The 54,499-nt window shown below is 71.9% G+C and carries 60 protein-coding genes (2 of these 60 running past the window's edge); 40 read left to right on the top strand and 20 right to left on the bottom strand.

What is annotated here, in order from left to right:
* From GGE06_RS35705 to GGE06_RS35645, 13 genes are all read left to right on the top strand, one after another.
* On the top strand, positions 1–784 hold the 3' portion of the coding sequence (locus GGE06_RS35705; protein WP_184932727.1) for a class I SAM-dependent methyltransferase. 68 nt of this gene lie to the left of the window's left edge; only the last 784 of its 852 coding nucleotides appear in the window; its start codon lies off the left edge, out of view; it ends in the stop codon at positions 782–784.
* 82 nt (positions 785–866) lie between these two features.
* Positions 867–1,910: a class I SAM-dependent methyltransferase gene (locus tag GGE06_RS35700; RefSeq protein ID WP_184932726.1), complete on the top strand. Its 1,044-nt coding sequence runs from the start codon at positions 867–869 to the stop codon at positions 1,908–1,910.
* Between the two features lie 27 nt (positions 1,911–1,937).
* On the top strand, positions 1,938–2,831 hold the full coding sequence (locus GGE06_RS35695; RefSeq protein WP_184932725.1) for a diiron oxygenase: 894 nt from the start codon (positions 1,938–1,940) through the stop codon (positions 2,829–2,831).
* Positions 2,832–2,871: 40 nt separating this feature from the next.
* Entirely contained in the window at positions 2,872–3,762 is an 891-nt protein-coding gene (locus tag GGE06_RS35690; protein ID WP_116159641.1) for a class-II aminoacyl-tRNA synthetase family protein, read from the top strand.
* A 1-nt stretch (position 3,763) separates the two neighbouring features.
* The gene (gene acpS, locus GGE06_RS35685; protein ID WP_116159640.1) at positions 3,764–4,216 is read left to right on the top strand and encodes a holo-ACP synthase; all 453 of its coding nucleotides are present in this window, start codon (positions 3,764–3,766) and stop codon (positions 4,214–4,216) included.
* A gap of 13 nt (positions 4,217–4,229) precedes the next feature.
* Entirely contained in the window at positions 4,230–4,481 is a 252-nt protein-coding gene (locus tag GGE06_RS35680) for a phosphopantetheine-binding protein (protein ID WP_116159639.1), read from the top strand.
* Positions 4,478–5,686: a methionine adenosyltransferase gene (metK, locus tag GGE06_RS35675; protein WP_116159638.1), complete on the top strand. Its 1,209-nt coding sequence runs from the start codon at positions 4,478–4,480 to the stop codon at positions 5,684–5,686. Before GGE06_RS35680 ends, metK begins: the two co-directional genes overlap by 4 nt.
* A gap of 3 nt (positions 5,687–5,689) precedes the next feature.
* Positions 5,690–6,673 (top strand): carbohydrate kinase family protein, encoded by a 984-nt coding sequence (locus tag GGE06_RS35670; protein WP_116159637.1) that lies wholly within the window; start codon positions 5,690–5,692, stop codon positions 6,671–6,673.
* Positions 6,670–10,131 carry a methionine synthase gene (gene metH / locus GGE06_RS35665; protein ID WP_184932724.1) on the top strand — a complete coding sequence of 1,154 codons (3,462 nt, stop codon included), beginning with the start codon at positions 6,670–6,672 and terminating at the stop codon, positions 10,129–10,131. The genes GGE06_RS35670 and metH overlap by 4 nt, the downstream gene beginning before the upstream one ends.
* The gene (gene metF, locus GGE06_RS35660) at positions 10,128–11,000 is read left to right on the top strand and encodes a methylenetetrahydrofolate reductase [NAD(P)H] (RefSeq protein WP_116159635.1); all 873 of its coding nucleotides are present in this window, start codon (positions 10,128–10,130) and stop codon (positions 10,998–11,000) included. The genes metH and metF overlap by 4 nt, the downstream gene beginning before the upstream one ends.
* Positions 10,993–12,402 carry an adenosylhomocysteinase gene (gene ahcY / locus GGE06_RS35655; protein ID WP_116159634.1) on the top strand — a complete coding sequence of 470 codons (1,410 nt, stop codon included), beginning with the start codon at positions 10,993–10,995 and terminating at the stop codon, positions 12,400–12,402. Before metF ends, ahcY begins: the two co-directional genes overlap by 8 nt.
* Before the next feature lie 2 nt (positions 12,403–12,404).
* Positions 12,405–13,067, top strand: coding sequence for a maleylpyruvate isomerase family mycothiol-dependent enzyme (locus GGE06_RS35650; protein ID WP_116165390.1), 663 nt, complete (start codon positions 12,405–12,407; stop codon positions 13,065–13,067).
* A 293-nt stretch (positions 13,068–13,360) separates the two neighbouring features.
* Complete coding sequence (locus GGE06_RS35645) at positions 13,361–17,038, top strand: non-ribosomal peptide synthetase family protein (RefSeq protein WP_184932723.1); 3,678 nt, start codon at positions 13,361–13,363, stop codon at positions 17,036–17,038.
* Here the strand turns inward: GGE06_RS35645 and GGE06_RS35640 are convergent.
* Positions 17,007–17,765: a GbsR/MarR family transcriptional regulator gene (locus GGE06_RS35640; protein ID WP_116159632.1), complete on the bottom strand. Its 759-nt coding sequence runs from the start codon at positions 17,763–17,765 to the stop codon at positions 17,007–17,009. The genes GGE06_RS35645 and GGE06_RS35640 overlap by 32 nt on opposite strands.
* A 260-nt stretch (positions 17,766–18,025) precedes the next feature.
* Between GGE06_RS35640 and GGE06_RS35635 the strand changes: the two genes are divergently transcribed.
* Genes GGE06_RS35635 through GGE06_RS35625 form a run of 3 tightly spaced genes read left to right on the top strand, consistent with a single transcriptional unit; the run spans position 18,026 to position 20,460 of the window.
* The gene (locus tag GGE06_RS35635; RefSeq protein ID WP_116159631.1) at positions 18,026–18,691 is read left to right on the top strand and encodes a DUF4097 family beta strand repeat-containing protein; all 666 of its coding nucleotides are present in this window, start codon (positions 18,026–18,028) and stop codon (positions 18,689–18,691) included.
* A 30-nt stretch (positions 18,692–18,721) separates the two neighbouring features.
* Complete coding sequence (locus GGE06_RS35630) at positions 18,722–19,678, top strand: ATP-binding cassette domain-containing protein (protein ID WP_184932722.1); 957 nt, start codon at positions 18,722–18,724, stop codon at positions 19,676–19,678.
* Entirely contained in the window at positions 19,675–20,460 is a 786-nt protein-coding gene (locus tag GGE06_RS35625; RefSeq protein WP_116159629.1) for an ABC transporter permease, read from the top strand. The genes GGE06_RS35630 and GGE06_RS35625 overlap by 4 nt, the downstream gene beginning before the upstream one ends.
* A gap of 234 nt (positions 20,461–20,694) precedes the next feature.
* Here the strand turns inward: GGE06_RS35625 and GGE06_RS35620 are convergent, their stop codons facing one another.
* Positions 20,695–21,447, bottom strand: a complete 753-nt coding sequence (locus GGE06_RS35620) for a phosphotransferase family protein (protein WP_116159628.1) — start codon at positions 21,445–21,447, stop codon at positions 20,695–20,697.
* A gap of 157 nt (positions 21,448–21,604) precedes the next feature.
* Between GGE06_RS35620 and GGE06_RS35615 the strand changes: the two genes are divergently transcribed.
* Both GGE06_RS35615 and GGE06_RS35610 read left to right on the top strand, forming a co-directional pair.
* Entirely contained in the window at positions 21,605–21,928 is a 324-nt protein-coding gene (locus GGE06_RS35615) for a hypothetical protein (RefSeq protein ID WP_116159627.1), read from the top strand.
* Positions 21,929–21,930: 2 nt separating this feature from the next.
* Complete coding sequence (locus GGE06_RS35610; RefSeq protein ID WP_184932721.1) at positions 21,931–22,419, top strand: GNAT family N-acetyltransferase; 489 nt, start codon at positions 21,931–21,933, stop codon at positions 22,417–22,419.
* A gap of 40 nt (positions 22,420–22,459) precedes the next feature.
* Here the strand turns inward: GGE06_RS35610 and GGE06_RS35605 are convergent, their stop codons facing one another.
* Positions 22,460–23,050: a TetR/AcrR family transcriptional regulator gene (locus GGE06_RS35605; protein WP_184932720.1), complete on the bottom strand. Its 591-nt coding sequence runs from the start codon at positions 23,048–23,050 to the stop codon at positions 22,460–22,462.
* A gap of 100 nt (positions 23,051–23,150) precedes the next feature.
* Here GGE06_RS35605 and GGE06_RS35600 point away from each other — a divergent pair, with 100 nt between their 5' ends.
* From GGE06_RS35600 to GGE06_RS35580, 5 genes are all read left to right on the top strand, one after another.
* Positions 23,151–23,597 (top strand): anthrone oxygenase family protein, encoded by a 447-nt coding sequence (locus GGE06_RS35600; protein WP_116159624.1) that lies wholly within the window; start codon positions 23,151–23,153, stop codon positions 23,595–23,597.
* A gap of 218 nt (positions 23,598–23,815) precedes the next feature.
* Complete coding sequence (locus tag GGE06_RS43005) at positions 23,816–24,295, top strand: hypothetical protein (RefSeq protein WP_246532927.1); 480 nt, start codon at positions 23,816–23,818, stop codon at positions 24,293–24,295.
* A gap of 94 nt (positions 24,296–24,389) precedes the next feature.
* Positions 24,390–24,686 carry a hypothetical protein gene (locus GGE06_RS35590; protein ID WP_116159623.1) on the top strand — a complete coding sequence of 99 codons (297 nt, stop codon included), beginning with the start codon at positions 24,390–24,392 and terminating at the stop codon, positions 24,684–24,686.
* Positions 24,687–24,747: 61 nt separating this feature from the next.
* Positions 24,748–25,056: a DUF2087 domain-containing protein gene (locus GGE06_RS35585; RefSeq protein ID WP_116159622.1), complete on the top strand. Its 309-nt coding sequence runs from the start codon at positions 24,748–24,750 to the stop codon at positions 25,054–25,056.
* A complete protein-coding gene (locus tag GGE06_RS35580) occupies positions 25,053–25,682 on the top strand; it encodes a LysE/ArgO family amino acid transporter (protein ID WP_116159621.1) in 630 nt (209 codons plus the stop codon). The genes GGE06_RS35585 and GGE06_RS35580 overlap by 4 nt, the downstream gene beginning before the upstream one ends.
* 102 nt (positions 25,683–25,784) lie before the next feature.
* On the opposite strand, the gene GGE06_RS35575 is transcribed toward GGE06_RS35580, so the two are convergent.
* The 3 genes from GGE06_RS35575 to GGE06_RS35565 are packed head-to-tail and all read right to left on the bottom strand — an operon-like array spanning position 25,785 to position 28,494.
* Entirely contained in the window at positions 25,785–26,447 is a 663-nt protein-coding gene (locus GGE06_RS35575; protein ID WP_116159620.1) for a TetR/AcrR family transcriptional regulator, read from the bottom strand.
* A 38-nt stretch (positions 26,448–26,485) separates the two neighbouring features.
* Positions 26,486–27,613 (bottom strand): MFS transporter, encoded by a 1,128-nt coding sequence (locus GGE06_RS35570; RefSeq protein WP_184932719.1) that lies wholly within the window; start codon positions 27,611–27,613, stop codon positions 26,486–26,488.
* Positions 27,610–28,494 (bottom strand): pirin family protein, encoded by an 885-nt coding sequence (locus GGE06_RS35565; RefSeq protein WP_116159618.1) that lies wholly within the window; start codon positions 28,492–28,494, stop codon positions 27,610–27,612. Before GGE06_RS35565 ends, GGE06_RS35570 begins: the two co-directional genes overlap by 4 nt.
* Positions 28,495–28,628: 134 nt before the next feature.
* Here GGE06_RS35565 and GGE06_RS35560 point away from each other — a divergent pair, with 134 nt between their 5' ends.
* The 5 genes from GGE06_RS35560 to GGE06_RS35540 all read left to right on the top strand — a co-directional run bounded on the left by GGE06_RS35560 (position 28,629) and on the right by GGE06_RS35540 (position 31,867).
* Positions 28,629–29,207 carry an NADPH-dependent FMN reductase gene (locus tag GGE06_RS35560; RefSeq protein ID WP_116159617.1) on the top strand — a complete coding sequence of 193 codons (579 nt, stop codon included), beginning with the start codon at positions 28,629–28,631 and terminating at the stop codon, positions 29,205–29,207.
* Entirely contained in the window at positions 29,204–29,977 is a 774-nt protein-coding gene (locus GGE06_RS35555) for an MBL fold metallo-hydrolase (protein ID WP_116159616.1), read from the top strand. The genes GGE06_RS35560 and GGE06_RS35555 overlap by 4 nt, the downstream gene beginning before the upstream one ends.
* 77 nt (positions 29,978–30,054) lie before the next feature.
* A complete protein-coding gene (locus GGE06_RS44125) occupies positions 30,055–30,306 on the top strand; it encodes a hypothetical protein (RefSeq protein WP_181924559.1) in 252 nt (83 codons plus the stop codon).
* 157 nt (positions 30,307–30,463) lie between these two features.
* Positions 30,464–30,937: a carboxymuconolactone decarboxylase family protein gene (locus GGE06_RS35545; RefSeq protein WP_116159614.1), complete on the top strand. Its 474-nt coding sequence runs from the start codon at positions 30,464–30,466 to the stop codon at positions 30,935–30,937.
* A gap of 12 nt (positions 30,938–30,949) precedes the next feature.
* Complete coding sequence (locus GGE06_RS35540) at positions 30,950–31,867, top strand: RNA polymerase sigma-70 factor (protein WP_184932718.1); 918 nt, start codon at positions 30,950–30,952, stop codon at positions 31,865–31,867.
* A 4-nt stretch (positions 31,868–31,871) separates the two neighbouring features.
* Here the strand turns inward: GGE06_RS35540 and GGE06_RS35535 are convergent, their stop codons facing one another.
* Positions 31,872–32,075, bottom strand: a complete 204-nt coding sequence (locus GGE06_RS35535) for a DUF397 domain-containing protein (protein WP_184932717.1) — start codon at positions 32,073–32,075, stop codon at positions 31,872–31,874.
* Complete coding sequence (locus GGE06_RS35530) at positions 32,056–32,907, bottom strand: helix-turn-helix domain-containing protein (protein ID WP_184932716.1); 852 nt, start codon at positions 32,905–32,907, stop codon at positions 32,056–32,058. Before GGE06_RS35530 ends, GGE06_RS35535 begins: the two co-directional genes overlap by 20 nt.
* A gap of 115 nt (positions 32,908–33,022) precedes the next feature.
* Here GGE06_RS35530 and GGE06_RS35525 point away from each other — a divergent pair, with 115 nt between their 5' ends.
* Both GGE06_RS35525 and GGE06_RS35520 read left to right on the top strand, forming a co-directional pair.
* A complete protein-coding gene (locus GGE06_RS35525) occupies positions 33,023–33,223 on the top strand; it encodes a hypothetical protein (protein ID WP_116159610.1) in 201 nt (66 codons plus the stop codon).
* On the top strand, positions 33,220–33,585 hold the full coding sequence (locus GGE06_RS35520) for an ATP-binding protein (protein ID WP_312883415.1): 366 nt from the start codon (positions 33,220–33,222) through the stop codon (positions 33,583–33,585). The genes GGE06_RS35525 and GGE06_RS35520 overlap by 4 nt, the downstream gene beginning before the upstream one ends.
* A 1-nt stretch (position 33,586) precedes the next feature.
* Here GGE06_RS35520 and GGE06_RS35515 read toward each other — a convergent pair whose 3' ends face one another.
* Positions 33,587–34,303 carry a hypothetical protein gene (locus tag GGE06_RS35515; RefSeq protein ID WP_184932715.1) on the bottom strand — a complete coding sequence of 239 codons (717 nt, stop codon included), beginning with the start codon at positions 34,301–34,303 and terminating at the stop codon, positions 33,587–33,589.
* 86 nt (positions 34,304–34,389) lie between these two features.
* On the opposite strand from GGE06_RS35515, the gene GGE06_RS35510 reads away from it, so the two are divergent.
* A complete protein-coding gene (locus GGE06_RS35510; protein ID WP_184932714.1) occupies positions 34,390–35,700 on the top strand; it encodes a TerD family protein in 1,311 nt (436 codons plus the stop codon).
* 125 nt (positions 35,701–35,825) lie between these two features.
* On the top strand, positions 35,826–36,443 hold the full coding sequence (locus GGE06_RS35505; RefSeq protein WP_116159607.1) for a hypothetical protein: 618 nt from the start codon (positions 35,826–35,828) through the stop codon (positions 36,441–36,443).
* Positions 36,444–36,498: 55 nt separating this feature from the next.
* Here the strand turns inward: GGE06_RS35505 and GGE06_RS35500 are convergent, their stop codons facing one another.
* Positions 36,499–36,663: a hypothetical protein gene (locus GGE06_RS35500; RefSeq protein WP_181924558.1), complete on the bottom strand. Its 165-nt coding sequence runs from the start codon at positions 36,661–36,663 to the stop codon at positions 36,499–36,501.
* Positions 36,664–36,949: 286 nt separating this feature from the next.
* On the opposite strand from GGE06_RS35500, the gene GGE06_RS35495 reads away from it, so the two are divergent.
* Complete coding sequence (locus GGE06_RS35495) at positions 36,950–38,485, top strand: glycosyl hydrolase family 18 protein (protein ID WP_116159606.1); 1,536 nt, start codon at positions 36,950–36,952, stop codon at positions 38,483–38,485.
* 100 nt (positions 38,486–38,585) lie between these two features.
* On the opposite strand, the gene GGE06_RS35490 is transcribed toward GGE06_RS35495, so the two are convergent.
* The 3 genes from GGE06_RS35490 to GGE06_RS35480 all read right to left on the bottom strand — a co-directional run bounded on the left by GGE06_RS35490 (position 38,586) and on the right by GGE06_RS35480 (position 40,888).
* A complete protein-coding gene (locus GGE06_RS35490) occupies positions 38,586–38,954 on the bottom strand; it encodes a hypothetical protein (protein ID WP_116159605.1) in 369 nt (122 codons plus the stop codon).
* Between the two features lie 142 nt (positions 38,955–39,096).
* A complete protein-coding gene (locus GGE06_RS35485) occupies positions 39,097–40,068 on the bottom strand; it encodes a hypothetical protein (protein WP_116159604.1) in 972 nt (323 codons plus the stop codon).
* 94 nt (positions 40,069–40,162) lie between these two features.
* A complete protein-coding gene (locus GGE06_RS35480) occupies positions 40,163–40,888 on the bottom strand; it encodes a PIG-L deacetylase family protein (protein WP_116159603.1) in 726 nt (241 codons plus the stop codon).
* A gap of 141 nt (positions 40,889–41,029) precedes the next feature.
* Between GGE06_RS35480 and asnB the strand changes: the two genes are divergently transcribed.
* The 6 genes from asnB to GGE06_RS35450 all read left to right on the top strand — a co-directional run bounded on the left by asnB (position 41,030) and on the right by GGE06_RS35450 (position 48,359).
* Positions 41,030–42,829 (top strand): asparagine synthase (glutamine-hydrolyzing), encoded by a 1,800-nt coding sequence (gene asnB, locus GGE06_RS35475; RefSeq protein WP_116159602.1) that lies wholly within the window; start codon positions 41,030–41,032, stop codon positions 42,827–42,829.
* Positions 42,830–43,280: 451 nt separating this feature from the next.
* A complete protein-coding gene (locus tag GGE06_RS35470; RefSeq protein WP_221518886.1) occupies positions 43,281–44,060 on the top strand; it encodes a 2-methylaconitate cis-trans isomerase PrpF family protein in 780 nt (259 codons plus the stop codon).
* A gap of 99 nt (positions 44,061–44,159) precedes the next feature.
* On the top strand, positions 44,160–44,906 hold the full coding sequence (locus GGE06_RS35465) for an SDR family oxidoreductase (RefSeq protein ID WP_116159600.1): 747 nt from the start codon (positions 44,160–44,162) through the stop codon (positions 44,904–44,906).
* A 31-nt stretch (positions 44,907–44,937) separates the two neighbouring features.
* The gene (locus tag GGE06_RS35460; RefSeq protein WP_116159599.1) at positions 44,938–46,503 is read left to right on the top strand and encodes a class I tRNA ligase family protein; all 1,566 of its coding nucleotides are present in this window, start codon (positions 44,938–44,940) and stop codon (positions 46,501–46,503) included.
* Positions 46,504–46,654: 151 nt separating this feature from the next.
* Complete coding sequence (gene mshA, locus GGE06_RS35455) at positions 46,655–47,935, top strand: D-inositol-3-phosphate glycosyltransferase (RefSeq protein WP_246532942.1); 1,281 nt, start codon at positions 46,655–46,657, stop codon at positions 47,933–47,935.
* 217 nt (positions 47,936–48,152) lie between these two features.
* The gene (locus GGE06_RS35450) at positions 48,153–48,359 is read left to right on the top strand and encodes a hypothetical protein (RefSeq protein WP_116159598.1); all 207 of its coding nucleotides are present in this window, start codon (positions 48,153–48,155) and stop codon (positions 48,357–48,359) included.
* Between the two features lie 119 nt (positions 48,360–48,478).
* Here GGE06_RS35450 and GGE06_RS35445 read toward each other — a convergent pair whose 3' ends face one another.
* The 7 genes from GGE06_RS35445 to GGE06_RS35415 all read right to left on the bottom strand — a co-directional run bounded on the left by GGE06_RS35445 (position 48,479) and on the right by GGE06_RS35415 (position 54,395).
* A complete protein-coding gene (locus tag GGE06_RS35445; protein WP_116159597.1) occupies positions 48,479–49,531 on the bottom strand; it encodes a helix-turn-helix transcriptional regulator in 1,053 nt (350 codons plus the stop codon).
* A 140-nt stretch (positions 49,532–49,671) separates the two neighbouring features.
* Positions 49,672–50,700 (bottom strand): helix-turn-helix domain-containing protein, encoded by a 1,029-nt coding sequence (locus tag GGE06_RS43890; RefSeq protein WP_116159596.1) that lies wholly within the window; start codon positions 50,698–50,700, stop codon positions 49,672–49,674.
* 131 nt (positions 50,701–50,831) lie between these two features.
* Complete coding sequence (locus GGE06_RS35435) at positions 50,832–51,272, bottom strand: Fur family transcriptional regulator (RefSeq protein ID WP_221518885.1); 441 nt, start codon at positions 51,270–51,272, stop codon at positions 50,832–50,834.
* An 82-nt stretch (positions 51,273–51,354) separates the two neighbouring features.
* Positions 51,355–52,248 (bottom strand): SAM-dependent methyltransferase, encoded by an 894-nt coding sequence (locus tag GGE06_RS35430; protein ID WP_181924557.1) that lies wholly within the window; start codon positions 52,246–52,248, stop codon positions 51,355–51,357.
* 192 nt (positions 52,249–52,440) lie between these two features.
* Positions 52,441–52,923 carry a GNAT family N-acetyltransferase gene (locus tag GGE06_RS35425; protein ID WP_116159593.1) on the bottom strand — a complete coding sequence of 161 codons (483 nt, stop codon included), beginning with the start codon at positions 52,921–52,923 and terminating at the stop codon, positions 52,441–52,443.
* A 123-nt stretch (positions 52,924–53,046) separates the two neighbouring features.
* A complete protein-coding gene (locus GGE06_RS43885; protein WP_116159592.1) occupies positions 53,047–53,958 on the bottom strand; it encodes a M56 family metallopeptidase in 912 nt (303 codons plus the stop codon).
* Positions 53,955–54,395: a BlaI/MecI/CopY family transcriptional regulator gene (locus tag GGE06_RS35415; RefSeq protein WP_312883414.1), complete on the bottom strand. Its 441-nt coding sequence runs from the start codon at positions 54,393–54,395 to the stop codon at positions 53,955–53,957. The genes GGE06_RS43885 and GGE06_RS35415 overlap by 4 nt, the downstream gene beginning before the upstream one ends.
* Positions 54,396–54,484: 89 nt before the next feature.
* Here GGE06_RS35415 and GGE06_RS35410 point away from each other — a divergent pair, with 89 nt between their 5' ends.
* A protein-coding gene (locus GGE06_RS35410) for a hypothetical protein (protein WP_158718993.1) crosses the window boundary here: on the top strand, positions 54,485–54,499 show its 5' end (the start). The gene runs 141 nt beyond the window's last position; 15 of the gene's 156 nt are visible here — the first part of the coding sequence; it begins with the start codon at positions 54,485–54,487; its stop codon lies beyond the right edge, outside the window.

The raw sequence follows: 54,499 nt of genomic DNA, 5'->3' as shown, positions 1-54,499 counted from the left end.
CCGGCTGTTCGCCGATCCCTACGCGCGCACCGTCGCCGACGAGATCGGCTTCGAACTGCTCGCGCGCTACGACGGCGGCGGCATCGTGCCGTTCCTCGCCATCCGCACCACCTACCTCGACCGGGCCATCGTGAAGGCGGTGGAGGAGCGCGGCATCCGGCAGGTCGTCTTCCTCGCCGCCGGCATGGACACTCGCTTCTTCCGGCTGCCCTGGCCCGACGGCGTGACCGTCTACGAGCTCGACCGCCCGGCGCTCCTGGAGGCCAAGGCCGAGATGCTCAAGGACGAGCCGCTGCCGGCGGGGCGCACCCGGGTCCCGATCCCGGTCGACCTCACGCAGGACTGGACCGGCCCCCTGAAGGAGGCCGGCTGGAAGAGCGAGGAGCCCGTCCTGTGGGTGGTCGAGGGCCTGCTGTTCTTCCTGCCCGAGCAGGCCGTGCGGACCCTCATCTCGCTGCTCGCCTCGCACGCCGCGCCCGGCTCCGTGCTGCTCGGCGACGTCATCTCGAAGTCCGCCCTGGAGAACCCGCTGGCCCGCACCTTCATGAGCGCGCTCAAGGAGGACGGCAACCCGTGGCTCTTCGGCACCGAGGAGCCCGAGGAGCTGCTCGCCGACTGCGGCTGGGCCGTGCGGGAGGTCAAGCAGCCCGGTGAGGACGGTGCCTCCTTCGACCGCTGGCCCTACCCGGTCCCGGCCCGCTCCGTGCCGCGCGTGCCGAGGTCGTTCCTCTTCACCTGTGACGTGCCGGGTGCGACCGGTGTCGACTCGGAGGTGGCCGCATGACCGCCCGCCGGGGGTCCGGGGGTCGTCCCCCGGGTCAGCACAGTACCTGTGACACGCCGACCTTCGAGGAGGAGAAGGCCGCATGAGCGCCCACGACTTCCACCAGCGGGTCATCACCGACGCCGGCGCGGCCGTCCGCGGTCTGACCGTCGCCCTCGGCGAGCGCCTCGGCCTGTACAAGGCCCTCGCCGCGCACGGCCCGATCACCGCCGGCGACCTCGCCGCGAAGACCGGCACGAACGAGCGGTACATCGAGGAGTGGCTGCACGCCCAGCTCTCCGCCGGGTACGTCGAGCGGCATCCCAGCTCCCTCACGTACACGCTCCCCGCCGACCACGTCGAGGTCCTCGCCGACCCGAAGGCCGTCACCTACGCGGCCGGCTTCTTCACCGCCCTCAAGGCGCTGTACGCCACCGAGGACCTGCTCGTCGAGGCGTACAGGACCGGTGACGGCGTCGGCTGGGCCGAGCACGACGCGGCCCTGGACACCGGCATGGGCTCCTTCTTCCAGCCCACGTACGAGCACAAGCTCGTCCCGGACTGGCTGCCCGCCCTGCACCAGGTCACCGACAAGCTGAACGGCGGCGGCACGGTCGCCGACGTCGGCTGCGGCGTCGGCCACACCACCCTCCTCATCGCGAAGGCCTTCCCGAACGCCACGGTCCACGGCTTCGACTACTCGGAGGAGGCCATCTCGATCGCGCGGGAGCTCGCCGAGGAGGCCGGCCTGTCCGACCGGGTCGTCTTCGAGGTCGCCTCCGCCGACGACTACCCGGGCTCCGGCTACGACCTGGTGTGCTTCTTCAACGCCCTGCACGACATGGGCGACCCGGTCGCCGCCGCGCAGCACGTCCGCAAGTCCCTCGACGCGGACGGCACCTGGATGCTCGTCGAGTCCAACGTCTCCCCGCAGGACATCGACACCCAGACCCCCGCCGCCCGCATGTTCATGGCCCTGTCCGCCGTGATGTGCCTGCCGGTCGCCGTCGCCCAGCGCGGCCCGCACGCCCTCGGCAACCACTCCGGCGAGAAGGCCTTCCGGGCCATCGCCGAGGAGGCCGGCTTCACCCGCTGGCGGCGCGCCACCGAGACCCCTGTCAACGCGGTCTATGAGGTCCGTCCTTAACCCCCCTACGTCACAAGGAGCAACCACATGACCGCCATCGCTCCGCTGCCGGTCACCGACCGGTTCATGGAGGTCCTGGAGCGTCTCAGCGAGCGCTCGGTCGAGGACTACTACAACCCGTACCAGACCTTCCAGTGGCCCGAGACACTGGAGGAGAACCGTTTCTGGATGACGCCGGAGCTGCTCACCGTCTACGGCACCGAGCACTACGACGCCCTCGGCGAGGAAACGCTTCAGCGCCTGTCGAAGTGGGAGTCCATCAACTTCTACAGCCTCAACGTGCACGGCATCCGCGAGCTCCTCATCGAGGTCGTCGGCCGCATCCACATGCCGGGCTTCGAGGTCCCCTCGGACTTCTTCCACCACTTCATCGGCGAGGAGAACGAACACATGTGGTTCTTCTCCGAGTTCTGCCGGCGCTACGGCCACAAGATCTACGGCTCCACCGGCATGCGCGCCGACGCCGCCTGGGAGCCCGAGGTCGAGAACTTCCTCGTCTTCACCCGCATCCTCTTCTTCGAGGAGCTCGTCGACCACTACAACTCCCGGATGGCGAAGGACGACTCCCTCTGCCACACCATCCGCGAGGTCAACCGGATCCACCACCAGGACGAGTCCCGGCACATCGCCTTCGGACGCGAGCTGGTCTCCCTCCTGTACCAGCGGATGTGCCAGGCCGTGAGCGCCGAGCGGGTCCGCGAGGTCGAGGCGTACCTCAAGCGGTACGTCGTCTACAGCATCAACTCCCTCTACAACCCGCACGTCTACCGCGACGCCGGCATCGCCGACCCGCTGGCCCTGCGCAACGCGCTGGTCGCCGACGAGTGCCGCCGCCCCCACGAGCGCAAGGCCATCCGCAAGCCGCTCAGCTTCTTCCTGAAGACCGGGATCTTCTCGGACGACACCCTGCCCGTCGTCTGAGCTCCGCCGAGGGACCTCCCAGCCGAGAGGTGCACCGATCATGACCATGACCACCCCCGAGCAGAACGTCGGGGCCACCAGGGGTCTGCCGACCCTCGGTCCGGAGGGGACCCGCCTGCTGCGGCTCCTCGACGAGACCTTCGAGGGCTGGGGAGTGGCCGCGGGCGCCCGCACGATGACCATGCCCCCGCTGCTCCCGGCCGCCGACCTGGCCCGGCTCGACTACTACGACAACTTCCCCCACCAGGCCGTCGTCGCCGCCCCGCTCGACCTGGAGCGCCGCGCGACCACGCCCTTCGACACCGACACCGGCCGCTTTCCGACCGACGCGCTCGAACCCGCCGCGCTCGGACTGCCCTCGGCGTCCTGCTACGCCGTCTACCTCACCCACCAGGGCACCCAGGTCGCCGACGACACCCTCGTCACGATCTGCTCCTGGTGCTTCCGCAAGGAGACCCACTACGAGGGCATGCGGCGCCAGCTCGGCTTCCGCATGCGGGAGATCGTGGCCATCGGCGGGCAGCAGCACGCCGAGACCCACCTCGCGGACTTCACGGCCCGCATCCAGGCCTTCGCCGCCGCCCTCGACCTGCCCCTGCGCAGGGAGGCCGCCTGCGACCCCTTCTTCGACAAGGGGAGCTCCAAGGCGGTGCTCCAGCGGCTCACGCCGGTGAAGTACGAGTTCCTGTACGAGGACCTGGCGATCGCCTCGGTCAACACGCACCGGAACTTCTTCGGCGAGCGCTGCGACATCACGCTCGAGTCCACCGGCGGCCCCGCCTTCACCAGTTGCGTCGCCTTCGGTCTGGAGCGCTGGCTGTCCGCGCTGACCCGCCGGTACGGCAGCTGGGAGGGCGCCACCCAGGCGGTCCTCGACGCGAACGCCCGCATGCGGGCCGATGCGAGCCTCGCGGCCGGGCCGGTGATCTGACGTGCCGGCCCGTCCCGCCGCCCCGCCGGCGGGCGGCCTGGGGTGGGCGAACCTCGGCATGGACATCGTGTCCGTCAACCGTGTCCGCAGACTCCTCTCGCAGTACGGGGAGAAGTTCTTCGAGCGGATGCTCACCCCCGGCGAACTCGCCGACTGCCGCACCTCCTCCGGGCTCGACGTGCTGAGCCTGTGCGGACGCATCGCGGCGAAGGAAGCGGCCTTCAAGACGTTACGCGTCCGGGGCAGGTTCCTGCCCTGGCCGGACATCGTCGTACGCCGTTCCGAGGGCGGCTGGCCGCTGGTGGAGCTGCACGGTCCGGCCGCCGAGATGGCAGCCGAGTCCGGCATCTCCGAGATCACCGTGTCCATCAGCCACGACGTGGACTACGCGGTCGCGGTCGCCGCGCCGATCATCGCCCCCACCCCTTCCGTTTCCGTAACCAGCAGTAGCTAAAAGGAGAAGCATCATGGCCGACGGCCTGCAGACGGTGAAGAACTGGATCCTCGAGCGTCACCCCGAGCGTGACGACATCGCCTCCGATCTCGACCTGATCGAGAACCGGCTCATCGACTCGCTGTCCTTCGTCGAGTTCGTCTTCCTCCTGGAGCAGGAGAGCGGCACCGCCATCCAGATGGAGACCCTGGAGGTCGACTCCATCCGCACCCTCGGCGCCATCGAGCAGCACTTCTTCAAGACCCCGGCGGAGGTCCAGGCATGAGCCGCCGCCTCTTCACCTCGGAGTCCGTGACCGAGGGACACCCCGACAAGATCGCCGACCGGATCAGCGACACCATCCTCGACGCCCTGCTCGCCGAGGACCCGCACTCCCGGGTCGCCGTCGAGACCCTGATCACCACCGGTCAGGTCCACATCGCCGGCGAGGTCACCACCTCCGCGTACGCGCCGATAGCCCAGCTGGTGCGCGACGCCGTCCTCGACATCGGCTACGACTCCTCCGCGAAGGGCTTCGACGGCGCCTCCTGCGGCGTGTCGGTGTCCATCGGCGCCCAGTCCCCGGACATCGCCCAGGGCGTGGACACCGCTCACGAGGCGCGTGTCGAGGGCGCCGAGGACGAGCTCGCCTCCCAGGGCGCCGGCGACCAGGGCCTGATGTTCGGCTACGCCTGCGACGACACGGCCGAGCTGATGCCGCTGCCGATCGCCCTCGCGCACCGCCTGTCCCGGCGGCTCACCGAGGTCCGCAAGGACGGCACCGTGCCGTACCTGCGCCCGGACGGCAAGACGCAGGTCACCATCGAGTACGACGGGGACCGCCCGGTCCGCCTCGACACGGTCGTCGTCTCCTCGCAGCACGCGGCCGACATCTCCGTCGAGGGCCTGCTCACGCCCGACATCCGCGAGTACGTCGTCGAGCACGTCCTCAAGCAGCTCGTCGAGGAGGGCGTCAGCCTGGAGTCCGACGGCTACCGGCTCCTGGTCAACCCGACCGGGCGCTTCGAGGTCGGCGGCCCGATGGGCGACGCCGGACTCACCGGCCGGAAGATCATCATCGACACGTACGGCGGGATGGCCCGGCACGGTGGCGGCGCCTTCTCCGGCAAGGACCCGTCGAAGGTCGACCGCTCGGCGGCCTACGCCATGCGCTGGGTCGCGAAGAACGTCGTCGCGGCCGGCCTGGCCAAGCGCTGCGAGGTGCAGGTCGCGTACGCGATCGGCAAGGCGGAGCCCGTCGGCCTCTTCGTGGAGACCTTCGGCACCGGCACCCTCCCGGACGAGAGGATCCAGGAAGCGGTCAGCGCGGTCTTCGACCTGCGGCCGGCGGCGATCATCCGCGACCTGGACCTCAAGCGGCCGATCTACGCGGCGACCGCGGCGTACGGCCACTTCGGCCGCGAGCTCCCCGACTTCACCTGGGAGCGCACCGACCGCGTGGAGGCCCTGAAGAAGGCAGCGGGGGTCTGAGAAATGCGTATCGCTGTCACGGGATCCATCGCGACCGACCATCTGATGACCTTCCCCGGCTGGTTCAGCGAGCAGCTGCTCGCCGACCGGCTCGACCGGGTCTCCCTGTCGTTCCTCGCCGACAACCTGGAGGTCAGGCGCGGCGGAGTGGCAGCGAACATCGCCTTCGGACTCGGTGTCCTCGGCCTGCGGCCCGCCCTCGTGGGCGCGGTCGGCGCCGACTTCGAGCCGTACCGGGTCTGGCTGAAGGACCACGGTGTGGACACCGACTCGGTGCGCGTCAGCGAGTCGCTCCACACCGCCCGCTTCGTCTGTACCACCGACCGGGCCCAGAACCAGATCGCCACCTTCTACGCCGGGGCGATGGCCGAGGCGCGCGAGATCGACCTCCGCGAGGTCGCCGCGCGCACCGGCCGCCTGGAACTGGTCCTGGTCTCCCCGGACGACCCCGAGGCCATGCTCCGGCACACCCGCGCCTGCCGTGACCTGGGGATCCCCTTCGCCGCCGACCCGTCGCAGCAGCTGGCGCGGCTCGACGGGGAGCAGGTGCGGGAGCTGGTGGACGGGGCCCGGTTCCTGTTCACCAACGAGTACGAGACGGCCCTCCTCCTGGAGAAGTCCGGCTGGCCGGAGGCGGAGGTCCTGCGCCGCGTCGGCACCTGGGTCACCACCCACGGCGAGGCCGGCGTCCGCATCCGCGGCGAGGGCCGCGACCCGCTGGCCGTGCCGGCCGTGGAGGTCCCGGCGGTCGTCGACCCGACCGGCGTCGGCGACGCCTTCCGGGCCGGCTTCCTCGCGGGGACGCTGTGGGGCGTGCCCGAGCGGTGCGCGGCGCAGCTGGGCTGCGCGGTCGCGGCGACCGTCCTCGACTACGTGGGGACGCAGGAGTACCGGCTGCACCGGGACTCCCTCGTGGACCGGATCAGGACGACGTACGGCGTCGGCTGCACGGCGACGCTCGTCACCCATCTGAGGGGACTGACATGAGGCCGTCGCTCAGGGAGGAGTTCACGAAGAGGGTCGTCGTCGCCGACGGAGCCATGGGCACCATGCTCCAGGCCGCCGACCCGTCGATGGACGACTTCCGGCAGCTGGAGGGCTGCAACGAGATCCTCAACCTCACCCGCCCCGACATCGTCGCCTCCGTCCACGACGCCTACTTCTCCGTCGGCGTGGACTGCGTCGAGACCAACACCTTCGGGGCGAACCTCGCCGCGCTCGCCGAGTACGGCATCGAGAACCAGGTGTACGAGCTGTCCGAGGCCGGCGCCCGGATCGCCCGCGCCTCCGCCGACGCCCACACGGCCCTCGACGGCCGCCCCCGCTGGGTCCTCGGCTCCATGGGCCCCGGTACGAAACTGCCGACCCTGGGCCACGTCACGTACGAACCCCTCCGCGAGGCCTTCCAGCAGAACGCGGAGGGCCTGATCCGCGGCGGCGCCGACGCCCTGCTCATCGAGACCTCGCAGGACCTGCTCCAGACGAAGGCGGCCGTCATCGGCGCCCGCCGGGCCCTGGACTGGGTCGGCGTGGACCTGCCGCTCATCGTGCAGGTCACGGTCGAGACCACCGGCACGATGCTGCTCGGCTCGGAGATCGGGGCCGCGCTGACGGCCCTGGAGCCGCTCGGCATCGACATGATCGGCCTGAACTGCGCCACGGGCCCCGTGGAGATGGCCGAGCACCTGCGGCACCTCTCCCGGCACGCCCGCATCCCGATCTCGGTCATGCCGAACGCGGGCCTGCCGGTCCTCACCTCCGACGGCGCCCACTACCCGCTGTCCCCGGCCGAACTGGCCGACGCCCAGGAGCAGTTCGTACGGGAGTACGGGCCCGCCCTGGTCGGCGGCTGCTGCGGGACGACCCCCGCGCACCTGCGGGAGATCGTGGAGCGGGTGCGCGGCGCGGCCGTCCTCGACCGGCAGCCGGCCGTGGAACCGGGCGCGTCCTCCCTGTACAGCCACGTGCCGTTCCGCCAGGACACCTCGTACCTGGCGATCGGCGAGCGGACCAACGCCAACGGCTCGAAGAAGTTCCGCGAGGCCATGCTCGAAGGCCGCTGGGACGACTGCGTCGAGATGGCCCGCGACCAGATCCGCGAGGGCGCGCACATGCTCGACCTGTGCGTCGACTACGTGGGCCGGGACGGTGCCGCGGACATGGCGGAGCTCGCGGGCCGCTTCGCGACCGCCTCCACCCTGCCGATCGTCCTCGACTCCACCGAGGTCGGTGTCCTGCGCGCCGGCCTGGAGAAGCTCGGCGGCCGTGCCGTCATCAACTCGGTCAACTACGAGGACGGCGACGGCCCCGAATCGAGGTTCGCGCAGGTCACGGCGCTCGCCAAGGAGCACGGCGCCGCCCTGATGGCCCTCACGATCGACGAGGAGGGCCAGGCCAGGACGGTCGAGGCGAAGGTCGCGATCGCCGAGCGGCTCATCGAGGACCTCACGGAGAACTGGGGGATCAGGGAGTCCGACATCCTGATCGACACCCTCACCTTCACGATCTGCACGGGCCAGGAGGAGTCGCGGGGCGACGGCATCGCCACCATCGAGGCGATCCGCGAACTGAAGCGCCGCCACCCGGACGTCCAGACGACCCTGGGCCTGTCGAACATCTCCTTCGGCCTCAACCCGGCGGCCAGGATCGTCCTCAACTCGGTCTTCCTCGACGAGTGCGTGAAGGCGGGCCTGGACTCGGCGATCGTCCACGCGTCGAAGATCCTCCCGATCGCCCGTCTGGAGCCGGAGCAGGTCGAGGTCGCCCTCGACCTGATCTACGACCGCAGGCGGGAGGGGTACGACCCGCTCCAGCGCCTCCTGGAGCTCTTCGAGGGCGCCACGGCGAAGTCCCTCAAGGCCGGCAAGGCGGAGGAGCTCCTGGCCCTGCCGCTCGACGAGCGTCTCAAGCGGCGGATCGTCGACGGCGAGAAGAACGGCCTGGAGGCGGACCTCGACGAGGCACTGGGGGAGCGGCCGGCGCTGGAGATCGTCAACGACGTGCTCCTCGACGGCATGAAGACGGTCGGCGAGCTGTTCGGCTCCGGCCAGATGCAGCTGCCGTTCGTGCTCCAGTCCGCCGAGGTCATGAAGACGGCGGTGGCGTACCTGGAGCCGCACATGGAGAAGTCCGACGCGGAGGGCAAGGGCACGATCGTGCTCGCGACCGTCCGCGGGGACGTCCACGACATCGGCAAGAACCTCGTCGACATCATCCTCTCCAACAACGGCTACAACGTCGTCAACATCGGCATCAAGCAGCCGGTGTCGGCGATCCTGGAGGCGGCGGAGCAGCACCGGGCGGACGTCATCGGCATGTCCGGCCTCCTCGTGAAGTCCACGGTCATCATGAAGGAGAACCTGGAGGAGCTGAACGCCCGGGGACTGGCTTCGAAGTACCCGGTGATCCTGGGCGGGGCCGCCCTGACCAGGGCATACGTCGAACAGGACCTCCACGAGCTGTACGAGGGCGAGGTCCGCTACGCCCGGGACGCCTTCGAGGGCCTGCGGCTCATGGACGCACTCATGGGCGTCAAGCGCGGCGTCCCCGGAGCCGTACTGCCGGAATTGAAGCAGCGCCGGGTGCCGAAGCGCACCGAGCCGGTCCTGGAGGTCCGCGAGCCCGAGCCGGCCGGCCGCTCCGACGTCGCCACCGACAACCCCGTACCCGAACCCCCCTTCCTCGGGTCGAAGGTCGTCACCGGCATCCCCCTCGCCGAGTACGCCCCCTGGCTCGACGAGACCGCCCTCTTCAAGGGCCAGTGGGGACTCAAGGACGCCGCGACCATCGAGACGGAGGGCAGGCCGCGCCTGCGGGCCCTGCTCGACCGCATCGAGCGGGAGGACCTGGTCGAGGCGGCCGTCGTCCACGGCTGGTTCCCCTGTGTGTCCAAGGGCGACGACCTGATCGTCCTGGACGAGGACGGAGGCGAGCGGACCCGCTTCTCCTTCCCCCGCCAGCAGCGGGGCCGCCGCCTCTGCCTGGCCGACTTCCACCGCGCCGAGGACTCCGGCGAGGTCGACGTGGTCGCGCTCCAGGTCGTCACCGTCGGATCGAGGATCGGGGAGGAGACGGCCCGGCTCTTCGCCGCCGACGCCTACCGCGACTACCTCGAACTCCACGGCCTGTCCGTGCAGTTGGCGGAAGCGCTGGCCGAGTACTGGCACGCGCGCGTCCGCGCCGACTGGGGCATCGCCGGCGCTTCGGAACCCACCGGCCTCGACGGGATGCTGCGCACCGAGTACCAGGGCTGCCGCTACTCCCTCGGCTACCCGGCCTGCCCCGACCTGGAGGACCGGGCGAAGATCGCCGATCTGCTCCGGCCGGAGCGGATCGGGGTCGTGCTGTCGGAGGAGTACCAGCTGCACCCCGAGCAGTCGACGGACGCGATCGTCGTCCACCACCCGGAGGCGAGCTACTTCAACGCGGGAGGCCGACGCCTGTGAACCCCGAATCCCCCACGTACTCCTTCGAGTTCTTCCCGCCGAAGACCGACAGGGGCGAGCAGACCCTCTGGGACGCGATCCGCCGCGTCGAGGCCCTCCGGCCGGACTTCGTCTCCGTGACGTACGGCGCGGGCGGATCGTCCCGCGACCGGACCATCGACGTCACGAAGCGGATCGTCACCGAGACCACCCTGCGGCCCGTCGCCCATCTGACCGCCGTCGGGCACTCGGTCGCCGAGCTGCGGGCCATCATCGGCGCCTACGCGGACGCCGGCGTCCGGGACGTGCTCGTCCTGCGCGGCGACCCGCCGGGCGACCCGCGCGGCGCGTGGACCCCGCACCCGCAGGGCTTCACGTACGCGAGCGAGCTGGTCGAACTGGTCCGCTCGCTGGGCGAGTTCAGGATCGGCGTGGCGGCGTTCCCGGAGGGGCATCCCCGCTCCTTCGACGCCGGGAGCGACCTCGCGCACTTCGTCGCCAAGTGCCGTGCGGGCGCCGACTACGCCATCACGCAGATGTTCTTCGACCCCGAGGACTACCTGCGGCTGCGGGACCGGGTCGCCGCCGCCGGCTGCGACACCCCGATCATCCCGGAGATCATGCCGGCCACCGACGTACGCCAGATCCGCCGCTTCGCCGAGCTGTCGGACGCGGCCTTCCCCGAGGACCTGGCGCACCGCCTGGAGGCGGCGAAGGACGACCCGGCCGCCGCGTACCGCATCGGCGTCGAGCACGCCACGCAGATGGGACTGCGGCTGCTCGACGAGGGCGCGCCGGGCCTGCACTACATCACGCTCAACAAGTCGACGGCGGCCCTGGAAATCCACCGAACCATCCTCAGCGCAAGGAGAGTCGCAGCTCATGTCTGACGTCACCGACACCGTGTTTTCCGACTACAAGGTCGCCGACATCAGCCTGGCCGAGTTCGGCCGCAAGGAGATCACCCTCGCCGAGCACGAGATGCCCGGTCTGATGGCGATCCGCCGGGAGTACGCGGAGACGCAGCCGCTGGCCGGCGCCCGGATCACCGGCTCGCTGCACATGACGGTGCAGACGGCGGTCCTCATCGAGACCCTGGTCGCGCTCGGCGCCGAGGTCCGCTGGGTGTCCTGCAACATCTACTCGACGCAGGACCACGCGGCCGCCGCGATCGCCGCCGCCGGGATCCCGGTCTTCGCCTGGAAGGGCGAGACGCTGGAGGAGTACTGGTGGTGCACGGAGCAGGCGCTGACCTGGCCGGGCGCCGACGGTCCGAACATGATCCTGGACGACGGCGGCGACGCGACGCTCCTCGTCCACAAGGGGGTGGAGTACCAGAAGACGGGCGCCCTGCCGGAGGCCTCGAACGAGGAGCTCGCGGTCGTCCGCGCCCTCCTGGAGAAGACCGCCCTGGACTGGTCGACGATCGCCGCCGGCATCCGCGGCGTCACGGAGGAGACCACGACGGGCGTCCACCGCCTGTACGAGATGCACCGCGAGGGCGAGCTCCTCTTCCCGGCGATCAACGTGAACGACGCCGTGACGAAGTCGAAGTTCGACAACAAGTACGGCTGCCGGCACTCCCTCGTCGACGGCATCAACCGCGCCACCGACGTCCTCATCGGCGGCAAGACGGCCGTCGTCTGCGGCTACGGCGACGTCGGCAAGGGCTCGGCGGAGTCGCTGCGCGGCCAGGGCGCCCGCGTGATCGTCACCGAGATCGACCCGATCTGCGCGCTCCAGGCGGCCATGGACGGCTACCAGGTCGCCACCCTGGAGGACGTGGTGGAGACGGCCGACATCTTCATCACCACGACCGGCAACAAGGACATCATCATGGCGTCCGACATCGCCCGCATGAAGCACCAGGCGATCGTCGGCAACATCGGCCACTTCGACAACGAGATCGACATGGCGGGTCTCGCGCAGATCCCCGGGATCGTGAAGGACGAGGTCAAGCCGCAGGTCCACACCTGGACGTTCCCCGACGGCAAGGTCGTCATCGTCCTGTCCGAGGGCCGTCTCCTGAACCTCGGCAACGCGACCGGTCACCCGTCCTTCGTGATGTCGAACTCGTTCGCGGACCAGACGCTGGCCCAGATCGAGCTGTTCACGAAGACGGAGCAGTACCCGACCGACGTGTACGTCCTCCCGAAGCACCTGGACGAGAAGGTCGCCCGCCTCCACCTCGACGCGCTGGGCGTCCGCCTGACGACGCTCCGCCCCGAGCAGGCTTCGTACATCGGGGTCCCGGTGGAGGGACCGTACAAGCCCGACCACTACCGCTACTGATGATGTGTACGGAACGTGACCCCTGGCTCCCCGACCGGCTCCTCCGTACGGAACGGGACCTGCTGATGCCGCTCCTCCGGCGCACACCGGAGGAGGCGTACGAGCTCCGCACCGCCTGCCCCGGCTGGACCGCCCGGCAGGTCCTCGCCCACTGCGGGGCGGCGCTCGTCCGGATCGTCGAGGACCGCCTGGAGGAAGGCGTGTTCCTGCCGGAGGCGAACGCCTGCGACGTGGCGGACCGGGAGGACTGGCCGCTCGACCGGATCCTCGACGAACTGGAACGCGGCCTCACGGAGGCGGGCCCGGTCATCGCGGCCCGGGAGGACGGCCGCCTGGACGCGGTCGCCCTCGGCGAGTGGGTCCACGCCGGGGACGTACGGGAGGCCTTCGGCGAGCCCGGCGCGTACTGCGGCGAGGCGCTGGACCTGGCGCTCCCGCTGCTCTCGATGACGAGCCGCCGGCGGGAGACGCCGCGTCTGATCGGAGACCTGGCGGACCGCTCCGGCCGTCGGGTCTCCCTCGGCAACGAGATCGAGGGCAGGCCGGCGGCGCGCTTCATCGGCGACGCGGCGACCCTGATCCGCATCTACGCGGGCCGCCCCCTGGTCCGCACGCGCTACGCCCTCACGGGCGCGACGGAACAAGAACTCCTCATCTACCGCTGACCGGCCGCGCCCGCGCCTGGTGGGCCTGCGCTCCGCCCGTGTGGGCAATCGTCCCGCAGGGCGGGACGGGTGGGCACACGGGACGGCGCCCTCTAGCGGCGCCTCCGCGTTCCGCGCCTGGACCCGTACCGGGTGTGCGCCGCCGCTGGGGTGCGGGTCAGGGCGCATGAGCCTCTGGCGCCGGCAGGGCGCGGGTCCGTTGTGCCCACCCGTTCCGCCCCTGCGGAACGTATGCCCACAACGGGGTGCGGCGAGGGCGCGGCGACGGCGCGGTCACAGACGAAGGGAAGACCATGTCCACGCTCGACCGGCTCCTCCGTACGCACGTCGAGGCCACGCCCGACACCCCCGCCGTGGCCTTCGGCCAGGACACGCGGACCTTCCGCGAGCTCCACGACGACGCCGCCGCCCTCGCCACCCACCTCCACGCGCGAGGCGCCCGCGCAGACGACCGCGTGGGCGTGCTCGTCGAGCCGAGCCTCGACCTGATGACCGGCGTCTGGGGCGTCGTCCTCGCCGGCGCCGCGTACGTGCCCCTCTCCCCGGAGTACCCCGAGGAGCGGCTGCGCTACATGATCGAGGACAGCGGCGCGAGGATCGTCCTGACCCAGGACCGCTTCCGGGACCGCGCCGAGGAGCTCGCCCCGCCCGGCACGACGGTCGTCGTCATCGGGGACGTACCGCAGGAGCGGGAAACGGCCCCGCTCCCGGCCCCCGCCCCCGGCGACCTCGCCTACGTCATCTACACCTCCGGCTCCACCGGCAAGCCCAAGGGCGTCATGGTCGAGCACCGTTCGATCGTGTCGCAGATGCGCTGGATGGCGGCGGAGCACCGTCTCGGCCCGGACGCCGTCGTCCTCCAGAAGACCCCGATGAGCTTCGACGCCGCGCAGTGGGAGATCCTCGCGCCGGCGGTCGGCGCACGCGTCGCCGTCGGCCCGCCCGGCGTCTACCGCGACCCCGACGGCCTGATCGACGCGATCCGCACGCACGGCGCGACGATGCTCCAGGGCGTGCCGACCCTCCTCCAGGCCCTCGTGGACACGGAGCGCCTCGGCACCTGCACCACCCTCGAACGGGTCTACTCGGGCGGCGAGATCCTCTCCAGGAACCTCGCCGCACAGCTCCTCGCCGAGCTCCCGGCCGCCGACCTGATCAACCTCTACGGCCCCACCGAGTGCACGATCAACGCCTCCTCCCACACGGTGGACCGGGCGACGCTCGCGGACGCCCCGGCCGCGATACCCATCGGCAGACCGGCCCACGGCACGACCTTCCACATACGCGACGGCGAGCTGTGCATCGGCGGGATCCAGGTGGCGCGGGGGTACCTGGACCGTCCCGAGCTGACCGCCGAGAAGTTCCTCACCACGGACACCGGCGAGCGCCTCTACCGCACGGGCGACCTGGCGCACTGGAACGAGGACGGCACGGTCCAGTTCGCGGGCCGCGCGGACAACCAGATCAAGTTACGCGGCTTCCGCGTCGAGCTGGACGAGATCGCGCTCGCCATCGAGAACCACGACTGGGTCAAGAACGCGGCGGTCATCGTCAAGGACGAGCCCCGCACCGGCTTCCAGAACCTCGTCGCCTGCGTGGAGCTGTCGCCGAAGGAGGCGGCCCTGATGGACCAGGGCAACCACGGCGCCCACCACCAGTCGAAGGAGTCGAAGCTCCAGGTCAAGGCCCAGCTGTCCAACGCCGGCACCCGCGAGGACGCCGAGCTCGCGGGCTGCCCGGTGGTGCAGCTGCCGGGCGGGACGCCGACGGAGCGGATGCGGCGCACGGTCTTCGCCCGCAAGACGTACCGCTTCTACGAGGGCGGCGAGGTCACCCGCGCCGACGTCCTCGCGGCCCTGTCCCGTCGCCCGGAGGGCATCGGCTCCCGGCGGGTCGGCAGCCTCACCGCCGCCGACCTCGGCGAACTCCTGCGCTGGTTCGGCCAGTTCGGCAGCGACGAGCGGCTCCTCCCGAAGTACGGCTACGCCTCCCCGGGCGCGCTGTACGCGACGCAGCTGTACGTGGAGGCGCGCGGCGTCGCGGGCCTGGACCCGGGCACGTACTACTACCACCCGGTCCGCCACCGCCTGTACCTGACGGAGGCGCTCCCGGACGCCGCCGAACCGTCCCTGCGCCTCGCCTTCCGGGGGAAGCGCGAGGCGATCGAGCCGGTCTACAAGAACAACATCCAGGAGGTCCTGGAGATCGAGACGGGCCACATGGTGGGCCTCTTCGAGGAGGTCCTGCCGGGCTACGGCCTGGACGTCAGGCCGTGCCCCGGGGACGGGCTCTGGGAGGTCGTCCCGTACGACGAGGGGACGCGGAACGACCCCGAGGCGGACGTCTACGTCCAGGCCCACGGCACCCTCGTCCCGGACCTCCCAGAGGCCCAGTACGCCTACGAGGACGGCGAGTTGCGCGCGATCTCGCCCTCCCTCGTCGAGAAGAAGCACGTCATCGCCATCAACCAGGCGGTGTACGAGCGGGCCTCGCTCGGCGTCGCCGTCGTCAGCCGGACGGCGGACGCGGACCGGGCGTACGTCGACCTCGGCCGGGTGCTCCAGCGTCTCCAACTGGGCGGCCACGGACTCGGGTTCATGTCCTCCGGCTACAGCTCCAAGTCCGGCCACCCGCTTCCCGCGGCCCGTCGCCTGGACGAGATCCTGACGGCGGCGGGCCGGGCGACCGGCCCCTCGTACTTCTTCGTCGGCGGCCGGGTCAGCGAGGAGCAGCGGCTGAGCGAGGGGATGTACGAGGACACGGTCCACATGAAGGGCCCGGCGGAGATGATCCGCGACGACCTCGTGCACCACCTGCCGGACTACATGATCCCGAACAGGGTCGTGGTCCTGGACCGGCTGCCGCTGTCGGCGAACGGCAAGGTGGACACGAAGGCGCTCGCCGACCTCGCCGTGGTCAACGCGGGCCTGCACGGCCGCCCGCACGTCCCGCCCCGTACGCGCACGGAGAGCAGGCTCGCGGAGATCTGGGCGGCGGCCCTCAAGTACGAGGAGGTCGAGGCGGTCTCCGTCCTGGACGACTTCTTCGAGTCGGGCGGCAACTCGCTGATCGCGGTCGCGCTGGTCACGCGGATCAACCGCGCGTTCGGGGCCTCGCTCCCGCTCCAGGTGCTCTTCGAGCGGCCGACGATCGAGAAGCTCGCGCACCAGCTGGACGGCGCCGCCGCGACCCCCGCCTCCCGTCTCGTACGGCTGCACGCGGCCGGCGCGCAGTCGCCGGTGTACTGCTGGCCGGGGCTCGGCGGCTACACGATGAACCTGCGGCACCTGGCCGAGGAGGTCGGGATCGACCGGCCGTTCTACGGGGTGCAGGCGCACGGCATCAACCGGGGCGAGGAGCCGTACGCCACGATCCGCGAGATGGCCGCGGCGGACGTGGCGGCGATCCGCCGCCGCCAGCCCACCGGCCCGTACACCCTGTGGGGCTACTCCTTCGGTGCCCGCGTCGCCTTCGAGTCGGCGCACCTCCTGGAGGCGGCGGGGGAGCAGGTGGAGAACCTCTTCCTGATCGCCCCGGGCTCGCCGAAGGTCCGCTCCTCGGAGACGGGCGGGGCGACGTACGACAATCCGGCGTTCGTGACGATCCTGTACTCGGTCTTCGCGGGCGCGATCGACGCGAGCGTGCGGGCGGCGGACCGCCGGAGCTTCGTCGCGTACGTGGCGGAGAACTTCCCGGCCCTCGACCCGGACCTGATCGACCGGATCGTCGCGATCGTCGAGGAGACCTTCGAGTTCACGTACACCTTCCGGGAGTTGACGGAGCGGCAGGTGAAGTGCCCCGTGACCCTCTTCAAGGCGGAGGGCGACGACTACTCCTTCCTGGAGCAGGCCACGGGCTGGTCGAGCCGCCCGCCGGCGGTCGTGGAGCTCGACGCCGACCACTACAGCCTGCTCCGGCAACCCGACCTGACGGAACTCGTCAAGAAGATCCGCTACCGCCTGGGGCTGTAGCACTGTCCCCCGGGGCGGGGGGCTTCGAATGGAGGATGGCCCGGGCCTGTTCGGCGGCCCGGGCCGTGTTCTCCGCGACGAAGTCGAGGAAGCGGGCGACGCTCTCCAGGCGGTGGCCGGCCGGGGTGTCGGAGCCGAAGACGGTGACGCCCTCCCGCGCGGTCTCGACGATCTGGGCGAGGGACCGGGCGGACGCCATCATCGACTGGAACCAGACGTCGTCGTCGACGGTGTAGCGCTCGCGGCGGCGCTCGTCGCGCTCCCGGCGGATGAGGTCCTGGCTGTCCAGGAACGTGACCGCCTTGGAGATGGACGCCGGGCTGACCTGGAGGCGGTCGGCGAGTTCGGACGCGGTGAGGCTGCCCGCGTCGGCGAGGGTCAGGGCGGCCATGACGCGGGCCGTCATCTTCGGCATGCCCGAGGCCATCATGACGGTCGTGAACGTCTCCTCGTACGCGCGCACGGCCTCGGCGTCACGCCCATGTGCCTGCGGGGCGGCGGAGGTTCCGCGGGGCGCGGCCGGCTTGCGGCGGTGGGCGCGCTGCTCGGTGGCGCGGTGGGCGAGGTCGGCGCGGTAGCCGGCGGGGCCGCCGTTGCGCATGACCTCGCGGGTGATGGTCGAGGTCGGACGGTCGAGGCGGCGGGCGATCTCCGCGTACGCCAGCCCGTCGGCGAGCCCGAGGGCGATCTGCTGGCGTTCGGGCTGGGTGAGTCTGCCTCCCGGCATCGCGGTCTCCTTCGTCGTCCGTGGCGCGCGTCGCCCGTGGTGGGCCCAGCATAGCGTTCACTTCCAGTCCATTGCAACGCAATGGATGCGTGACGTTGCATTAGTTCCAGAACCATTGCAATGAAATCTGGTAACTGACCTGCGAAGACACTGTTTTCACGCAATGAAGTGCTTGCCGAACCTTCGAACGCAACGTAGCTTTTCCTTCATCGGAAACGGCGCGGCGAACAAGCGCCCGCCACAGACGAAGGAGCAGCACCATGCAGAAGTTCGACACCACCGCCCCGATCGCCACCGTCCTCGCCGTCCCCGCCGGCCGCATCCGCCTCATCGCCGCCGACCGGGCCGACGCCACCGTCGAGGTCCTGCCCGCCGACCCCTCCAAGAGCCGCGACGTGAAGACGGCCGAGCGCACCGAAGTCGCCTACGCCGACGGCGTCCTGCGCGTCGAGGTCCCGAAGACGAAGAACGGCATCCTCGGGGGCAACGGATCCATCGAGGTCACCGTCCAGCTCCCGGCCGGCTCCCGCGTCGAGGCCGAGGCCGCCGCGACCGAGTTCCGCGGCGTCGGACGGCTCGGCGAGGTCGTCTTCGAGGGCGCGTACGGCCAGATCAAGATCGACGAGGCCGCCGGCCTCCGCCTCAACGCCGCCGACGGCGACGTCGAGGTCGGCCGGCTGACCGGCCCGGCGGAGATCAGCACCGCGCGGGGCGACATCCGCATCGCCGAGGCGACGGGCGGCACGCTCACCCTGACCACCCAGAAGGGCGACATCGCGGTCGGCGCGGCGGCCGGCGTCTCCGCCTCCCTGAACGCGGGCACCGCCTACGGCCGCGTCGACAACTCCCTGCGCAACGACGGCACGTCGGCCCTGAACATCCAGGCGACCACGGCGTACGGCGACATCACGGCCCGAAGCCTCTAACCCACCCACGGCCTTCCAGGAGCCATCACCATGACCACCACGGCGATCGCGGCGAACGGGCTGCGCAAGTCCTACGGCGACAAGACCGTCCTCGACGGCATCGACCTGACCGTCCCCGAGGGCACGATCTTCGCCCTGCTCGGCCCGAACGGCGCGGGCAAGACGACCGCCGTGAAGATCCTCTCCACGCTGATCACGGCGGACGGCGGCCGGGCGCAGGTCGCCGGCCACGACCTCACCGCGCAGGCGCAGTCCGTCCGGGCGGCGATCGGCGTCACCGGCCAGTTCTCCGCGGTCGACGGCCTGATCACGGGAGAGGAGAACATGCTCCTGATGGCGGACCTGAACCACCTGTCGAAGCAGGAGGGCCGCCGGGTCGCCGCCGAACTCCTCGCCCGCTTCGACCTGACGGAGGCCGCGAAGAAGCCGGCCTCCACGTACTCCGGCGGCATGAAGCGCCGCCTGGACATCGCGATGACGCTGGTCGGCAGCCCGAGGATCATCTTCCTCGACGAGCCGACGACGGGCCTGGACCCCCGCTCCCGCCACAACATGTGGCAGATCATCCGCGAACTCGTCGCCGACGGCGTGACGGTCTTCCTGACGACGCAGTACCTGGAGGAGGCCGACCAGCTGGCCGACCGCATCGCGGTCCTCAACAACGGCAAGATCGCGGCGGAGGGAACGGCCGAGGAGCTCAAGCGCATGATCCCGGGCGGGCACATCCGCCTCCGCTTCACCGACCCGGACGCCTACCGCTCGGCCGCCACCACGCTCCACGAAGCGGCCCGCGACGACGAGGCGCTGGCGCTGCAGCTCCCGAGCGACGGCAGCCAGCGCAACCTGCGCACGATCCTCGACCGACTCGACGCGTCGGGAATCGAGGCGGACGAACTGACGGTCCACACCCCGGACCTGGACGACGTCTTCTTCGCCCTGACCGCCACCACCACCGTCCCCGCCCAGCAGAAGGAGTCCGCCCGATGAGCACCCTGTCCCTGGCCGCCCGTGACACGACGACGATGCTGCGGCGCAACCTCCTGCACGCCCGCCGCTACCCCTCCCTCACGCTGAACCTGCTCCTCACCCCGATCATGCTGCTCCTGCTCTTCGTCTACATCTTCGGAGACACGATGAGCGCGGGCATGGGCGGCGGGGACCGCTCCGACTACATCGCGTACCTGGTCCCGGGCCTGTTGCTGATGACGATCGGCTCGACGACGATCGGCACGGCGGTCTCGGTCTCGAACGACATGACCGAGGGCATCATCGCCCGCTTCCGGACCATGGCGATCCACCGCGGCTCGGTCATCACCGGCCACGTCATCGGCAGCGTCCTGCAGTCCGTCATCAGCGTCGTCCTCGTCGGCGCGGTCGGTGTCGCGATCGGCTTCCGCTCGACGGACGCGACGGCACTGGAGTGGCTGGCGGCCTTCGCGCTCCTGGTCCTCTTCGCCACGGCGCTGACCTGGATCGCGGTCGGGATGGGCATGGTGAGCCCGAACGCGGAGGCGGCCAGCAACAACGCGATGCCGCTGATCTTCCTCCCCCTGATCTCCAGCACCTTCGTGCCGGTCGACCAGATGCCCGGCTGGTTCCAGCCGATCGCCGAGTACCAGCCCTTCACCCCGGCCATCGAAACCCTCCGCGGCCTGCTCCTCGGCACCGAGATCGGCCACAACGGCTGGCTGGCCCTGGCCTGGTGCGTGGCCCTGACGGCCCTCGGCTACTTCTGGTCGAAGGCGGTGTTCGACCGAGACGCCAAGTGACCCGCGTGACCCGCACGATGAACGTCCTGGAAGGCCCGTCGCCACCACCCTGCCGGTGGACGCGACGGGCCTTCGGGCTGTCCACCTCGGCGGGCCGTCCGGCGGTCCAAGGGGGAGGGGGAGGCCCTACGGGGTCAGGGGTGTCACGGCGCGGGCGGGGCAGGGGGTTTCGTCGGCGACGGAGTCGAGGCGGGGGTGTCGGACGATCTCGTGCGAGAACCGGCTGAAGGCGCGTCACATCCGGGATCTCAGCACGTCGACCTCGCAGCCCGGTGCGAAGGGGTCGAAGCCGTGCTCGATCAGCCAGCGAACCGCCAGCAGGCTTCGCAACGACCACCACGCGTGGATCACGTCGAGGTCGAGGTCGAGGTCGGTGCCGTAGCCGGCGAGGACGTCGTCGAGGTGCTCCTCGTGTCCGAGCGTGAAGGTGGCGAGGTCGTACAGGGCGTCGCCCTGGCCCGCCTCGGACCAGTCGATGATGCCCGTGACCTCGTCGCCGTCGACGAAGACGTGCGCGATCTGCAGGTCGCCGTGCGTGAACGCCGGAGTCCACGGCCGGAGCGCGGCCTCGGCGACCTGGCGGTTGCGGGTGACCAGATCGGCGGGCAGGAGGCCGTTCGTCACGAGCGACTCGCACTCGGCGTCGAGTTCCGCCGCCAGCGCGACGACGCTCCGCCCGGCCTGGCCCGGCCAGGACGGCAGCGGCGCGTCGTGCAGCTTCCGGATGGCGGCGCCCGCCGCGGCCCACGCCGCCGGCGACCCGGTCGACGGCCCGCCGAGGCGCCCGAGCGTCGTCCCCGGCAGCGCGGCGATCGCGAGCACGGGCGGCTTGCGCCACAGGACCTCCGGGGTCGGGACCGGTGCCAGGGACATCGCCTCGACCTCGACGTCGATGCGCGCCTGATCCGCGTCCACCTTCAGGAACACGTCGCCGACGCGCAGAGTCGCACGCTCGGAATGGGCGACGACGACCTTGACCTCATCCATGGGCGACCAGTATCCCGGGGATGAGCACCGACGTCGCCGGAAATGTGGGTTTCCCGCACCGGGAGCGGAGCGGACTTATTCGATTGCCGAGGCGACTCGCGGTCGTGAGAATCGGCGGTCGTCCAGCCTTTGGGCACCCCGGTTCGAGGAGATCACCATGGCGTACGAGGAGTCCTGGTACGCGGTTCGGTGCGTGTTCCAGTGGGTGGCCTGGGAGGGCGCGCCCTACGAGGAGCGCCTGACGTTGTGGCGGGCCGGCTCGATGGAGCAGGCCATCGCCCGGGCGGAGGGCGAGGCGCGGACCTATGCGACGGAGAACGGTCACCGGTACCTGGAGCTGGCCCAGTGCTACCGCCTGGCGACCGACGGCCGGCCGGACGACGGAGACGAGGTCTTCTCGCTGGTGCGGGACAGCCCCCTCGGCGAAGAGGCCTATCTGGACCAGTACTTCGACACCGGCCACGAGCACCAGGGGACGTGACGATGACCGAGATCAGGCTGCGCCTGTCGGTGCGGGATCTCACCGAGGCGGACCTGCCGGCCTGTGGATGGGCCGGTTCGCCCAAGCACGTGCGTGAGCTCGTCCACCAGATCCGCCGCGCCGAGGCGGGCGAGGTCGACTACCTGGCGGTGTGCACGCCGGCCGGGCTGCCGGTGGCCGTCGGCGGCGTCGACTACACGGTCAGGCCCGGCGCGGGCACGCTGTGGCAGCTCGGCGTCCTCCCGGCCCTGCAGTCCTGCGGGATCGGCACGTTCCTGATCGGCTCCGCCGAGCAGCGGATCGCGGCCCGGGGCCTGACCCGCGCCGAACTCGGCGTGGAGGAGGACAACCCCCGCGCCCGGGCCCTCTACGAACGCCTCGGCTACCGGGCCTTCGGCCGCGAGCCCGACTCCTGGGACGTGGAGACGGAGGACGGCTCCCTCCGGCGGTACGAGACGATGTGCACGCTGATGCGGAAGGACCTGGGCTGACGCGGGCGCCCGCCGGGGCCCCGGCCGCGTGCCCGCCGGGTCATACCGCCGCGAGCCGGTCCACCACCAGTTCCACCCTCTGCTCCATGAACTCCCGCGGCTGCCGGCCCGCGCGGGACAGGGTGGCGAGGCCGTGCAGGGCCGCCCAGAACGTCTCGGTGAACATCTCCGGGTGGACGCCCTCCCCGGCGACCTCGCCGAGGCACTCCAGCAGGGCGGCGAAGGCGTCCTTCAGCGGCGCCGGCGTGTCCTCCTGCGCGTACGCCAGGCCGCCGTCGAGCTGGAACAGGGCGTCGTAGACCGCCGGGTGGGACTCCGCGAAGTCGAGGTAGGCGCGGGCGAGGGCGGTGACCCGGGCGCGCGGGCCGCCCGCAGCGGTGGACGCGGCGGCGGTCGCGGCCCGCAGCGCCGCGGCCATCTCGGTGGCGCCTTCGAGGGCGACGGCGCCGATGATCTCGCGCTTGCCCCGGAAGTGGCTGTAGAGGACGGGCTGGCTGTACTCGATGCGTTCGGCGAGTCGGCGGGTGGTGACCGCGTCCCAGCCCTGCTGCTCGGCGAGTTCGCGGGCCGCCGCGACGATGAGTCGCTCCCGGTCCGCCCGTTCGCGCTGCTTGCGTTCCTGTACCGACATGATTCGATCCTAGCATCGCTAGACAATCGAGCGGCAGTAGGTCTAGCGTTGCCTCATCGGCTAGCAACGCTAGATCGCAGGAATCGCAGGAGGGGTCATCATGCTCAACGCACTGCAGGTGCTCACCACGGTGGTCGTCGGCCTGATGGTGGGGGTCGAGTTCGCCGTCGCCTTCGTCATGAACCGGATCTTCAGTGCACTTCCCGAGGACAGCGACCAGCAGGCCCGCTCCCACGGGGGCCGGATGCTCGGCGCCCTCATGCCGTTCTGGTACATCGGCTCGCTCGTCCTGAGCGCGATCTGGGCCGTCTCCGGATGGCACGACCAGGGCGCGACCCTCGTCGTCATCGCCGCCGGGCTGCTGATCGTGAGTGTGCTCATGTCGGTCCTGCTGCTCGTCCCGATCAACAACCGCGGCAAGACGTGGACTCCCGAGAACCGCCCCGAGGACTGGAAGGAGCAGATGAACCGCTGGGACCGCTACCACTACGCCCGCGTCGCCGTCATCGTCGCCGCCTTCACCCTCCTGGTCACCGCCCTCGTCTGAGCCCGCGGAACCCGCGCGCGGTCCGACCCGGTCCGACGGCTTCCCGACCCGGTCCGACGACTTCCCGGCCCCTGCCGTGCGGCGGGGGCCGTCGCCTTGATCGGCAACCTCAGATCTCCCTCAGGGAATTCACTCCTGCCTTAACCCGCTCAATCCCGCGCGGTAACTTCCCCCCAACGGAGTCGCCCTGACCAGGCGGCTGCTTCCAAGGGGGATGTATGCGTATCGACATGAGGCATGTGATGGCGGCGGCCGCCGTTTCGGCGGTGCTCGTCTCCAGCGGCTGTTCTGCCGGAGGAGGAAGCGCTCCCGCGCAGGCCGGGCCGTCCGGATCGCCGTCGTCACCTGCCGCGACCCGGACCCCGGACGAGTCTCCCGGGGGATCGGTCGAGGCGGCTCCCAGGCTTCCCGACGGGAAGGTGATCGCCTCGGTGGCCGATGTCCACGGGAACAGGGAGATCCCGCTTGAGGGAGGCGCGCGCGGCGGCGCTCTCGACATCATGGTGTCTTGCAAGGGGAAGGGGACCGTCAAGGTTTCCGTCGAGCCTTCGAAGACCGTGTTCGAGACGGAATGCGTGGCCGGTCAGGTCAGCACGAACCTCGACCGGAGCGACCTCGGCCACGACCGCACGCCGGCCTACGTCCAGGTGGAGGCCCCGGCGTCGGTGGGCTGGGCGATGAGCGTCGGGCGGGCGTGACGCGTCGCTCGTTCGGGGGCCGTCGCGGTGCGGGGCGCCCGGCCGGCTGGTCTGCTGGTCGGGACCCCCGTCCCGGACGTACAGGAGCAGGACCATGAACAAGGGCGTCGTCGTCACCGTGGAGATCCCCGGCGGGACCCAGGAGCAGTACGAGCGGACCACCCGGCTGATCCAGGACGCCGAGTGGTTCCCGCCGCCCGGGTTCATCGCGCACGCGTCCGGGCCGGACGGGACCGGCGGGTGGCGGATCACGGACTTCTTCGACAGCGAGGAGAACTTCCTCGCCTTCGTGGAGAAGGCCAAGCCGTTCTTCGAGCAGACGGGCACCCCGCCGATCATGCCGCGCGTGCAGCACGTCGTGAACGTGCTCGTGCGGCCCGAGCCCAAGTAGCCCGGGTACGACAGGGCGAAAACCCTTTGCGGGGCGGGGCGGAGGGCGCCACGCTCTCTGCATGACCAGCCATTCCCCGCGTCCTGTCGCCGATCTGTTCGCCGCCGACGGGCGCCTCAAGGCGATCCCGCGGAAGCCCGCCCGCCGCGAGGCGCTGCTCGCGCACCTCGCCGCGGCCCTCTTCGAGGCGGACCGGACGTACAGCGAACCCCAGGTCAACGACGCCCTGCGGTCCGTGCACGACGACTTTCCGGCCCTGCGCCGGTACCTCGTGACCGGCGGTTTCCTCTCCCGTACGAGGGACGGCGCGGACTACCGCCGACAGCAGCAGCCCGGTTCCCCCGGAGGCGCGATCCCCGCCGTCGCGTGACGGCCGCGGTGGTGGCCGGCCTGCTGGCCGGCTACGGCATCGCGATCCCGGTCGGCGCGGTCGGCGCCTACCTCGTGGCCGTCACGGCCCGTACCGGCTGGCGTACGGGCGCCGGCGCGGCCCTCGGCGTCGCCACGGCCGACGGGGCGTACGCCCTGCTCGCCGTGGCCGGGGGCTCCGCACTCGTTCCCGTGCTCACGCCCGTGATGACCCCGCTGCGGTGGACGTCCGCCGTCGTGCTCGCGGTGCTCGCGGTCCGGGCCGCGTGGACGGCGCTCGCCGCGCACCGCGCGGGAGGGCTCGCCTCCCGGGACGACGGGACCGTCCTCACGCCGGCCCGCGCGTACGGCACCTTCCTGGGGATCACGATCCTCAACCCGATGACGGTGATCTACTTCGCCGCCCTCGTCCTCGCCACGGGCCCCTCCGCCCCCACCACCCCCACCGACCGCGCCGCCTTCGTCCTCGGCGCCCTCGCCGCCTCGGCCAGCTGGCAACTCCTCCTCGCCCTGGGCGGCACACTCCTGGGCCGCACCCTGACGGGCGCCCGGGGCCGCCTGACCACGGCCCTCGCGTCGAGCACGCTGATCGTGATACTCGCGGTGCGGCTCGTCGCCGAGGGCTGACCAGGCTGTGGCACCCCGGAGCCATGGAGCTTCCTTGGACACGAGAGCCTCCAGCCGGCTGGTTGGTGCACGTCGACGCGGAAAGCATCCCGCACTTCGGGCTCAGGCGCGGGCGTACCGGGCCAGGAACAGGTCCACCCCCGAGCCGATCACCCGCGTCAGCTCCTCGTCGTCGATCTCCGCGTCCGGGGAGAACGTGCGGACCAGCTGCGGCACGCCCACCGTCGCCCCGACCAGCTGCTGCACGGCCAGCGTGGGGTCGGGGGTGTCGAGGACCCCCCGTGCGCTCAGCTCGGTGACGGCCTCGATCAGCGGGACGTTGTTCATGTCGTACGTGACCCGGTACCAGAGCTGGCCCAGCTGCGGGAAGCGGTCGATCTCGCCGATCACCAGACGCCGCAGCTTCATGATGTCGGGGCGCAGCAGGATCCGGGCCCAGTCGGTGGCGAGCCCGACGAGCGCGGCCCGCAGGTCCGGGGCGTCGGCGATCGTCGAGTTCGACGGCTCCAGGTCCGCGTACGTCTTCGGCAGGACGCCGCCGATCACGGCCAGGAACAGACGTTCCTTGCTGCCGAAGTGCTTGTAGATCGTCGCCTTCGACACGCCCGAACCGCGTGTGATCGCGTCCATGGAGGCCGCCGAGTACCCCTCCGCGAGGAACTCCGCGAGCGCCGCGTCGATGATCGCCTGGCGCTTGCGCGAGGCCGCGTCCGCCGGGTCCGGGATGATCGGGATGCCGTACTCGTCGATCGCGTCGGCGTCCATGGCGGTGGTCCTTCGGTCGGTGGCTGCTGCGGTTCCCACTATATGAACTGAACGGTTTGGTCTGCAAAGGACGCCAGGGCCGGGCCGGCCGCCACGCCGATCAGGAAGGCGAGGTTGAACAGGCCGATCGCGTTGCCGTGGCGGGCCGCCGGCAGGGTTTCCGTCGCGGCGCCCGACAGCAGCCCCTGACCGCCCGCCGTCACCAGCGCGCTCGTCCCCGAGCCGACCAGCACCGCCACCGGCCACGGCGCGGTCACCGCGAGCGCCAGCGCCACCGCCGAACCGGCCCCGAGCAGTCCCTTCAGCCGGGCCGCGCCCAGCGTCGGCGCCCCGCGCACCAGCTGCCAGGACAGCAGCGCCCCGGCGAGCGCGGCGACCGACGCGACCGCCCCCGTCTCCACCGGACCCCAGCCGGTGAGCGCGGCGACGCGGCGCGGAGCCGCGTACAGGAGGGCGAAGTTGACGGTGGAGAGGGTCAGCATCAGCGCGGCGGCGGCCAGGAAGCGGCTGTTTCGGAGGATGTCGAGGGGGAGGCCGGGGGTGGGGGCGGGTGTGCGGGGGGACTCCTCGTTCGCCAGGGCGAGTGCCGGGCGCAGGGAGAGCAGGCTGAGGAGCGGGAGGACAAGGGCTCCGCGCCAGCCGAGCGCCCCCGCCACCGCCGCCCCTGTGAACAGGCCCGCCGTGCCTCCCACCGCGCTGCCGATCGCGACCAGGCCCGGCGTCCGGCCCGAGCGGTCCCGGCCGGCCAGCTGGAACGCGGCGACGTTCAGGCCCGCCGCGCCTGCCGCCTCCAGGGCCCGGCCCGCGACCGCCAGGGGCAGGTTCGGTGCGAGGAGGACGACCAGTGCGCCGAGGGCCACGAGGGCGGCGGCGGCCTTGACGACTCCGGCGGTGCCGTGGCGGCGGCCGGCGGTGGCCGAGAGGAGGGGGGTTCCCAGGGCCATGCCGAGGCCGAAGGCGGTCATGAGCCAGGCGGTGGCGGCGGGCGTGGCGGACAGCGCGCGTGCGGCCTCGGGGAGCGCGAGGCTGGGCCCGGAGACCCCCATCGAGGCGGGCGCCGCAAGGGCGGCGAGGAGAGGGCCGGTGCGGCCCGCGAACGGGCCTGCGGAACGCCCGTCCACCCACCGCGCGCCCGCGAACCGCCTGTCCGTGAACGGGCCGCTCATACCGGCATCCGCCCCATCGCGCCCCTCCTGAAGTCCCTCTCCGCCTCCCGGAGTTCCGCCACCGTGTTCATCACGAACGGGCCGCTGCGGGCGACCGGTTCGCCGATCGGTTCGCCCGTCAGGATCAGGACCTCGGCGGCGGTGTCCGGGGCCTCGACCGCGAAGCGGTCGCCGTCCTGGGCGAGGACCGCGAGGTGGCCGTCGGGGAGGGCCTCGCCGGCCACCGTGACCTCGCCCCGCATCACGTACACCATCGCGTTGTGCCCCACCGGGGCCGTGAACTCGGCGCTCGTGCCGGCCGCGAGCCGGCCGTGGGCGACGAGTACCGGCGTACGGGTCTCGAAGGGGCCCGTCACGCCGTGGCTGGCCCCGGCGAGGACCGTGATCTCGGCGCCCTCCGGGGTGACCGCCACCGGCAGGTCGCCGGCCTCGGCGTTCTGGCTGCGCGGAGGGGTCCCCTTGAGGTGGGCGGGGAGGTTCAGCCAGATCTGGAGCATGTGCTGCCGGCCGCCCGAGGCGAGGAACTCCGGTGTGGGCAGGGCCTCGTGGACGATCCCGGACCCGGCGGTGAGCCACTGGACGCCACCGGCGCGGACGACGGCGCTGTGGCCGCGCGAGTCGGCGTTCGCGATGTCGCCGTCGAGGACGTACTGGATGGTCTCGAAGCCCCGGTGCGGGTGCGGGGGCGCGCCCTTCGCCTCGCCGGGCGCGAGCTCGACCGGGCCGACCTGGTCGACCATCAGGAAGGGGTCCACGAAGGGGAGTTCCTCCGTGGGGAAGGGGCGGCGGACCGGGAAGCCGGCGCCCTCGTAGGTGTGGAAGGGGCGGGCCGTGCGGGCGACGGTCCGGCCGGCGGGCCGAGGGGCGCTGGGAGTGGTCATGGCTCGACTGAACTACACCATTCAGTTCACTGTCAAGACTGAACCGTTTCGTTGACAGAATGAACCGATCGGTTTAGCTTCCTCGGTAGCGAGTCCGGCACCCGCCGGCTCGCCCGACGAAACGGGGGGTTCCCATGACCGCGTCCACGATCCTCGCCATCTCCGGCTCGCTCCGCGCCAGCTCGCACAACACGCAACTGCTCCGCGCCGCCCAGAAGTTCAACCCCGGCGGCCAGGAGATCGAGATCTACGAGGACCTCCGCGAGATCCCGCCCTACGACCTCGACCTCGACACCCCCGAGAAGCGCCCCGCCGTCGTCGAGGAGCTCCGCCGCCGGGTCGCCGAGGCCGACGGACTCCTCATCGCCACCCCGGAGTTCAACTACTCCATCCCCGGCGTCCTCAAGAACGCGCTCGACTGGCTGTCCACCGACTGGACGAAGACCGAGGGCCTCCCGCTGCACCGCAAGCCCGTCGCGATCCTCGGCGCCGCGCCCACCAACTTCGGCACCGTCCGGGCGCAGCTCGCCCTCCGCCAGGTCTTCGTCTGGACCGACAGCGACGTCGTCGTGAAGCCCGAGGTCCACGTCTTCCGCTCGCACGAGCGCTTCGACGCCGACGGCAACCTCACGGACGAGACCACGATCGGGCTCCTCCAGGGCCTGCTGACCGCCCTCCAGGCCAAGATCGACGCCTCGAAGGCCGCCGCGTGAGCCCCCGTACGGAGGCCGTCACCGCCACCTACCTCGGCACGGCGACCGTCCTCCTCCGCATCGGCGACCTGACCCTCCTCACCGACCCCGCCCTCGACCCGGCCCCCGCCGACTACCCCGGCGCCCGCCCGCTCCACCGCACCGCGGGACCGGCCCTGACCGCCGCCGAACTCCCGCCCCTCGACCTGGTCCTGCTCTCGCACGACCAGCACGCCGACAACCTCGACCTGACCGGCCGTGAGGTCCTGAGCCGGGCGGCCCGAGTCCTCACCACCCCGGAGGCCGCCGAACGCCTCGGCGGCCGGGCGGAGGGCCTCGCGGCGTGGGAGAGCCGGACGATCACCTCCGGGGCGACGACCGTCACCGTCACGGCCACCCCCGCCCGGCACGGCCCGGAGGGCACCGAGCAGGTCACCGGCCCCGTCACGGGCTTCGTCGTCGCGTACGAGGGCGGCACGCTCTACGTCTCCGGCGACACCGTCCGCCACGGCGCCCTGACGGAGATCGGCGACCGCTTCCGTATCGACACGGCCTTCCTCCACCTCGGCGACGCGCACTTCCCGTCCACCGGCGACCGCGCCTTCTCGATGAGCGCGACGGAGGGCGCCGCCCTCGCCCGCACCCTCGGCGCCCGGACGGTGATCCCGCTCCACTACGACTCCTGGGACCACCTCGCCGAGGACCCGGCCCGCGTCACGGAGGCCTTCGCGGCCCCGGACCTGGCGGGACGGCTGCGGTGGCTGCGGCCGGGTGTCACCGAGGACCTCTGACCGCCCCTCAGCGACTCCGCCGCACCCCCGCCGTCACCGCGACGGCTCCCGCGACCGCGAGGACAGCGCCCGCCGCCATGACGCCCCGGCCGGAGCGGTACGAGAGCACCGACCAGCACGACCGCGCCGACAGTAGTGACCCGACGCTCGCCCAGGACCCGACGGACAGCGCCGAGGCGGCGGAGCCGACCGACCCGACGGAGAGGAACGAGCCGACCGAACCGATCGAGAGGGTCGAACCGACGGAACCGATGGACAGGAACGAGTCCCGGGACCAGAGCGAAAGACGCGAAGAGGAGCTCGAAGAGGCGGCCATGGACCGATCGTAGGTGCTCACGCGGCGAACGCCCCGGGACCGAACCGCCCCGCCCGTGTCACTCCGAGCCTGAGACCTGGATCACACGGGATGCCGTGTCACAGGCCGCGCTGCTGTCTCGTCTCGGGGACGTAAGCCCACCGACTCGTACCGAACCGAGGAGACACGACATGGACGCGCGACTCGACTTCTTCGCCAGCCCCACCGCCGGCAAGGCCTTCAAGCACCTCATGGCCGCCGGCCGGACCCTCAAGGACTCCACCCTCCCGGCCGCCGTCCAGGAGCTCGTCTCCCTCCGCGTCAGCCAGATCAACGGCTGCGGCGCCTGCCTCGACATGCACACCAAGGAGGCCCTCGCGGCGGGCGAGAGCCCCGTCCGCCTCGGCCTCGTCGCCGGCTGGCGCGAGGCCACCGTCTACACCGAGGCCGAGCGTGCCGCCCTCGCCCTCGCCGAGCAGGGCACCCGCGTCGCCGACGCGGGCGAAGGCGTCAGCGACGAGGTCTGGGACCGGGCCGCCCAGCACTTCGACCAGGAGCAGCTCACCGCCCTCGTCCTCCTGGTTTCCTTCATGAACGCCGCCACCCGCATGAACATCATCAGCAAGCAGCCGGCCGGCGGCTACGAGGTCGGCGCGTTCCACTGAACGGGGAGTGACATGGGCAAGGTCGAGGAGTTCCAGGAACTGCGGCCACTGCTGTTCTCGATCGCGTACCGGATGCTCGGCAGCGTCAGCGAGGCCGAGGACGCCGTGCAGGAGACGTGGCTGCGGTACGACGCCTCCCCGACCACGCCCACCTCCGCCAAGGCGTACCTCTCCGCCACGGTCACCCGGATCGCCATCGACGTCCTCCGCTCCGCGCGCGTCCGCCGAGAGGAGTACGTCGGACCGTGGTTCCCCGAACCGCTCCTCGACGATCCGTACGAGGACCCCGAGCGCGCGGCCGAGCTCGCCGACTCCGTGTCGATGGCCGCGCTGCTGCTCCTCGAACGCCTCAGCCCCCTCGAACGCTCCGTGTTCGTCCTCCGCGAGGTCTTCGGCTTCGGCTTCGACGAGATCGCCTCCGCCGTCGGCCGTACGGAGCAGGCCTGCCGCCAGTTGTTGGTACGCGCCCGTCGGCACATGCGCGACGGCCGGCCCCGCTTCGAGGCGGACCCCGCCGAAAGCAGGGAGCTGGCCGCCCGCTTCTTCGACGCCCTGAAGGGCGGCGACGTCGACGGCCTGCGGGGCCTCCTCGCCGCCGACGTCCAGATGGTCGGCGACGGCGGCGGGAAGGCCCCGCAGCTGGCCCGCGCGATCACCGGCGCGGACAACGTGGCCAAGCTGCTGGCCGTGGTGTTTCCCCGGATGGCACAGGTCGCCATCACCTTCGAGCCGCACGACGTCAACGGCCAGCCGGGTGCCGTCTTCCGCGACCGCGACGGCAAGGTCCTGCACACGCTGGTCCTCGACATCGCCGAGGGCCGCGTGCAGGCCATCCGCTCCGTCATCAACCCCGACAAGCTCGCCCACCTGGGCCCGGTCGCCGACGCCTGGGCGATCCACGAGGAGGTCCGCGAGGCCCGCCGGGGGTAGCGCCTCAGCCCGCCTTGACGGCCTCGACGAACGGCGCCCAGACGGCGGCGGGGAGGAGGAGGACGGGGCCGTCGGGGCGCTTGGAGTCACGGACGGGGACGAGGCCGGGGACGTCGTCGGCCACTTCGAGGCAGTCGCCGCCGTCCCCGTTGCTGTAGCTGCTCTTGCGCCAGACGGCGGCGGTCAGGTCAAGGGCGTTGCTGGCCATGTCGGTAGTCCTCAGCCGCTTGCTCGATCAGGGCGAGGGACGCCTCCGGCGGCAAGGCGGCGGCCCTCAGCCGATCGTATGCCTTGCGGTACTGCTTCACGAGGGCCGGATCGTCCACTGTCTGGCCGTGGTACGGACCCTCGGTGTACACCAACGGCGCTTCGTCCTCGAACTCCAGGAACTTCAGTGGCAAGGCCGCGAAGGGGCGGGTCGGGCCGTTCCACGGCAGGATCTGCAGAACGACGCGGCCACGCCGTACGAGCTCCGCGATGTGCCCCAGTTGCTCGGCCATCTCCGCCGCCGGAATCACGGGGTTGCGCACGAGGGACTCGTGCAGAACCACCCAGTACTCGGGCTTCTTCGGGTCCTCGAAGAGCTTCGCCCGCTTCAACCGCGACGCGATCTTGGTGTCGATCTCCTCCGGCGTACTCAGCGGGTGCGTCGAACGGATCACCGCTCTCGTGTACGCGGGGGTCTGGAGCAGGCCCGGAATCAGGGCGTTGCACCACTCGTCGATCGTCAGCGCCCGCTGCTCCGCCTCCGCGATCGGCGCGAAGTACGCCGCATGCGCACCCTGCTTCGCCTTCCTCACGTCCTCGCAGCCCCGCGCGAAGAAGCCGTCCGTCCGCAGCACGCGGTCCACGTGCTGGGCCAGGTCCAGCGGCATGCGGCGCTTGCCGCGCTCGATCTCGCTCAGATAGCTGACTCCATAGAAACTGCCCTCCACCAACCCCTCCAGCGTCAGCCCCGCCTCCTCCCTCTTGAAGCGGAGCTCCTTCCCGTAGAACTGCGGGACGCTCGCCGAGCCGTCGATGTCCTTGCGCGCAGCCACCGTTGACCGCCTTTCGCACCTTGCTCCGTGAAGCGGGAAACGCTTCCCACGGTAGGGCGCGGGGCGGCAGCGTGTGAGGGGTTCGTCACCGCACGCAACGAAAGGTGGACGCCCCATGGACGACGACATCACACCGGACGTCGACGCACTCCGTACCGCTCTCGCAGCTCACGGCATCACGCTGCCCTCCCTGGGGGTGGACCTGGTCACCTTCGCAGGGTCCACCATCCGCCCGCCGCTCGTCGCGCTCGGCCACTGCAACGTGGCGACCGCACGCCAGCTGGCCGACGTGCTCCGCAAGGCGGCCGGCGGGTGACGCTTCCGCTCACGGTCGAGCTGCTCGCGCTGCCCAAGGAGGTCGCGGAGGTGCGGCGGATGGTGGAGGGGGACGACGTACGGCTGTGTGTGAGCGAGCTGCTGACGAACGTCATCCGGCACGTGGGGGAGGGGACACCCGTCACCGTGCGGGTCGTCGCCGCGCGGGGCGGGCGGACACGGGTGGCCGTGACCGATCCCGACCCGCGCGTCTGGCCCGTACTGAGGGACGCCACGGACGACGCCGAGTCGGGGCGCGGGCTCGCCCTGCTGGACGCGCTGGCGGCGCGGTGGGGCGTGGACCAGGGGCCGTACGGCAAGACGGTCTGGTGCGAGCTCCGGGCCGGGCGGTCAGGGGCGTGAACTAGCAGGGGCGGGAGCCGGGGCCGCCGAAGCGTGCCCAGATCGGCGTCCAGTCACGGGTGTACAGGACGAGGTTGGTGTCGGCCTGGACCCGCAGCCAGGCTCCCAGATCGCCGCACCCGTTCGTGCCCGTGGCCCACATCGGGTTGCCCGCGCCGTCGTAGATGACGACGTTGCCGTCCCGCTGCATCCACAGCGACGCGTTCGAGCCACGGGTTCCGGTCTGCCACTTCGCCGTGTAGAACGGGGCGCCGTGGAAGTAGAGGACGACATTGCCGTCGCTCTGCATCCACAGCTCGTACCAGCCGCCCGGTTCGGTGTTGACGGCGATGTACGTGTCCGGCGTCAGGCACTCGCCGGGGGCGAGGTAGTCGTGGTACCCCCAGCCCTGCGGGGGTGTGGTGCAGTTGTCATCGGGGAACGCCTGAGCCGTCACCTCGCCCGTGGCCGTCAACGGCCGCGCGAGGAGGCCCTGCGTCTGGGCTTCCCGTAGGGTCGGCAGGCCCTTGAGGGGCGCGGACGGCAGCGTGGGGACCGCGGTGTCCCCCTTCTTGGGCCGGGCGGACTCGTCGGGCCCGGGGTGGGGCGTCCCGGTGGTCGCGTGCGTGGTCGTCTGCGAGGTGTCGGGGGCCGCCTGGGCGATGGCGCCGGTCGCCAGAGGGGCACAGAGTGCGGCGGCAAGGGCGGCGGCGGTCAGTGCGGTTCTTGTGAGGTTCATGCCGCCATGCCACCGTGCGGAGTTCAGGATTTCGTCAACAGGTGATAAGCGGGTGCGCCGGGCACATCGGCTGCCAGGATGCGGGCATGACGCAGATCATCAAGGGGGGAAACCTTCCGCTCAGCGGCGAGCCGATGCGGGTCGCCGTCGTTCGCCGGTCCGGTGGGGCGGAAGCGCCGAAGGTCGACGCGGCCGCGCTGCTCGTCGACGCGGACGGCAGGGCCAGGGGCCGGGGCGACCTGGTCTTCTACAACCAGCCCGAGCATGCGGGGAGCGCCGTACGGCTCCTGGGGGAGGCCCAGGGCGAGGAAGGGGTCGTCGCGGACTGGCTGGAGATCGACCCCGGCCGGATCGAGGACTCCGTGGAGCGGGTCGTGGTCGCGGCGTCCTGCGACGGCGGGACGTTCGGGGAGGTCGAGGACCTGTACGTACGGGCGGTGAGCGCGACCACCGGGGCGCAGCTGGCGCTGTACGCGGTCGAGGACGCGACGACGGAGACCGCGATCCTGCTGGGCGAGTTCTACCGCAGGAACGGGGGGTGGAAGTTCCGGGCGGTGGGGCAGGGGTACGACTCGGGACTGCCGGCCCTCGCGACGGACTTCGGCTTCTCGGCGTCGGAGGATGAGGCGGACGATGAGGTGGAGGGCGAGGACGAGCAGGTACCGGAGGTCGTACCGGAGGCCCCCGTCGCCGCGCCCGCGCCCGCACCCGCGCTCGTCGTCGTCGACAAGGCCGACGCCCCCGTCCCGTACTCCGGCGCGCCGATAGCCGCGCCCCTCCCTCGGCTCAACGCCCTCCCCGCCGAATTCGGGCCGGAATTCCCGTACTTCGAGTACCAGGGGGAGGGGAAGGAGGACGTCGAGACCGGTCTCACCCTCCCCCGTGGCTTCATCGCCGTCGACGTGGTGAAGAAGGGCGCCGGGTACCTGGACATCGTCACGCTGACCATCCGCAAGCGCCGGTGGCGGCAGGTCGTGCGCAGCCGCATGGACGATCTGCGCGGGGTGGGCGTGCTGCACCACGACGGGCAGTCGCCGTTGCGGCTGAGGATCGAGACGCGCGGCCGGTGGATGATCAGGCTCCGCCCGGTGTCGACGCTGCGTGCGTTCGACGGGCCGGTGGAGGGGTACGGGCCGGACGTCCTGGCGTACACCGGTGACGAGACCGGTGTCCGGTTCCGGTTCGAGGGCGACGAGGACAAGAAGGGGTACTTCGGCGTCGCGGCCCACCGGAAGGGCGGGCACTGGGAGTACCGGTTCAGTCGGCGTGACCGGGGTCGCGGGAAGGGCGATCTGCCCCGGGGTCCGCGTCTCCTCGTCGTCGAGGCGGACGGGGCCTGGTCCATGGAGCCCCGCGCGGGAGGCGGCGGGGGTTTCTGGAGCCGGTCCCGGAGCTAGCCCGTCTCATTCGGGTCACCCGGCGATCGGGTGACCCGCGGGGTCCGGAAGGGAGGACCTCGCCCTGGTGGGGTGCGGCTGCGGTTCAGGGCAAACCGGTTGACGGGCTCGGCAGAATTTTCGGCATGGGTACAGACGTGAGCGGCTTTCTCGAATATCGGGCGTCGCAGGACGGGCGGGAGGCGGCCTGGTACGGCGCGCAGGACCTCGCCTCCCTCATCGACGTCCGGGACTATGACGCGTTCGGCTGCCTCTTCGGGGTCCGCAACTACGCCAACTTCCGCCCCGTGGCCGCGGGGCGAGGTCTGCCCGCCGACCTCTCGGCCGCCGTGAGCGCGCGGTTCGCGCAGCTGGACGAGTGGTACGGCGGGGACGGCTTTCACAGCACCACGTGGATCACGTGGGGCGAGGTGAAGGCGGTCGACTGGGACGAGCCCGCGGAGAAGCCCGACGGTCGACTTCACCAGTTCCGCCGGACTCCGGACGGGCTCAGGATGACCGGCAAGGCCTCCTGGAGTTCCGAGTTCGCCGAGGCCGTCGGTCTCGAAATGGGCGAACGCCGGGAGTGGCCCGAAGGGAGCGAGTGGCTCGTCGGGGACACGCTCTACCGATCGGTCACCATCCATCGCAGGGACGCCGTCACCGCGACCGGCGAGTGGCAGGCCGTCTGGAAGGCCATGGAGGCACTCGCGGCGCAGCACGGTGACGACAACGTGCGCCTCGTCGTGTGGTTCGACGACTGAGCGAGGCGCCGCGACCGGGCGTCGCCGGGCGCATCCGCCGGATCGTCTCGATCCCCTAGCCCGCGCACGCCGGGAGGAATTCCAGGCCTTCCGGCGTGCCGAAGCGGAGGACCGCGAGGTAGGCCTCGGGGTAGTCGCAGCCGAAGTCCGTCCACTGGAGCGCGAGGACCGTCCAGACGACGAACGCGGCCAGGAGGAACCAGCGCCAGCCTTTTGACATGTATGCCAGCTACCCGGCCGGTCCACGGAGGAACCGCTTCCGAGCGCGGGGTCTCTGGTGTTGGCTCGCTGGACCAATTCCGGCCGCCGCGCGCATCGCTCCAGCGTCCGCCCGTACTCGCTGGATGCACCACACACCGAACCGTGAAATTGGTCTAGTCCAAGTTTGGTCCAGGCCATTGACGTGGTCATGGTCGCGGGGGTTTCGTCGTATCCCAACAGTCGTGCGCGACAACGGCGTTGGCGCACCCCGCACCCCCCCCCACAGTCATTGGATAGCGATAGCCATGAGACGACGCGTACGTTCGCTCCGCTCGGCCCTCACCGCCGCCGTGACCGCCGTGGCCGCCCTCGGGCTCGGCGCCGTCGCCGTTGCCCCCGCGCAGGCCGCCGCGGAGGCCGCGACCCCGCTCCCCGCCCGGGTCTTCGCCCCGTACTTCGAGTCCTGGACCGGGGAGAGCCCGGCCGCCCTCAGCGCCCAGTCGGGGGCCAAGCACCTGACGATGGCGTTCCTCCAGACCGCGACGAAGGGCTCCTGCACCGCGTACTGGAACGGCGACACCGGCCTGCCGATCGCCCAGTCCTCCTTCGGCGCCGACATCGCGACCATGCGGTCCCGCGGCGGGGACGTCATCCCCTCCTTCGGCGGCTACACGGCCGACACCACCGGCACCGAGATCGCCGACAGCTGCACCGACGTCAACCAGATCGCCGCCGTGTACGAGAAGGTCATCACGACCTACGACGTCACCCGGCTCGACATGGACATCGAGGTCGACTCCCTCGACAACACCGCGGGCATCGACCGCCGCAACAAGGCCATCAAGCTCGTCCAGGACTGGGCCGCCGCCAACGGCCGCCAGATCCAGATCTCGTACACCCTGCCGACGACCACCCACGGCCTCGCCGCCAGCGGCCTCGCGGTGCTCAAGAACGCCGTGACCAACGGCGCCAAGGTCGACGTCGTCAACATGATGACCTTCGACTACTACGACAACGCCGCGCACGACATGGCCGCGGACACCAAGACGGCCGCCCAGGGCCTCTACGACCAGCTCGCCAAGCTCTACCCGACGAAGACGGCCGCGCAGCTCTGGGGCATGGTCGGCATCATCGAGATGATCGGCGTCGACGACTTCGGCCCGGCCGAGACGTTCACCCTCGCCAACGCCCGCACGGTCTACGACTGGGCCGTCTCCAAGGGCATCAACACCCTCTCGTTCTGGGCGCTCCAGCGCGACAACGGCAGCTGCGCCGGCGGCGCCGCGGCCGACGGCTGCTCGGGCATCGCCCAGAACACCTGGGACTTCTCGCACATCTTCGCCCCCTTCACCAGCGGGACGACCGCCCCGGCCGACGACTTCTCGGTGACGACCTCCCCGGCCGCCGCCACCGTCACCGCGGGCGGCTCCACCTCCGCGACCGTGAACACCGCGGTCACCTCGGGTACGGCGCAGACGGTGAACCTCACGGTCAGCGGCCTGCCCGCCGGCGTCACCGCCACGGTCAGCCCCGCCTCGGTGACGGCCGGCGGCTCCGCGACCCTCACCGTGAACACCACGGCGGCCACGGTCTCCGGCACGTACCAGATCGTCGTCAACGCGGCGAGCCCCTCGGCCGGTCACGCGGCGGTCCTCTCCCTGACCGTCACCGGCGGCGCCACCCAGTGCACGGCGGCCCCGTGGGCCTCCTCGCAGGTGTACACCGGCGGCCAGCAGGTCTCGCACAAGGGCCACACCTGGAAGGCCAAGTGGTGGACCCTGGGCGAGGAGCCCGGCACGACGGGCGAGTGGGGGGTGTGGCAGGACCTCGGCGCCTGCTGACCCGGCTGCTGAACCACCTGCTGAAGCCGGGCGCTGAAGCAGCCCGTACTCGTACCCGTACCGGGGCCCGCCGCGTGAGGCGGGCCCCGGTACGCTGCGATCAGGAGACGCGCTTGAGGGTCCAGGCGTTGTTGTTGAAGCCGGAGTTCGGCCAGGCGACGCAGGAGCTGCTGTAGTAGGAGGCGGTCGCGGTCCAGCCGACGGGGTAGTACGTGGACCCGCAGGCCTGGACGACGGTGCCTATGGGCAGGCCGGTGAGCTGCTTGATCTGCTTGATGTTCGGGTCGAAGTTCTGGGTGCCGCAGCTGGCGCTGTAGCCCCAGCTGACGTCGACGTAGCCGGCCGGGGTGGCGGTGCTCGCGCACGTGGTCGTCACGTCACCGGGGGCCGCCTGGGCGGGCGCGGCGCTGAGGGCGAACATCGCGGCGGCGCCGGCGAGGGCCATGGTGGTGGTGCGGAAGCGGCTCATGGTGGGGCTCCTTGGATCCGAAACGGCCAATGGCATATGGCAGCCCTGTTTCTACGGCCTGTAGGCGAGGCGTAACAGCCTGTTTCGAGTCCGATGGGATCAGGCCACGCCGGTGGTCGGTCCGGACCCGGGCCCTCCCCGGCTAGCCCATCGAGCCGAACCTGTTCCGGTTGCCGTCGTCGGTCGTCTGCTGGTCTCCGGAGATCCGGAGCACCGCATCCGGAAGCGTGCCGTTCAGGTAGTCGCCGAACGCGGTCGTCGCCTTGCCGAGGTTGTCCAGGACGGTGCCGAGCGTCGCGGAGATCGCCGCGCCGAGGTCGCCCGAGCCGGCGCCGACGCCGTTCTGGGCGGCGGCGGGCGTCACGGTGCCGGCGGGGATTCCGTACGCCTCGGTGGCGACCTCCCGGAGGGCGCCGGCGGCCCGTACGTGCTCGGCGTGGTCGACCTCGATGCCCTTGCCCGCGCCCGATCCGCCGCCGGAGGGAAGGGGCCTGCCCCAGGCGTCGCCGCCTCCGGCGCCCGCCACGGCGGCTCCCGCGGCCAGGGCCGGGGCGATCCCGCCCGAGGCGGTCCCGGAGAGCGAGGCGGCGACGTCCGGGAGGCCGGCCACGGCCGGGTCCTGCTGCAGCAGGCTCAGTCGGCTCGCGATGTGCTGGTTGCATTTCGCGACGACCTGGGCCGACACGGTCTTGGCTGCCTGGACGGCCGGCAGGGCGGCGGCTTCGGCCGCCCCGAAGGTGAGGACTGCGGCCGCCTGCGCGGCCAGTACGTCCTGGACGCACTGGGACGCGATCCCGACGATCTGGCTCTTCGTGGCGGCGATGCTGTCGGCGATCTCCCGCGCCACGTCGGTGGTCCTCGTCCCCGCGTCGGCGACGGACTGGACCTTCTGGGTCCGGACCGTGTTCCAGTGCTCCCCGAGCGCGTCCATCGCCTCGCCGCTGCCCGAGGACAGGAGCCGGGTCATGTGCTGGTTCGCGTTCGCAGCGGCGTTCGAGAGCGCTCCGGCGTATCCGCCGAGACTGTCCGCAAGCGAGTGGTACGGCTCCTGCTCGGCCTTCGGCTGTTCGAGCACGTCGGTCATCAGGAACTGGTACAGCTCCGTTGCGTCCATGACGTGAACTCCCCCTTCGTGCAAGCGGATTGACCGCTCGCCCACGTGTGACGCTCACGCTCCCACCCACCCCGTACGGTCACAAGGGGGACGCTCAGTCGATGTGCACGATCTGGAACGCCTCCGCCATCCGCCCCGGCGGCAGGCCGCCGGCCGTGGCGTGTTCGCCGAGCCAGGTGCGCAGGAGGCCCGCCAGGTCGTCGAAGTGGGCCGTCTGGGAGGTGTGGATGCGCAGGGCCTCGACCTTGCGGTCGAAGACGGAGGTGACGTCGACGTACTGGTTCGGGGTCGGGCCGGTCATCAGCCACAGCTCGTGGACGGTCCACGGCTCCAGGCCCTCCTCCTTGAGGAGTTCCGCGTGGGCGAAGGGGTTGCGGGCCTCGGGGTACACCGCGCGCAGGCAGGCGTCCCCGACCGCGCGGTGGTCGGGGTGGAGGTCGGCGACCCGCGCCCAGTTGATCTCGGGGGAGGGGATGATCGCGCGCTGCGGCCGTACTTCGCGGATGACCCGGCACAGGTCGCGGCGCAGCTCCACGGACGCCTCCACGAAGCTGTCGGGGTAGCCGAGGAAGCGCACGTCGGCGACGCCGCTGAGCTTGGCCGAGTGGACCTGTTCGGCGCGGCGCAGGTCCGCCATGGCCTGGCGGGGGAGCGCTTCGTCGTAACCGCCCGCGCCGCCGTCGGTGACGATGCAGTACGTGACGCGGGTGCCGCGCTCGATCCACTGCATGACGGTGCCGCTGACGCAGAACTCGATGTCGTCCGGGTGCGCGGCGACGACCAGCAGGGACTCGGGAGCCGTCCGGTTGAAGTCCTCCATGGGGCCAGCCTGTTGGGGTGGCGGGGGCGTCGCAAGGCCAACTCGTGGCGTGAACAGGACATGGCACTTACGCGCCATTCAAAAACTTGGTAGATTCAAATCATTGGGTAATCCGGGTGATGTGCTTGGAGGGTGACCGGTATGTGCAGGATCCTCGGCTCCTTCGCCGCCGGGGCGGACCGCCCCGAGCCGGCCCAGCTCGCGGCGGTCTCCGCCCGCCAGCGCCACGGCGGCCCCGACGAGCACCAGGTGCTCAGCGGGCCCGGCTGGTCGCTCGGCTGCGACCGGCTCGCCGTGACCGACCCCTGCGGCGGACAGCAGCCCTACCGGCTGCCCCACCTGCCCGGCGTCCTCGCCGTCCTCAACGGCGAGATCTACAACCACGCCGAGCTCCGCCGCACCCTCGCCGCCCGCGGCCACCGCTTCCCCGACCGCTGCGACGGCACCGTGCTCCCCGCGCTCTACGCCGAGTACGGGCCCGCCTTCGCCGAGCACCTCGACGGCATGTTCGCCGTCGCCGTCCTCGACCTGCGGCCCGGATCCGCCCAACTCGTCCTCGCCGTCGACGACATGGGCATGAAGCCGCTCCACCTGCACCACGACCCGTACGACGGCTCCACCCGCTTCGCCTCCGAGATCCCCGCCCTCCTCGCCTTCGAAGGGGTACGGATCTCCCCGCGCGAGGACGCCCTCGACACCGTCCTCGCCACCCGCACCTCCTTCTCCACCCACACCGCGCTCGACGGCGTCGACGTCCTGCCGCCGGGCGCGACCGCGCTCGTACGCCCCGGGTGCGCGCCCGTGGTGCGCAGGAGGGGCCCGTACCGCGCGACCCCCCTCGGTGACACCCAGGACGTCCTGCGCCACGAGGTGCGCCGGCTCGCCCAGGCCGAGGTGCCGGTCTGCGCGGTCACCAGCGGCGGGCTCGACTCCGGGCTCGTCACCGCCCTCGCCGCCGAACACGCCCGCGAGACCGACGCGCCGCCGCTGCACACCTTCCACCTCACCTACCGGGGCCGCTGGCCCGACTCCGAGGCCGCGTACGCCCGTTCCGTCGCCCGCCGGGCCCGGACCGTCCACCACGAGGTCGCCGTCGACCCCGACGAACTCGGCTCCCTCCTCACCCGGACCGTGCGCCACCTCGGCCAGCCCAACGCCGACCCCATCACCCTCTCCACCTACGCCCTCTTCCGCGCCGTCCGCGAGAACGGCTTCACCGTCGCCCTCGCCGGGGACGGCGCCGACGAACTCTTCGGCGGGTACGACCGGATGCGGGCGGCGCTGACGGCGGGACCGGACTGGGCGGCCGCCTACACGGACGCCCTCTCGGCGGCGCCGAGGCTCCTGCGGGAGCACCTCTACACCTCCCACTACCGCGCCTACATCGCCGACCAGGGGTCCGCCGCCGACCGCATCGAGCAGGAGCTGCGCTCGGCGGAGGTCGTCGGCGCGGACCGGCTCACCGCGATGACCGCGTTCGAGACGCGGTGGCGGCTCCCGGCGTACCACCTGCGGCGCCTGGACCACCTCTCCATGGCGTGGGCGGTGGAGGCACGGCTGCCGTTCTGTCAGCCGTCGGTCGTCACGCACGCCCGCTCCCTGCCCACGGCGGCGCGGACGGGGAAGCGGGCGCTGTACGAGGCGGGCGCGGAGCTGCTGCCGGCGGCGGTCCTCCGGCGCCCGAAGCAGCCCTTCACGCTCCCGGTCGCGGCGATGCTGGCCCCCGGCGGCCCTCTGCTCGACCTGGTCCGGGAGATGCTCTCCCCGGCGCGGCTGGTCCTCGGAGGGAAGATCCGCGCGGACCGCGCGGCGAAACTCCTCGCCCGGCACCTGGAACACCCCACGCCGCAGGCGGCCCTGACGCTCTGGTCCCTCGCCGTCCACGAGCTGTGGACGGAGGTCGTCCAGGGGATGCGGATCCCGGTGGGCTGTGCGGCCTGACCCTTCGGGACCTCGTCGTCCCGAACCCGCGCCTGCACCTGGCGGTGCCTCCGCCTCCGCCCGTGTGGGCCCGCGCCCCGCCGTTGTGGGCAATCGTTCCGCTGGGGCGGAACGGGTGGGCACAACGGACGGCGCCCTTGCCGGCGCCAGAGGCTCCCGCGCCCTGACCCGCACCACGTTGTGCGCCGCCGCAGATGGTGCGGGTCCAGGCGCGGAACGCGGAGGCGCCGCTGGGGGCGCCGTCCCGTGTGCCCACCCTCCCCCGAGCTCTCGGCTTCGCTCGGGCAGGGGGGACCCCCTCGCCCTGCGGGACGATTGCCCACACGGGGCGGGGCGCGGGCCCACGACGGGCGGGGCGCGGCCCGCGACGGCGGAACCGCCCGCGACGGCGGTCACCGTCGTCCGTGCCCTCGACGCCCCCGGGCCCACGCTCGTCGTGCGGGTCGACCAAATGCCGCCTGGCGCGCTGGCCGTGGGCGCCGAGCTGATGCGCCTGCTCCAGGCCCTCGACGGGACCCCCCACGCCCGCATCGCCAAGATCGCCCTCTACGACCCCGCCTCCCTCCGCTACCGCTTCGTCCAGGCCCTCCCCGACGGCCGGTTCGACTTCCGGGCGGGGTGCGGGCACTCCCTGCTCGCCTGTGTCGTCGCCGACGGGCGGCAAGGGCCCGTCACCGTGCGGGCCGTGACCACCGGCGACACCGTGCTCTGCGAGCCGTACGGCGGCACGTACACGCTCAGCTTCCTCAGGCCGCCCACCGGCCCCGGCACCCTCCCCACCGGCCGCCCCGTCGACGTCCTCGACGGCGTGCCCGTCTCGTTCGTGCGGTACGGGAACCCGTACGTCTTCGTCGACGAGAGGGACCTGCCGGGGCCGGGCCTTCAGGATCGGCTTCTCGCGCTCCGGGCCGAGGCCGCCCAACTCCTCGGCCACCCGCCGGACTCCGCGCTGCCCAAGATCGCCGCCTTCCGCGACGGCCCCGACGGGCTGGCCGTCCGCGCCCTCACCGTCGGCGGCTGGCACCCCCGCCTCGCGCTCACCGGTGCGGCCGCCCTCGCCGCCGCGGGGGCGATCGACGGGACCGTCGTGCCCGCCGTACGAGGGCCCGTCCGCACCCCCACCGGGACCGTCACCGTCTCCACGGCGCCGGACCGCGTCCGCGTCCACCACAAGCGCGCCGAGGTGCTCGAAACCCTGCGACTGCCGTGGCGTATCCACGCAACGGCGTGAATGCGCACCCCTCTCACCAGGGCCGCAGCCTGATTCCTCTGCCACGCTGAAATGGACCGGCCATCGGTATCCGTGGCGAGATGGGGAGAGCGGACACACATGAAATTCGAGAATCTGCGTGTCGTCGTGACCGGGGCGTCCCGCTATTTCGGTCGCGCGCTCGCCGTCGGATTCGCGCACCTCGGCGCCGAGGTCTACGTGTCGGCGCGGACCGTCGAGGCCGCCGAGCGGACCCGTACCGAGGTCATGGGCTCGGCCCGTGACCGCATCCACGCCTTCGGCTGCGACCTGAGCCGGCCCGCCGAGATCCGGGAGTTCGCGGCCCGGGTCGGCGAACGGACCGACCGGGTCGACCTGTTGGTCAACAACGGCGCGCGCTGGCTCGACGGCATGGACCTGGAGGCGGCCAGCGACGCCGAGATCGTGGAGACGATCGAGTCGACGGCCGGCGGCACCGTCCTCATGGTGAAGCACTTCCTGCCGCTGCTCCGGGGCTCGCTGCGGCCCGACATCGTGAACATGGTCGCCGTCCGCGACGCCGAGGGCGCCTCCGCCGCGACCGCCGGCGTGGCCCACGAGGCCTTCTGGGCGGCGAAGAGCGCCCAGGCGGGCTTCGCCGACATCCTGTCGCGCCGGCTGCGCCCCTCCGGGGTCCGCGTCTTCTCCCTCTTCCCGCCCGATTTCTCGACCTCGGACCCGCGCTTCGCGGAATGGGACGGATCGAATCCGGACGGAATAGCGCCCGACGAGAAACTCACCACGCAGGCGCTTTTCGAATGCATCGTCTACGCCGTCGAGCAGCCCCGCGACTGCTTCATCCGCTCCTTCCACTTCGAGCCCCGCTGATCACCGGGAAACGCCCCGTCAAGGAGGTCCCATGAGCACCCCTGTCTGGATCACCGCGACTCCGCCAGCCACCCACGGCGAACTCCACATCGGCCACCTCGCCGGGCCGTACGTCGCCGCCGACGTCCTCACCCGCTACCTGCGCGCGGAGGGCGAGGCCGTCCGGTTCACCACCGGCACCGCCGACCACGCCAGCTCCGTCGAGGTCCGGGCGCTGCGCCACCACCGCAAGCCGGAGGAGGTCGCGGAGGGCTACCGTGCCGCGATCACCGCCGACTGGCTGCGTTCGGGCGTGGAGTTCGACCACATCGTGCGCCCGCGCCGGGACAAGGGGTACGGGCGCTGGGTGCAGGACCTCTTCGCGAAGCTGTACGCGCAGGGCGTCATCGCCCCCCGGACCCGGCTGCTCCCGTACTGCGAGCCCTGCGACCGCTGGCTGCACGGCGCGCACGCGACCGGGACGTGCCCGCACTGCGGCGCGGCCAGCGACGGCGGGATGTGCCACGAGTGCGCCCGGCCGAACGACGGCGGCGACCTGCTCTCGGCGCGCTGCGCGCTCTGCGACACCCCGGCGGTCGCCCGCCGCTGCCGCAGGCTGTACGTGCCCCTGGAGCCGTTCCGCGACACGCTCGCCGACTACTGGGCGACGGCGGGCCTGCCGCCGCGGCTCGCGGCCCTGTGCGAGTCGCTGGTCGAGGACGGGCTGCCGGACATCGCGGTCGGCCAGCCCGGCGAGTGGGGTCTGCCGGTGCCCGTCGAGGGCTTCCCCGAGCACCGCATCGACGGCTGCTTCGAGGCCGCCGCGATGCACCTCTTCGGCTACGACGTGACGGGCCCGCTGCCGCGCCGCGCGATCCACTTCTGCGGCTTCGGGCACGCCTTCTGCCACGCCGTGCTGCTGCCGGTGCTGCTCCTCGCGCAGGACGTCAAGCTGCCGCAGGACTTCAACGTCAACGAGTCGTACGTGATCGAGGAGGGCGTCCAGGAGGGCAACGTCTGGGCGCTGGACCTGCTCACCGAGTACGGCTCCGACACCCTGCGCCGGCACGTCCTCCAGGCCCGTCCGCTCGGGCGCCGCACGGTCTTCCGGCGGGAGCGGCTCGCCGCCGCCCGGCGCGAGCTGGACGAGAACTGGAACAGCTGGCTGTCCCGGCTCTTCTCGGCCGTACGGGAGGAGTGCGGCGGCCTCGCCCCGCAGGCGCTGCCCGGCGGCACCGGCTGGGAGATCCTGGAGCGGCGGCTGCACCGGGGGGTGGACGACCTGCGCGAGGCGTACGGCCCCGACGCGTTCGACCCGCGCCGCGCGGTCGCGGTCCTGGACGAGATGGTCCGCTCGACGGCCGACTTCGGCCACGTCAACGCCCACGAGCGGTGCCGCCCCAGCACCTCCTGCCGTCATCTCCCGGCCCTCGCCGCCCAGTTGGCGGTGGCGTCGGCGCTCGCGGCCTGGTCGCGTCCGGTGATGCCGGAGGGTGCCGACCGGCTCGCGTCGGCGCTCCGGGTGGAGCCGGGGCGCCCGGTCGACTGGCAGGCCCTGACGGGTCCGCTGCCGGGGACGAGGCTGGCGCCGCCCTCGGGGCCGGTGTTCGGGTTCTGAACCTCGCCACGCCTCCGTACTACTAAGCAACTAAGTACTTTCCTAGGAATGTTCGTTCCCTGCCGCGTGACCGTGCGCGCGAGCGACGCGCAGGGGCACGTGGCCCCCCACCTCCCTCACACAGGAGCCCCACGTGTCCCTGCGCGTCGCCATGCTCAGCGTCCACACCTCCCCGCTCCACCAGCCCGGGACGGGGGACGCCGGCGGCATGAACGTCTACATGGTCGAGCTCTCCCGCGCCCTCGCCGAACAGGGTGCGGAGGTCGACCTGTTCACCCGCTGCCGGGGCGAGGGCGCGCCCCCGCTCGTCGAGCTCGCGCCGGGCGTGCGGGTCCGGCATCTGCACGCCGGGCCGCGCCGGGCGCTGCCCAAGGAGGCCATGCCCGACCTGGTGGTGCCGTTCTCGCTGGCCCTGCTGAAGGAGGAGCGGCGCTACGACCTGGTCCACTCGCACTACTGGCTCTCCGGGCAGGCGGGCCGGATCGCCCAGGTGGGCTGGCGGATACCGCTCGTGCACACCGCCCACACCCTGGCCCGGGTGAAGAACGCCTCGCTCGCCGAGGGCGACACCCCCGAGCCGGAGCTGCGCGTCCGGGGCGAGCACCAGGTGGTGGGCAGCGCGGACCGGCTGATCGCCAACACGGCCGACGAGGCGGAGGCGCTGCGTTCGCTGTACGGGGCGGAGGGGGCGCGGACCGAGGTCGTACGGCCCGGGGTGGACCTGCGGACCTTCCGTCCGGGCGACGGGCGGGCGGCGGCGCGGGCCAGGCTCGGGCTGCCGGCCGGGGCGTTCGTGCCGCTGTACGCGGGCCGCATCCAGCCCCTGAAGGGCCCTGACGTCCTGGTGCGGGCGGTGGCCGAGCTGCTGCGGGAGGCGCCGGAGCTGCGCCGCCGGCTCCTGGTGCCGGTGGTGGGCGGGCACTCGGGCGCCACGGAGCGGGGCTCGGCCTGGCGCCTCGCGGAGGAGCTGGGGGTCACCGACGTGCTGCGGCCCTGCCCTCCCGTACCGCAGGAGAGGCTGGCGGACTGGTACCGGGCGGCGGACGTCCTCGTGGTGCCCTCGCGCAGCGAGTCCTTCGGTCTGGTGGCGGTGGAGGCGCAGGCATGCGGGACGCCGGTGCTCGCGGCGGCGGTGGGCGGGCTGCCGACGGCGGTGTGGGACGGGGTGACGGGGATGCTCGTACGGGGGCACGACCCGGTGGAGTACGCGCGCCGGCTGCGGTGGCTGGCGGAGCACCCGGAGGCCGTGGAGACGATGGGGGCGGCGGCGGTGCGCCATGCGCGCGGGATGAGCTGGCGGGTGTCGGCCGGGCGGACCATCGAGGTGTACCGGGGTGCCCTGGAGCGGGGGATGGGGCAGGGGCGGCGGCACGCCCCTGCCCCGGCGGCCCCTCTCTCCTGGAGGAACGAGAAGGCCGTAGCACAAGTCTAGCATCTCTTTTGGTTCGACCAAAGGTATGGCGAGCTCCGGATGCCTCAATTCCGTTGTTCTGGTGGCGCATTGACGCATCCACGCCATGGCGGGTCCACGCACGAACTATCACTGGATTCGATTCGGGGACCGGGACAGTATGGAGATGTCTTCAGGGAACGCCCGGCGGCACGGGCCCCCGGAAGGCGGAATTCACATTCCAAGTCCTGGAGGAATCATGTCCGTTGCGCAGAACACCGGCATCCGCAAGGCCGCCCGCCAGCTCATCGTCGCGATCGTGGCCTGTACGGCCGTCGCCGCCGGCGCCGCTGTCGCCGTCTCCCCCGACAGCGCCCCGGTCACCCCCCACACCATCGCCGGTGTCGCCGACGACAACGGCTGGCCGGTCCCGCCGGTCAACCCGACCCCCAGCCCCACCAACTGAATCCGTTACCAGGGATATTCGACCGGCAATCCCCCCGGGCAGTCCCCCACCGTGAGGCCCCGCAATCGCTGCCACGATTGTGGGGCCTTCCGCATTTCCCCGGCGCTTCGCGGAAAACGTCAGTCCAGCCAGCCGAGCCGCACCGCACGCGCCCCCGCCTCGAAACGGCTCGTCGCCCCCAGCTCCTGCATCAGCTCCGAGATCATCCGGCTGACCGTCCGCAGCGACACCCCGAGCGTCCGCGCGATCCGCTCGTCCTTCATCCCCGAGGCCAGCATGTGCAGCGCGGCCCGCTGCTGCTCGGAGAGCCCGTCACCGCCCGCCTCCGCCGCCGTCTCGTTCCCGTACGGGGTCGCCGTGTGCCAGCAGTGCTCGTACAGGCTCAGATACGGCCGCACCAGGGCGCTGCCCCGCGCCAGGATCGCGCCCTCGCCCGGCTCCTCCGGCCGGATCGGCACCAGCGCGAACTGCTGGTCGGCGATGATCAGGTTCATCGGCACCACCGGCGCGAGCCGGATCTCCACCCCGAGCTCCGCCCGCTGCCCGAGGAACTTCTCCATCTGCGGGTCCGTGGCCTCCTGCCGCCCGTAGATGGCGCGCACCCGCACCCCGTTCGCGAGCTGCCGCCGGTCGCGGTCGAGCATCAGCTCCGGGTTCTGCCGGCCCGGCGTCCCCGGGTGCAGCGAGGCCGAACTCTCCTGCATCACATCGGTGATGTCCTCGATGGCCTGCTGGATCCTGCGGTAGTCGGTCAGCGCCTCGACGTGCGCCTCCGCCCGGGCCAGCGCCTCCGCCCGCAGGTACGAGCCCGCCAGGACCTCCAGCGTGCTGTACGCCTCGTCCGCCTCGGCCAGGTGCTCCCGCAGCCGCTCCCGCTCCCGCTCCAGGAGCCGGAGCAGCGCGATCTCCGGATCGATCACCGCCACCGTGTCCGACTCGGACCGCCAGCTGCCGTTCTGCACGGCGTCGATGGTGGCGTGCACCTGCCCCGTGGGCACGATGAGGCCCAGGGAGAGCAGTTCGCGACGACATCGCTCGTACTCCTCCGGCGCGAGCCCGAGTTCCCTGCCGACCTCCTCGAAGTCCGAGACGCCCCGGCGGCGCAGCTCCTGGTACACGGCAAGCAGGACGCCGGTCGTGCCGTCCCCGATGCCGTCGCCCGCGGTGACCATGGCGAAGTGACCCCCTCATTCTCCGAGTCGCCCCGCCCTCGCCTGTCACACGGCGCGGCGGGAGTCCGTCCTGCGCTTCCTCCGGCCGGCACGGCCACCACTGGCCGTGCGCGTCCTCCATGACATCCGAACTCCTCGTACTAGGCCACGGGTTCCGGCCCCTCGCCGTCGAGCAGTCCGAGACGGGCCGCCTTGACGCCGGCCTCGAAGCGGCTCGCCGCCCCCAGCTCCTGCATGACCTCGGAGAGCAGCCGGCTCACCGTCCGCAGCGAGACGCCGAGGCTGCGCGCGATCTGCTCGTCCTTGATGCCGGACGCGAGCATGTGCAGGGCCGCCCGCTGCTGGTCGGAGAGGCCGTCGCCGCCGCGCTCCCCGGGCTCCTCGCCGTACCGGGAGGCCGCCTGCCAGCAGTACTCGTACAGCGCGAGGTACGAGCGGACAAGGCCGGGGCCGCGGGCCAGGATGGTCGGCGAGTCCGGGTCGTGCGGGTCCGTCGGCAGCAGGGCGAAGTTCTCGTCGGCGAGGACCATGTTCATCGGGACGACGGGGGAGAGGCGCAGCTCCACGCCGAGCGCCGCCCGGTCCTCCAGGTGCTGGGTCATCTCGGGCACGGTCCCGACCCGGCGGCTGTACATGGCGCGGACCCGCACCCCGCGGGCGGCCCGGGAGCGGTCCCGCTCCAGCTCGGCGGCCATGTCCTCGCGCCGTACGGAGCCGGTGTGCATGACGTGGACGGCGGTCCGCACGGATTCCGTCAGGTCCGACAGCTCGCGCAGCACCCGCTGCGGGTCGGTGACGATCTCGACCTCGACCTCGGAGCGGGGCGCGGCCCCGGCCCGCAGGAACGGTCCGGCGAGGGCTTCGAGGGCGGTGTGCGCGCGGCTGGTCGCGGCGAGGCGGTCCTGGAGCCGGTCGCGCTCCCGGCGCAGCAGCCGCAGCAGGGCGACATCGGGGTCGACGACGGCGTGGGCGCCGGGCTCGGAGGGGTCGGGGAAGGCGGTGAGGCCTAAGGAGACGAGTTCGCAGCGACATCGCTCCCGCTCCTCGGCGGAGAGCTCGAACCGGTCCGCGACCTCGTCGAAGCCGGCCTCGGGGCGGGCGCGTAATGCCTGGTAGACGGCGAGAGCCTGATCGCTCCCCGTCCGGGACACGGCGGCGTTTCTGGACACGGCGCAGCAGACTCCCCTCGGATCCGGTGGACCCTGTTGAATCGCCCCGCTAGACCCTGCCACAAAATCGAACGACACGCACGGAGTTGACCACGGCCCAACTGCCGGGTGCGTACGGCGGTGACTGCGGCTCAGGCGGCGGGGTCGCTCGCCCGGCAGTCGGGGCACAGACCCCTGAAGACGACCTCGGCGTCGTCCACCCGCCACTGCGGCAGCGCGCCGCGGGGCGGCTCGGGCGCGGTCGCGGACACGTTCTCCACGCGGCCGCACCCGGTGCACAGGGCGTGCTGGTGGGGCGGCCCGGAGATCTCGAAGACCGCGGGCAGACCGGGGCGGTCGAACTTGCTGACCAGGCCCGTCTCCTGGAAGTGCCGCAGCATCTCGTACACGGCCTGGCTGGTCAGCGTGCCGAGCCGCTCGCGGGCCGTCGTGGTGATCGCCTCGACGTCCAGATGGCCGCCGGCGGCGAGCACCGTGAGCACCTCCAGGCGCGGGCCCGTGACCCGCAGCCCGACATCGCGCAGGCGCTGGATCACCGCCTCGCGGCCCGTCAGCTCTTCCACGACTGCCATCTTCTCCGCCCGCCACCTGGTCGGCTCAAACTTTTGTGGGCATCGTACCTCTTGCTCGTCAACGTCGGCAGGTCTGTATCGGTCAGTCGTCCGCCCTGCACACGAGGAGCACGGACTCGGTCCTGTCGTCGATGCGGTGCCGCCGGCGGCCCTCGATGTGCAGCCCCGCCGAGTGCAGCTCGGCCGCGAGGCGCTCGGGGTCGACGATCCACTTGTCGGTGGTCAGCACCACCCGCTCCGAGGAGAGCTTGCCGGTCCGCGCCGCGTAGTACGTGATCCGCTCGCTCATCGACGGCAGGTCGAAGACCTGCCGGGCCACCACCCACTCGTCGATCCCGTCGAACCGCGGCACCTGGAAGGCCCAGGTCCGCCGCGGCTCCGCGATCAGGCCCGGCAGCAGGTGCGCGGTGTAGTCGAGGGCGAGGGCCCCGCCCGACTCCAGATGGGCGGCGACCTCGCGCAGCAGCCCCGGCCGGCTGTCCGGCGGGACGGCGGTCACCATGGCGCCCGCGAGCAGCGCGAGCCGGTAGCTGCCTTCGAGCCGCAGCTCGGTCAGGTCGGCGCGGTGGGTGACGACGAGCCCGGCCACCTGCGGGCCGATCCGGCGGGCCCAGCCTTCGAGGCGCTCCAGGGCCGAGGCGTCCCGGTCCACGGCTTCCACGGCGAAGCCGTGCCGGGCGAACGGGACGGTGAGCCGCCCGGCGCCGGAGCCGAGGTCGAGGACGGGTCCGCCGGTGGAGCGGGCGAGGCTGAGGTAGCGGACGATGTCCGCGCTGTGCGGGCCGAGCAGGGCGTCGTGCAGCCAGACCGAGCCCTCGTCGGTGGGGGAGACCGATTCGAGCCCGGGGAGCGTGTCGGCGGTGACCCGGATGCCGGCGCAGGGCGCGGGGTCCTGGTCGAAGCCGTATCGGGACGGCAGGACCGGAGCGAGCGCTGCGGGCACGACGGGCAGGGAAGTGCCGCTCGGTGTGTGCATCGCTCCTCCAGGGGCTCGCTCGGTCCATGCCGTCCGGGCGAGGTACCCGTGCCGCCGGGCCCGCGCCGCTGAACCCATCCTGACCTGGGGAGCGAATCCCGATCCACCGGATCGGGCTGCGTGAACACGCGATGGCGTGGATCTGCCACGCCCCCCATGGGCCTGTGAGCGCCCCGGAGGCGAACCGAGCCTTCACACGAGGGGCCGGCTCCAGCGGGTCGGGGCGAGGGCCGCGAAGCCGAGGTGGGCGTAGAAGGGGAGCGCCGGGTCGGCGGCCGCCGGGAGTTCCACGCGCTGCTCCCGCGCGCCGTAGCCGCGCATCCGCTCGGTCGCGGCGGCGAGCAGGGCCGTACCGACGCCGGCGCGACGCGAGCCGGGCTCCACCGCCAGGGCGTACACCTCTCCCTCACCCGGGACCGGGACGCCGCCCGCGGCCACGCCGACGACCGCGCCCTCCCGGTCCGTGGCGACCAGCCAGCCGAGCCATCCGGGGGCACCCCCCGGAATTTCAATTTCCGCGCGTATGCGGGGGAGTGCGCATTGGGCGGAGATCAGCCGCCGCATCGGGATTTCGTCCAGTATTCCGGCGTAGCTGCTCCGGATGATGTCGGCAAGCAGTCTGGATATCGTGGTCGCGTCGCCGGCCGCTGCCGTACGAACGCCGGCGAGCTGCATTGGTTGTGCACCCTTCGACGTGCCGAGTCCGAGCCCCAACGTACCCACAATAGCGGCGTATTCCGTGGTCTGTGACCGATGCGAAATCTACGAATTCGCTTAGTAAATAGCGGTGTTCGCGGATTACTGGGGGAACGAGCAGCAGGCGATCACCAGCGGCGCCATCGAGAGTCCCCCCGCCGCGATCGTCAACAGCCCGTACAGCACGGGGTGTCCGGCGCTGTGCGGGGTGAGGATGCGCCGCATCCGCAGCGCCGCCGAGGGCCCGCCCGCGCCGAACGCCGACCGCGGCGCCCGCCCCGAGGCCAGCGCGTACAGCGCCGTCGCGAGGGCGTCCCGCGTGCACCGGCGCAACGCCCGGTCGTCCGCGGTCATTTCGAGCAGCAGCGGTACGGCGCTCCCGCCGTGCCGCGCGAGCGGGAGGTGCGGGAAGACGGCCGCGAAGGCCTCCGCCGCCGCGACCAGGAGGTGGTGCCGCCCCGAGATGTGCGCCCGCTCGTGCGCGAGGGCCGCCCCGAGCTGGGCCGGGGTCAGGGTGTCCACCGCGCCCGAGGAGACGACGACCCGGCGCGAGCGGCCCGGCAGGCAGTAGACGGCGGGCCGCTCGTCGTCGAGGACGGTGGCCCGCAGCGTCGCGTCGTACCGCCCGACGAGCCGCAGCACGCCCGCGTGCCGCGTCCGCATCCGCCGGGCCCGGGCGAGCCGGCGCACGAACGCGGCGGTGGGCACCGAGAGGACGAGCAGCGAGAGGGAGAACGCGAACCGCTCGCGCCCGTCGAGGTGCAGGAGCTGGTCGAGCGTGGGCGGCCGGAACGTGAACATCATGTCGCTCAGGCGGTGGCTCGCGGCGCCCGTCAGGACCAGCTGGGCGGGCAGCAGCGCGGCCCCGGCCGCGAAGCCGGCGCCGCACGCGGCCCAGACGCCGAGCGCGAGCCGCGGCACCTGCTGGGGCCAGCGGGCCCGGGCGAGGAGCCAGGGCACGAGGACGCCCGTGACGAGCACGAGCCCGAGCGGGATGAGGAGGTGGTGGTTCACGCGGGACCTCCGGCCGGCGCGTCGGGGTCCGGGACGTGGGGCCCCCGGCCGCGCCCGGCGCCGAACGTCTGCTCGTCCTGGTCGCCCCGCGCCGCGCGCAGGGCCGCGTCCAGGGCGGCCATGTCCTCGTCCGAGATGACCTCGACGAAGCGGAGGAGGGCGGCCGGGCGGTCCTGGCTGTCGCCGAGGGCGTCCCGCATCAGGCCCGCCGTGTACTCCTCGCGGCTGCGGACCGGCTCGTACAGCCAGGCCCGTCCGGACTTCTCGCGGCGGAGCCAGCCCTTGCGGTGCAGGATGTCCGCCACCGTCATCACCGTCGTGTAGGCGACCCGGCGTCCCCGATTGATGTCGTCGACGATCTCGCGGACCGTGGCGGGCCGCTGCCACGCCCACAGCCGGTCCATGATCTCGGCCTCCAGCTCTCCCAGCCGGCGCACGTGCATCCCCTCACCCTCCCCTTGCGGGCGGCTCATCGTACGGGCCGTTCCCCCCGCCCAGGTATACCCCCCAGGGGTACAGTTGCAGGATGTCGACCCTCATG

The sequence above is a fragment of the Streptomyces nymphaeiformis genome (assembly GCF_014203895.1).
Classification (GTDB): domain Bacteria; phylum Actinomycetota; class Actinomycetes; order Streptomycetales; family Streptomycetaceae; genus Streptomyces; species Streptomyces nymphaeiformis.
Note: the sequence above shows the minus strand (reverse complement) of the source record. Positions and strands in the feature narration are given on the sequence as shown.

Coding starts and splice junctions, on each gene's coding strand:
- GGE06_RS35525 (WP_116159610.1), top strand. CDS start 33,023: ATGGACGACGACATCACACCGGACGTCGACGCACTCCGTACCGCTCTC.
- GGE06_RS35425 (WP_116159593.1), bottom strand. CDS start 52,923: ATGCAGCTCGCCGGCGTTCGTACGGCAGCGGCCGGCGACGCGACCACG.
- GGE06_RS35610 (WP_184932721.1), top strand. CDS start 21,931: ATGACCGAGATCAGGCTGCGCCTGTCGGTGCGGGATCTCACCGAGGCG.
- mshA (WP_246532942.1), top strand. CDS start 46,655: ATGCTCAGCGTCCACACCTCCCCGCTCCACCAGCCCGGGACGGGGGAC.
- GGE06_RS35515 (WP_184932715.1), bottom strand. CDS start 34,303: ATGAACCTCACAAGAACCGCACTGACCGCCGCCGCCCTTGCCGCCGCA.
- GGE06_RS35575 (WP_116159620.1), bottom strand. CDS start 26,447: ATGGACGCCGACGCGATCGACGAGTACGGCATCCCGATCATCCCGGAC.
- GGE06_RS35470 (WP_221518886.1), top strand. CDS start 43,281: ATGCCGCCTGGCGCGCTGGCCGTGGGCGCCGAGCTGATGCGCCTGCTC.
- GGE06_RS43005 (WP_246532927.1), top strand. CDS start 23,816: ATGCGTATCGACATGAGGCATGTGATGGCGGCGGCCGCCGTTTCGGCG.
- GGE06_RS35620 (WP_116159628.1), bottom strand. CDS start 21,447: ATGGATGAGGTCAAGGTCGTCGTCGCCCATTCCGAGCGTGCGACTCTG.
- metH (WP_184932724.1), top strand. CDS start 6,670: ATGAGGCCGTCGCTCAGGGAGGAGTTCACGAAGAGGGTCGTCGTCGCC.
- GGE06_RS35645 (WP_184932723.1), top strand. CDS start 13,361: ATGTCCACGCTCGACCGGCTCCTCCGTACGCACGTCGAGGCCACGCCC.
- GGE06_RS35540 (WP_184932718.1), top strand. CDS start 30,950: ATGGGCAAGGTCGAGGAGTTCCAGGAACTGCGGCCACTGCTGTTCTCG.
- GGE06_RS35495 (WP_116159606.1), top strand. CDS start 36,950: ATGAGACGACGCGTACGTTCGCTCCGCTCGGCCCTCACCGCCGCCGTG.
- GGE06_RS35505 (WP_116159607.1), top strand. CDS start 35,826: ATGGGTACAGACGTGAGCGGCTTTCTCGAATATCGGGCGTCGCAGGAC.
- GGE06_RS35680 (WP_116159639.1), top strand. CDS start 4,230: ATGGCCGACGGCCTGCAGACGGTGAAGAACTGGATCCTCGAGCGTCAC.
- GGE06_RS35510 (WP_184932714.1), top strand. CDS start 34,390: ATGACGCAGATCATCAAGGGGGGAAACCTTCCGCTCAGCGGCGAGCCG.
- GGE06_RS35500 (WP_181924558.1), bottom strand. CDS start 36,663: ATGTCAAAAGGCTGGCGCTGGTTCCTCCTGGCCGCGTTCGTCGTCTGG.
- GGE06_RS35700 (WP_184932726.1), top strand. CDS start 867: ATGAGCGCCCACGACTTCCACCAGCGGGTCATCACCGACGCCGGCGCG.
- GGE06_RS35465 (WP_116159600.1), top strand. CDS start 44,160: ATGAAATTCGAGAATCTGCGTGTCGTCGTGACCGGGGCGTCCCGCTAT.
- GGE06_RS35435 (WP_221518885.1), bottom strand. CDS start 51,272: ATGGCAGTCGTGGAAGAGCTGACGGGCCGCGAGGCGGTGATCCAGCGC.
- GGE06_RS35625 (WP_116159629.1), top strand. CDS start 19,675: ATGAGCACCCTGTCCCTGGCCGCCCGTGACACGACGACGATGCTGCGG.
- GGE06_RS35585 (WP_116159622.1), top strand. CDS start 24,748: ATGACCAGCCATTCCCCGCGTCCTGTCGCCGATCTGTTCGCCGCCGAC.
- GGE06_RS35430 (WP_181924557.1), bottom strand. CDS start 52,248: ATGCACACACCGAGCGGCACTTCCCTGCCCGTCGTGCCCGCAGCGCTC.
- GGE06_RS35640 (WP_116159632.1), bottom strand. CDS start 17,765: ATGCCGGGAGGCAGACTCACCCAGCCCGAACGCCAGCAGATCGCCCTC.
- GGE06_RS35485 (WP_116159604.1), bottom strand. CDS start 40,068: ATGGACGCAACGGAGCTGTACCAGTTCCTGATGACCGACGTGCTCGAA.
- GGE06_RS35690 (WP_116159641.1), top strand. CDS start 2,872: ATGACCATGACCACCCCCGAGCAGAACGTCGGGGCCACCAGGGGTCTG.
- GGE06_RS35480 (WP_116159603.1), bottom strand. CDS start 40,888: ATGGAGGACTTCAACCGGACGGCTCCCGAGTCCCTGCTGGTCGTCGCC.
- GGE06_RS35650 (WP_116165390.1), top strand. CDS start 12,405: ATGTGTACGGAACGTGACCCCTGGCTCCCCGACCGGCTCCTCCGTACG.
- GGE06_RS35535 (WP_184932717.1), bottom strand. CDS start 32,075: ATGGCCAGCAACGCCCTTGACCTGACCGCCGCCGTCTGGCGCAAGAGC.
- GGE06_RS35600 (WP_116159624.1), top strand. CDS start 23,151: ATGCTCAACGCACTGCAGGTGCTCACCACGGTGGTCGTCGGCCTGATG.
- ahcY (WP_116159634.1), top strand. CDS start 10,993: ATGTCTGACGTCACCGACACCGTGTTTTCCGACTACAAGGTCGCCGAC.
- GGE06_RS35445 (WP_116159597.1), bottom strand. CDS start 49,531: ATGGTCACCGCGGGCGACGGCATCGGGGACGGCACGACCGGCGTCCTG.
- GGE06_RS35615 (WP_116159627.1), top strand. CDS start 21,605: ATGGCGTACGAGGAGTCCTGGTACGCGGTTCGGTGCGTGTTCCAGTGG.
- GGE06_RS35460 (WP_116159599.1), top strand. CDS start 44,938: ATGAGCACCCCTGTCTGGATCACCGCGACTCCGCCAGCCACCCACGGC.
- GGE06_RS35695 (WP_184932725.1), top strand. CDS start 1,938: ATGACCGCCATCGCTCCGCTGCCGGTCACCGACCGGTTCATGGAGGTC.
- GGE06_RS35670 (WP_116159637.1), top strand. CDS start 5,690: ATGCGTATCGCTGTCACGGGATCCATCGCGACCGACCATCTGATGACC.
- GGE06_RS35570 (WP_184932719.1), bottom strand. CDS start 27,613: ATGAGCGGCCCGTTCACGGACAGGCGGTTCGCGGGCGCGCGGTGGGTG.
- GGE06_RS35450 (WP_116159598.1), top strand. CDS start 48,153: ATGTCCGTTGCGCAGAACACCGGCATCCGCAAGGCCGCCCGCCAGCTC.
- metK (WP_116159638.1), top strand. CDS start 4,478: ATGAGCCGCCGCCTCTTCACCTCGGAGTCCGTGACCGAGGGACACCCC.
- GGE06_RS35565 (WP_116159618.1), bottom strand. CDS start 28,494: ATGACCACTCCCAGCGCCCCTCGGCCCGCCGGCCGGACCGTCGCCCGC.
- GGE06_RS44125 (WP_181924559.1), top strand. CDS start 30,055: ATGACGCCCCGGCCGGAGCGGTACGAGAGCACCGACCAGCACGACCGC.
- GGE06_RS35630 (WP_184932722.1), top strand. CDS start 18,722: ATGACCACCACGGCGATCGCGGCGAACGGGCTGCGCAAGTCCTACGGC.
- asnB (WP_116159602.1), top strand. CDS start 41,030: ATGTGCAGGATCCTCGGCTCCTTCGCCGCCGGGGCGGACCGCCCCGAG.
- GGE06_RS35545 (WP_116159614.1), top strand. CDS start 30,464: ATGGACGCGCGACTCGACTTCTTCGCCAGCCCCACCGCCGGCAAGGCC.
- GGE06_RS35490 (WP_116159605.1), bottom strand. CDS start 38,954: ATGAGCCGCTTCCGCACCACCACCATGGCCCTCGCCGGCGCCGCCGCG.
- GGE06_RS35590 (WP_116159623.1), top strand. CDS start 24,390: ATGAACAAGGGCGTCGTCGTCACCGTGGAGATCCCCGGCGGGACCCAG.
- GGE06_RS35635 (WP_116159631.1), top strand. CDS start 18,026: ATGCAGAAGTTCGACACCACCGCCCCGATCGCCACCGTCCTCGCCGTC.
- GGE06_RS35605 (WP_184932720.1), bottom strand. CDS start 23,050: ATGTCGGTACAGGAACGCAAGCAGCGCGAACGGGCGGACCGGGAGCGA.
- GGE06_RS35560 (WP_116159617.1), top strand. CDS start 28,629: ATGACCGCGTCCACGATCCTCGCCATCTCCGGCTCGCTCCGCGCCAGC.